Annotated in this window: 55 protein-coding genes (2 of these 55 cut by a window edge); 46 read left to right on the forward strand and 9 right to left on the reverse strand. The window is 66.0% G+C overall.

Features of this window, described 5'->3' with window-relative positions:
• The 20 genes from AC06FD_RS04715 to AC06FD_RS04810 form a co-directional block, all read left to right on the forward strand.
• A protein-coding gene (locus AC06FD_RS04715) for a TrbI/VirB10 family protein (protein WP_259203026.1) crosses the window boundary here: on the forward strand, positions 1-384 show its 3' portion. It extends 831 nt beyond the left edge of the window; the window shows 384 of its 1,215 coding nt (coding positions 832-1,215); its start codon lies beyond the left edge, outside the window; the stop codon is at positions 382-384.
• 14 nt (positions 385-398) lie between these two features.
• Complete coding sequence (gene virB11, locus AC06FD_RS04720; RefSeq protein ID WP_259203025.1) at positions 399-1,436, forward strand: P-type DNA transfer ATPase VirB11; 1,038 nt, start codon at positions 399-401, stop codon at positions 1,434-1,436.
• An 85-nt stretch (positions 1,437-1,521) separates the two neighbouring features.
• The gene (locus AC06FD_RS04725; protein WP_478077106.1) at positions 1,522-2,496 is read left to right on the forward strand and encodes a lytic transglycosylase domain-containing protein; all 975 of its coding nucleotides are present in this window, start codon (positions 1,522-1,524) and stop codon (positions 2,494-2,496) included.
• A 79-nt stretch (positions 2,497-2,575) separates the two neighbouring features.
• The gene (locus AC06FD_RS04730) at positions 2,576-2,950 is read left to right on the forward strand and encodes a TrbC/VirB2 family protein (protein ID WP_394163528.1); all 375 of its coding nucleotides are present in this window, start codon (positions 2,576-2,578) and stop codon (positions 2,948-2,950) included.
• Positions 2,943-3,257, forward strand: coding sequence for a VirB3 family type IV secretion system protein (locus tag AC06FD_RS04735; protein ID WP_312236662.1), 315 nt, complete (start codon positions 2,943-2,945; stop codon positions 3,255-3,257). The genes AC06FD_RS04730 and AC06FD_RS04735 overlap by 8 nt, the downstream gene beginning before the upstream one ends.
• Before the next feature lie 4 nt (positions 3,258-3,261).
• Positions 3,262-5,730: a VirB4 family type IV secretion/conjugal transfer ATPase gene (locus AC06FD_RS04740; protein ID WP_259203022.1), complete on the forward strand. Its 2,469-nt coding sequence runs from the start codon at positions 3,262-3,264 to the stop codon at positions 5,728-5,730.
• Between the two features lie 53 nt (positions 5,731-5,783).
• Positions 5,784-6,548: a hypothetical protein gene (locus AC06FD_RS04745; protein ID WP_449334494.1), complete on the forward strand. Its 765-nt coding sequence runs from the start codon at positions 5,784-5,786 to the stop codon at positions 6,546-6,548.
• A gap of 17 nt (positions 6,549-6,565) precedes the next feature.
• A complete protein-coding gene (locus tag AC06FD_RS04750; RefSeq protein ID WP_478077107.1) occupies positions 6,566-7,606 on the forward strand; it encodes a TrbL/VirB6 family protein in 1,041 nt (346 codons plus the stop codon).
• 69 nt (positions 7,607-7,675) lie between these two features.
• Positions 7,676-8,128, forward strand: coding sequence for a DUF4189 domain-containing protein (locus AC06FD_RS04755; protein ID WP_478077108.1), 453 nt, complete (start codon positions 7,676-7,678; stop codon positions 8,126-8,128).
• 56 nt (positions 8,129-8,184) lie between these two features.
• Positions 8,185-8,643: a DUF4189 domain-containing protein gene (locus AC06FD_RS04760; protein WP_478077109.1), complete on the forward strand. Its 459-nt coding sequence runs from the start codon at positions 8,185-8,187 to the stop codon at positions 8,641-8,643.
• A gap of 793 nt (positions 8,644-9,436) precedes the next feature.
• A complete protein-coding gene (locus tag AC06FD_RS04765) occupies positions 9,437-9,895 on the forward strand; it encodes a DUF4189 domain-containing protein (protein WP_478077110.1) in 459 nt (152 codons plus the stop codon).
• Positions 9,896-10,113: 218 nt separating this feature from the next.
• Complete coding sequence (locus AC06FD_RS04770) at positions 10,114-10,536, forward strand: DUF4189 domain-containing protein (RefSeq protein ID WP_478077370.1); 423 nt, start codon at positions 10,114-10,116, stop codon at positions 10,534-10,536.
• A gap of 960 nt (positions 10,537-11,496) precedes the next feature.
• Entirely contained in the window at positions 11,497-11,949 is a 453-nt protein-coding gene (locus AC06FD_RS04775; protein ID WP_478077111.1) for a DUF4189 domain-containing protein, read from the forward strand.
• A gap of 165 nt (positions 11,950-12,114) precedes the next feature.
• A complete protein-coding gene (locus AC06FD_RS04780) occupies positions 12,115-12,564 on the forward strand; it encodes a DUF4189 domain-containing protein (protein WP_478077112.1) in 450 nt (149 codons plus the stop codon).
• A gap of 279 nt (positions 12,565-12,843) precedes the next feature.
• Positions 12,844-13,302, forward strand: coding sequence for a DUF4189 domain-containing protein (locus AC06FD_RS04785; protein ID WP_478077113.1), 459 nt, complete (start codon positions 12,844-12,846; stop codon positions 13,300-13,302).
• Between the two features lie 477 nt (positions 13,303-13,779).
• A complete protein-coding gene (locus tag AC06FD_RS04790; protein WP_478077114.1) occupies positions 13,780-14,487 on the forward strand; it encodes a hypothetical protein in 708 nt (235 codons plus the stop codon).
• Entirely contained in the window at positions 14,484-15,698 is a 1,215-nt protein-coding gene (locus tag AC06FD_RS04795; RefSeq protein WP_478077115.1) for a Tle-like phospholipase domain-containing protein, read from the forward strand. Before AC06FD_RS04790 ends, AC06FD_RS04795 begins: the two co-directional genes overlap by 4 nt.
• Positions 15,699-15,739: 41 nt before the next feature.
• Positions 15,740-16,630, forward strand: coding sequence for a hypothetical protein (locus AC06FD_RS04800; protein ID WP_478077116.1), 891 nt, complete (start codon positions 15,740-15,742; stop codon positions 16,628-16,630).
• 95 nt (positions 16,631-16,725) lie between these two features.
• Positions 16,726-18,579, forward strand: a complete 1,854-nt coding sequence (locus AC06FD_RS04805) for a peptidoglycan-binding protein (protein WP_478077117.1) — start codon at positions 16,726-16,728, stop codon at positions 18,577-18,579.
• Between the two features lie 173 nt (positions 18,580-18,752).
• Entirely contained in the window at positions 18,753-19,106 is a 354-nt protein-coding gene (locus tag AC06FD_RS04810; protein ID WP_449334480.1) for a hypothetical protein, read from the forward strand.
• Between the two features lie 7 nt (positions 19,107-19,113).
• Here AC06FD_RS04810 and AC06FD_RS04815 read toward each other — a convergent pair whose 3' ends face one another.
• Both AC06FD_RS04815 and AC06FD_RS04820 read right to left on the reverse strand, forming a co-directional pair.
• Entirely contained in the window at positions 19,114-21,861 is a 2,748-nt protein-coding gene (locus AC06FD_RS04815) for a UvrD-helicase domain-containing protein (protein WP_478077118.1), read from the reverse strand.
• A 90-nt stretch (positions 21,862-21,951) separates the two neighbouring features.
• Positions 21,952-23,169: an MFS transporter gene (locus tag AC06FD_RS04820; protein ID WP_259203003.1), complete on the reverse strand. Its 1,218-nt coding sequence runs from the start codon at positions 23,167-23,169 to the stop codon at positions 21,952-21,954.
• 219 nt (positions 23,170-23,388) lie between these two features.
• Here AC06FD_RS04820 and AC06FD_RS04825 point away from each other — a divergent pair, with 219 nt between their 5' ends.
• On the forward strand, positions 23,389-24,375 hold the full coding sequence (locus AC06FD_RS04825; protein ID WP_478077120.1) for a GAF domain-containing protein: 987 nt from the start codon (positions 23,389-23,391) through the stop codon (positions 24,373-24,375).
• Between the two features lie 10 nt (positions 24,376-24,385).
• Here AC06FD_RS04825 and AC06FD_RS04830 read toward each other — a convergent pair whose 3' ends face one another.
• The 4 genes from AC06FD_RS04830 to AC06FD_RS04845 form a co-directional block, all read right to left on the reverse strand.
• Positions 24,386-24,604 carry a hypothetical protein gene (locus AC06FD_RS04830; protein WP_394163556.1) on the reverse strand — a complete coding sequence of 73 codons (219 nt, stop codon included), beginning with the start codon at positions 24,602-24,604 and terminating at the stop codon, positions 24,386-24,388.
• Between the two features lie 64 nt (positions 24,605-24,668).
• The gene (locus tag AC06FD_RS04835) at positions 24,669-24,908 is read right to left on the reverse strand and encodes a DUF1653 domain-containing protein (protein ID WP_394163558.1); all 240 of its coding nucleotides are present in this window, start codon (positions 24,906-24,908) and stop codon (positions 24,669-24,671) included.
• Between the two features lie 3 nt (positions 24,909-24,911).
• Positions 24,912-25,280 carry a response regulator gene (locus AC06FD_RS04840; protein WP_259202999.1) on the reverse strand — a complete coding sequence of 123 codons (369 nt, stop codon included), beginning with the start codon at positions 25,278-25,280 and terminating at the stop codon, positions 24,912-24,914.
• Positions 25,273-26,430, reverse strand: a complete 1,158-nt coding sequence (locus AC06FD_RS04845) for a two-component system sensor histidine kinase NtrB (protein WP_259202998.1) — start codon at positions 26,428-26,430, stop codon at positions 25,273-25,275. The genes AC06FD_RS04840 and AC06FD_RS04845 overlap by 8 nt, the downstream gene beginning before the upstream one ends.
• A 150-nt stretch (positions 26,431-26,580) precedes the next feature.
• Between AC06FD_RS04845 and AC06FD_RS04850 the strand changes: the two genes are divergently transcribed.
• From AC06FD_RS04850 to AC06FD_RS04890, 9 genes are all read left to right on the forward strand, one after another.
• The gene (locus AC06FD_RS04850; RefSeq protein ID WP_478077121.1) at positions 26,581-29,691 is read left to right on the forward strand and encodes a response regulator; all 3,111 of its coding nucleotides are present in this window, start codon (positions 26,581-26,583) and stop codon (positions 29,689-29,691) included.
• Positions 29,664-30,512 (forward strand): CheR family methyltransferase, encoded by an 849-nt coding sequence (locus AC06FD_RS04855; protein WP_259202996.1) that lies wholly within the window; start codon positions 29,664-29,666, stop codon positions 30,510-30,512. The genes AC06FD_RS04850 and AC06FD_RS04855 overlap by 28 nt, the downstream gene beginning before the upstream one ends.
• Positions 30,512-31,096, forward strand: a complete 585-nt coding sequence (locus AC06FD_RS04860; RefSeq protein WP_478077122.1) for a chemotaxis protein CheB — start codon at positions 30,512-30,514, stop codon at positions 31,094-31,096. The genes AC06FD_RS04855 and AC06FD_RS04860 overlap by 1 nt, the downstream gene beginning before the upstream one ends.
• Positions 31,093-32,208 carry a hybrid sensor histidine kinase/response regulator gene (locus AC06FD_RS04865; RefSeq protein WP_478077123.1) on the forward strand — a complete coding sequence of 372 codons (1,116 nt, stop codon included), beginning with the start codon at positions 31,093-31,095 and terminating at the stop codon, positions 32,206-32,208. Before AC06FD_RS04860 ends, AC06FD_RS04865 begins: the two co-directional genes overlap by 4 nt.
• Positions 32,209-32,326: 118 nt before the next feature.
• Entirely contained in the window at positions 32,327-32,782 is a 456-nt protein-coding gene (gene mntR / locus AC06FD_RS04870) for a manganese-binding transcriptional regulator MntR (RefSeq protein WP_478077124.1), read from the forward strand.
• Positions 32,775-33,299, forward strand: coding sequence for a tRNA adenosine(34) deaminase TadA (tadA, locus tag AC06FD_RS04875; RefSeq protein WP_259202992.1), 525 nt, complete (start codon positions 32,775-32,777; stop codon positions 33,297-33,299). Before mntR ends, tadA begins: the two co-directional genes overlap by 8 nt.
• A gap of 98 nt (positions 33,300-33,397) precedes the next feature.
• Positions 33,398-33,967, forward strand: a complete 570-nt coding sequence (gene orn, locus AC06FD_RS04880; protein ID WP_259202991.1) for an oligoribonuclease — start codon at positions 33,398-33,400, stop codon at positions 33,965-33,967.
• 68 nt (positions 33,968-34,035) lie between these two features.
• Entirely contained in the window at positions 34,036-34,905 is an 870-nt protein-coding gene (locus AC06FD_RS04885) for an EcsC family protein (RefSeq protein ID WP_478046941.1), read from the forward strand.
• A 155-nt stretch (positions 34,906-35,060) separates the two neighbouring features.
• Positions 35,061-36,173 (forward strand): alkene reductase, encoded by a 1,113-nt coding sequence (locus tag AC06FD_RS04890; RefSeq protein WP_478077125.1) that lies wholly within the window; start codon positions 35,061-35,063, stop codon positions 36,171-36,173.
• A 1,059-nt stretch (positions 36,174-37,232) separates the two neighbouring features.
• Here AC06FD_RS04890 and AC06FD_RS04895 read toward each other — a convergent pair.
• Both AC06FD_RS04895 and ppsA read right to left on the reverse strand, forming a co-directional pair.
• On the reverse strand, positions 37,233-37,715 hold the full coding sequence (locus AC06FD_RS04895) for an REP-associated tyrosine transposase (protein ID WP_478077126.1): 483 nt from the start codon (positions 37,713-37,715) through the stop codon (positions 37,233-37,235).
• A 302-nt stretch (positions 37,716-38,017) separates the two neighbouring features.
• Positions 38,018-40,396, reverse strand: coding sequence for a phosphoenolpyruvate synthase (ppsA, locus tag AC06FD_RS04900; protein WP_478077127.1), 2,379 nt, complete (start codon positions 40,394-40,396; stop codon positions 38,018-38,020).
• Between the two features lie 143 nt (positions 40,397-40,539).
• Here ppsA and ppsR point away from each other — a divergent pair, with 143 nt between their 5' ends.
• The 15 genes from ppsR to AC06FD_RS04975 all read left to right on the forward strand — a co-directional run bounded on the left by ppsR (position 40,540) and on the right by AC06FD_RS04975 (position 55,937).
• Positions 40,540-41,361 (forward strand): posphoenolpyruvate synthetase regulatory kinase/phosphorylase PpsR, encoded by an 822-nt coding sequence (ppsR, locus tag AC06FD_RS04905; RefSeq protein WP_259202984.1) that lies wholly within the window; start codon positions 40,540-40,542, stop codon positions 41,359-41,361.
• A 104-nt stretch (positions 41,362-41,465) separates the two neighbouring features.
• On the forward strand, positions 41,466-41,978 hold the full coding sequence (locus AC06FD_RS04910) for a DUF1249 domain-containing protein (protein WP_259202983.1): 513 nt from the start codon (positions 41,466-41,468) through the stop codon (positions 41,976-41,978).
• Between the two features lie 60 nt (positions 41,979-42,038).
• Positions 42,039-42,527 (forward strand): NUDIX hydrolase, encoded by a 489-nt coding sequence (locus AC06FD_RS04915; protein WP_259202982.1) that lies wholly within the window; start codon positions 42,039-42,041, stop codon positions 42,525-42,527.
• A gap of 517 nt (positions 42,528-43,044) precedes the next feature.
• A complete protein-coding gene (locus AC06FD_RS04920) occupies positions 43,045-43,659 on the forward strand; it encodes a CDP-alcohol phosphatidyltransferase family protein (protein ID WP_259202981.1) in 615 nt (204 codons plus the stop codon).
• Between the two features lie 49 nt (positions 43,660-43,708).
• Entirely contained in the window at positions 43,709-44,833 is a 1,125-nt protein-coding gene (gene phaE, locus AC06FD_RS04925; protein ID WP_478077128.1) for a class III poly(R)-hydroxyalkanoic acid synthase subunit PhaE, read from the forward strand.
• Complete coding sequence (phaC, locus tag AC06FD_RS04930) at positions 44,830-45,897, forward strand: class III poly(R)-hydroxyalkanoic acid synthase subunit PhaC (protein WP_259202979.1); 1,068 nt, start codon at positions 44,830-44,832, stop codon at positions 45,895-45,897. Before phaE ends, phaC begins: the two co-directional genes overlap by 4 nt.
• The gene (locus tag AC06FD_RS04935) at positions 45,894-46,265 is read left to right on the forward strand and encodes a YfeK family protein (RefSeq protein WP_449336328.1); all 372 of its coding nucleotides are present in this window, start codon (positions 45,894-45,896) and stop codon (positions 46,263-46,265) included. Before phaC ends, AC06FD_RS04935 begins: the two co-directional genes overlap by 4 nt.
• Before the next feature lie 50 nt (positions 46,266-46,315).
• Positions 46,316-46,519, forward strand: a complete 204-nt coding sequence (locus tag AC06FD_RS04940; RefSeq protein WP_259202977.1) for a PspC domain-containing protein — start codon at positions 46,316-46,318, stop codon at positions 46,517-46,519.
• Positions 46,516-46,956: a hypothetical protein gene (locus tag AC06FD_RS04945; RefSeq protein ID WP_259202976.1), complete on the forward strand. Its 441-nt coding sequence runs from the start codon at positions 46,516-46,518 to the stop codon at positions 46,954-46,956. The genes AC06FD_RS04940 and AC06FD_RS04945 overlap by 4 nt, the downstream gene beginning before the upstream one ends.
• 162 nt (positions 46,957-47,118) lie before the next feature.
• Positions 47,119-47,334: a hypothetical protein gene (locus tag AC06FD_RS04950; protein WP_259202974.1), complete on the forward strand. Its 216-nt coding sequence runs from the start codon at positions 47,119-47,121 to the stop codon at positions 47,332-47,334.
• Positions 47,335-47,468: 134 nt separating this feature from the next.
• On the forward strand, positions 47,469-49,847 hold the full coding sequence (locus AC06FD_RS04955; protein WP_478077129.1) for a Tex family protein: 2,379 nt from the start codon (positions 47,469-47,471) through the stop codon (positions 49,845-49,847).
• Between the two features lie 237 nt (positions 49,848-50,084).
• Positions 50,085-52,289: a PAS domain S-box protein gene (locus AC06FD_RS04960; protein ID WP_478077130.1), complete on the forward strand. Its 2,205-nt coding sequence runs from the start codon at positions 50,085-50,087 to the stop codon at positions 52,287-52,289.
• Positions 52,290-52,588: 299 nt separating this feature from the next.
• Positions 52,589-54,451 carry a methyl-accepting chemotaxis protein gene (locus tag AC06FD_RS04965; RefSeq protein WP_478077131.1) on the forward strand — a complete coding sequence of 621 codons (1,863 nt, stop codon included), beginning with the start codon at positions 52,589-52,591 and terminating at the stop codon, positions 54,449-54,451.
• A 233-nt stretch (positions 54,452-54,684) separates the two neighbouring features.
• A complete protein-coding gene (locus tag AC06FD_RS04970; RefSeq protein ID WP_478077132.1) occupies positions 54,685-55,155 on the forward strand; it encodes a pilin in 471 nt (156 codons plus the stop codon).
• 71 nt (positions 55,156-55,226) lie between these two features.
• Positions 55,227-55,937: an AraC family transcriptional regulator gene (locus AC06FD_RS04975; protein ID WP_478077133.1), complete on the forward strand. Its 711-nt coding sequence runs from the start codon at positions 55,227-55,229 to the stop codon at positions 55,935-55,937.
• Between the two features lie 60 nt (positions 55,938-55,997).
• On the opposite strand, the gene AC06FD_RS04980 is transcribed toward AC06FD_RS04975, so the two are convergent.
• On the reverse strand, positions 55,998-56,549 hold the full coding sequence (locus AC06FD_RS04980; protein WP_478077134.1) for an NIF family HAD-type phosphatase: 552 nt from the start codon (positions 56,547-56,549) through the stop codon (positions 55,998-56,000).
• 1,014 nt (positions 56,550-57,563) lie between these two features.
• Between AC06FD_RS04980 and AC06FD_RS04985 the strand changes: the two genes are divergently transcribed.
• On the forward strand, positions 57,564-57,671 hold the 5' portion of the coding sequence (locus AC06FD_RS04985) for a hypothetical protein (RefSeq protein ID WP_478077135.1). 36 nt of this gene lie beyond the right edge of the window; 108 of the gene's 144 nt are visible here — the first part of the coding sequence; the start codon lies at positions 57,564-57,566; the stop codon falls past the right edge of the window.

The following is a 57,671-nucleotide window of genomic DNA, read 5'->3' on the forward strand; positions in this document are numbered from 1 at the left end:
ATCGTGTGGGATCGCATCACCACGCCCACCGGCCTGGACGTCAACATGAAGAGCCCGGGCGTGGACAACCTCGGCTCGGCCGGCAATCCGGGTTACTACAACGCGCATTGGGGCCAGCGTATCGCCTCGTCGCTGCTGATCAGCATCCTGGCGGATGCCTTCAAGTACGCCGCCGCGGAGAATGGTCCGGAGAGCTCGACCGTCGTCAACGGTGCCGTCGTGCAGAACCCGTATGAAAGCGCCACCGCACGCACCATGGAGCGCATGGCCAACGTCGCCATGGAACGCAACATGGCCCGTCCGGCCACGGTGACCATCAATCAGGGCACGATCGTGAACGTCTACGTCTCCCGCGACGTCGACTTCTCGGCCGTGATCCGCTGAGCGAAGACACTGGAATGAGCAGCGAAACGGCCACCGTCGCCAAGGTCTCCAACGATTTCCTGGATTATCAGTACCATATCCTGGGAATCGGCGAGCACATGCAGTCGTCCGACGTGACCGAAATCTGTATCAATCGGCCGGGTGAGCTGTACCTGGAAACCCGCGACGGTTGGCACCGCGCCGATGCCCCCACGCTCACCTATGAGCGTGCGCGGCAGTTCTGCACCACGGTGGTCAACGAGAGCAACACCGGCCAGCGCATCACCGATGCCGACCCGATGGTCTCGTTGACCTTCCCGACCGGGCAGCGTGCGCAGTTCGTGATCCCGCCCGCCTGCGATTCGGGGCGGGTCTCGATCACCATCCGTATGCCGGCACGGTTCGGCAAGTCACTTGAGCAATACGAGGAAGACGGCTTCTTCAGCGAGATCCTCGAGCAGGCGCCCACGTTGAGCGACCACGACCGCGAGCTGGTCGAGCTGCGTGCCCAGCGCGACTACGCCACCTTCTTCAAGAAGGCCGTCCAGTACCACAAGAACATCGTGGTCTCCGGTGCCACCGGCAGCGGCAAGACCACCTTCATGAAGTCGCTGGTCAACCACATCTCCCACCAGGAGCGCCTGGTGACCATCGAGGATGCGCGCGAGCTGTTCCTGGCGCAGCCCAACGTGGTCCACCTGCTGTATTCCAAGGGCGGGCAGAGCTCAAGCAACATCACCGCCAAGTCGTGCATGGAAGCATGCCTGCGCATGAAGCCGGACCGCATCATCCTGGCCGAGTTGCGCGGCGATGAGTCGTTTTACTTCATCCGCAACTGCGCCTCCGGCCACCCCGGCTCGATCACCAGTTGCCACGCCGGCAGCACCTCGCAGACCTGGGACCAGCTCGCGCTGATGGTCAAGGCCTCCAACGAAGGCTCGGGCCTGGAGTTCGAGGTCATCAAGCGGCTGCTGAAGCTCACCATCGACGTGGTGGTGCACATCAAGGCGCATGCCGGCCGCCGTTTCATTACCGGGATCGATTTCGATCCCACCCGAGGGCTCGCGGAATGACCGGTATCGCTACCAGCGTCATCCGCGGACGCTCGCCTGCGTTGCGTGCACGTGTTGCGCGCACCACTGGAAGGAGGGGCTCCTGATGTTGCCAGGTCTTGAGTTGGCGGCATGCACCGAACTGGCCGTGCCGGCAGAGGTCATGCACCACGTCGTCCGCGTGGAATCGTCCTTCAATCCCTATGCCATCGGCGTCGTCGGTGGTCGGCTGGCGCGCCAGCCCAAAAACCTCGGCGAAGCCCTGTCCACGACCAAGATGCTGGAACGCGAGGGCTACAACTTCTCGCTGGGGCTGGCCCAGGTCAATCGCTACAACCTGCAGAAGCAGGGGCTGGACAGTTATGAGAAGGCCTTCAGCATGTGCCCGAACCTGCAGGCGGGCTCGCGCATCCTGGCCGAGTGCTACAGCCGTTCCAAGCAGGACTGGGGCAAGGCCTTCAGCTGCTACTACTCCGGCAACTTCACCACCGGCTATCGGCACGGCTACGTGGACAAGGTCATGACCTCCTGGCGCGGCTCGGTCGCCGCCGCTGGCGGTGCCATCCCGGTCATCCGCAATCGCGGCGGCAGCGCGCCGGTCACCCGGATCCAGGTGCCGGTGGAGCCGGCGGCCAGCCGCGTGCTGCGCCGGATCGAGGAAGCCGCGCTGAGCGGGGCCGGGATCGCGCCGGCCACCCGCAGCAGCGGGTACTCGGCGGCGGCCGGCCAGGTCTATCCCTCGTCCCAGGCCAGTTCGGTCTATCCGACCTCCACCGCCAACGGCGTCTATCCGACCTCCAACGCGCAGTCCGTGTACCCGGCCACGGCCGTGCCCGCGCGGCGTGCCGCAGGGCAGGGCGGCACCGGCCCCGAGGCCGCCCTCCAGGCCATTCTGGCCGGCGCACAGGGTTCCGAAGACGCGCCGGTCCTGCTCCAACCCAGTGGTGCGCCCCCGGTTTCACAACCGTCCGGTGCACCGCCCGTTACGCTGCCCTCGGGGGCGGCGGGGCGACGCTCACCGATTTCGAACCAGACACCGGCCGCGGGAGTCCCTGAAAGGGACGCCGCGTTGGTGTTCTAGGTCGATTTCGACTCCGGCCGATGCCCGGCCTTGTAGTAAAGCGCAGTTCTCTCCTTCCACAACCACGGGGATTCAACCCATGAAGATCGAAGCCAAGCGTCACCTCTCCACCATCGCCCGCCGGGTCTCCTCGGCCACCGCTGCAGCCACCCTGTTCGCGCTGCCGCTGATTGCCATGGCACAGGACGGCACCGGTGCGACCGGCCGCGTCAACAAGTTCTTCGAGAACGTCAATGGCATCCTCAACGTCGCGTCGATCGCGGTCGTGACCATCGCGGTGATCTTCGCCGGCTACCAGATCGCCTTCGCCCACAAGCGTATCGCCGACGTGGCACCGGTCCTGATCGGCGGCTTCCTGATCGGCGCCGCCGCCCAGATCGCCAAGATGCTGCTGCCGGCCGACGTGACCGCCACCACCATGGTCATCGCGGAATCCCTGCTGAAGTATGCATAAGAACGCGCTATTTCGCGGTTGCACACGCCCGGCCATGTTCATGGGGGTGCCGTATCTCCCCTTTGCCATGGCAGCGGGCGTGTGCATTCTTTGCACGTTCTACTTCAACATGTTTTTCCTGCTGCTGCTGCCGGTGATCATCATGGTCATGCGGCAGATGGCCCGTCGGGACGAAATGATCTTCCGCCTGCTGGGGCTGCGGCTGCAGTTCCGCTTCAGGGCCAGGAACATCAAGCACCATAACGGCATGTGGGTGTTCACACCCAACAGCTACCGCAAGTCGCTCGAAGAATCCTCCACGGACTAGTCCAATGCTGGCGCCAGATACCCCGATCGCCGATTTCATCCCGCTGTCTTCGCACGTGTCACCGCAGGTCGTGAAAACGACGGGCGGCGACTACCTCATCATCTGGCGCCTGGATGGGTTGCCGTTTGTCGGGCGAGAAGAGTGGGAGCTGGAGCACCGGCACAACACCTTCAACCGGATGTTGCAGACGCTGCGTGCGCCGGATTTCGTGAACGTCGCGTTCTGGGTGCACGACATCCGTCGACGCGGTCGGGTGGAGCTGCGCAGTTCGTACGAGCATGTGTTCAACCAGCAGCTGTCGGATGAGTACTTCCAGCGGCTCTCGTCTGAAAAGATCATGCAGAACGAGCTGTACCTGACCATGCTCTACCGGCCGATCGTGTCCGGCAAGCGGTTCGTGGAGAAATCCGCGGATGTCTCGCGGCTGCAGTCCGAAGAGGACCAGGCCGTGGGCAAGATCATGGAGCTGGCCGGCAATGTGGAAGCGGTGCTGAAGGACTATGCACCGGTCCAGTTGGGCATGTACGAGGAAAAGAACGGCGTGGTGTTCTCGGAGGTGCTGAGCTTCCTCGGCTACCTGCTGAACCGGGTCGAAGAGCCGGTGCCCGTCCTGCGGGCACCGGTCTACGACTACCTGCCGGTCTCGCGCCACATGTTCTCGGCGCGCTCGGGCGATTTCGTGATCAACACCCCGAGCGGCAAGAACCACTACGGCGCCATCCTCAACATCAAGGAATATACGGATGCCACCTATCCGGGCATCCTGAACAACCTGAAGTACCTGGATTTCGAGTACGTCATCACCCATTCCTTCAGCCCGATGGGCCGCCAGGATGCGCTCAAGATCCTCGAGCGTACCAAGGGCATGATGATTTCCTCCGGAGACAAGGCAGTCAGCCAGATCTCCGAAATGGATTACGCCATGGACCAGGTGGCGTCCGGCAACTTCGTGCTGGGCGAGTACCACTTCATCCTGACGCTGTACGCCGACGACCAGAAGTCGCTGTCGGTCAACCTGGCAACGGCCCGTGCCGAGCTGTCCAACGCCGGTTTCGTCTCGGCCAAGGAAGACCTCGCGGTCTGTTCCTCGTTCTACTCGCAGCTGCCGGGCAACTGGAAGTACCGCACGCGCGTGGCCAACGTAAGTTCGCTGAACTTCCTGGGCCTGTCGCCGCTGCACAACTTCGCCACCGGCAAGCGCGACAACAACCCGTGGGGCCAGTGCCTGACCGTGCTGCAGACCACCAACGGGCAGCCGTACTACTTCAATTTCCATGCCACCCACCCGGCCGAGAATTCGCTGGGTGAGAAGGCGATCGGCAACACGATGGTGATCGGCAAGTCCGGTACCGGCAAGACCGCGTTGATCAACTTCCTGCTCAGCCAGGTGCAGAAGTACGATCCGTCGCCGACCATCTTCTTCTTCGACAAGGACCGCGGCGCCGAGATCTTCGTGCGCGCCTGCGGCGGCAACTACCTGGCACTGGACAACGGCGAGCCCACCGGCTTCAACCCGTTCCAGTGCGAGAACACCGACGCCAACGTTCAGTTCCTCGGCGACCTGGTCAAGGAGCTGGCCGGCAAGGTCACCTATTCGGCACGCGAAGAAGAGGACATCTTCCGCGCGGTGGAAAGCATGCTGGACATGCCGATGCAGTATCGGACCATGACCAACTTCCAGAAGAGCCTGCCCAACATGGGCGACGACGGCCTGTATGCGCGTATGCGCAAGTGGACCGCCGGCAACACGCTGGGCTGGGTTTTCGACAACCCGGTCGACATCATCGACCTGGAAAAGGCCAACATCATCGGCTTCGATTACACCAATGTGATCGACAACGTCGAAGTGCGCGTGCCGGTCATCAACTACCTCCTGCACCGCCTGGAGGAGCTGATCGACGGTCGCCCGCTGATCTACGTGATGGACGAATTCTGGAAGATCCTCGACGGCGGTGGCGCGCTGAAGGACTTCGCCAAGAACAAGCAGAAGACGATCCGTAAGCAGAACGGCCTGGGCATCTTCGCCACCCAGAGCCCGGAAGATGCGCTGGCCAGCGACATCTCCGCGGCGCTGATCGAACAGACCGCCACATTGATCCTGCTGCCCAACCCCAATGCGTCCCGCGAGGAGTACATGGAGGGGTTGAAGCTGACCGAGGCCGAGTTCGAGGTGGTCGTCAAGCTCGACGAACGCTCGCGCAGCTTCCTGGTCAAGCAGGGCCACGGCTCCACTGTCTGCCAGCTCAACCTGCGCGGCATGGACGACGCCCTGGCGGTCATCTCGGCCAGCACGGACAACATTGAAATCATGGATCGCATCGTGCGCGAGCAGGCCGAGCGACTCGAAATCGACCGATCGGAATTGACCCCGGACCAATGGCTTGAAGCCTTCTATGCAAACCGCAAGGGCTCCGGCCGTGGTGGCAAGACAGGCGGGGAAACTTCTGAACGCAGGCGGGCGGTTACGCGCTGATATCCGGCGCGCACTGGCTGTATAACCCAGATAGAGACTAGTGGAGGTGGAAAATGGCATCCCAGGGCAATCTTAATCGTGGTACCGAGCGCAGCTTCGATGCCGCGTGGACCCGCATGTTTGGCAACGGTCCCGTGCTGCCGAGGGCGAACCGTTGGCTGGTGCTGTCGCTGGCCATCGCCTCGTTGCTGGGGGCCGGTGTGGCCATGGCGGCGTGGGAGGTCAATGACTCCAAGACGCAGAGCAAGCTGGACAGCAAGCTGGGTAACAAGGGCACCGTGACCGGTCAGCTGGACGACATCAACACGAAGTTGAGCGTCAGCAAACGGCAGAACGACGACACGCCGACGATGGTGGCCGAGCCGACCGGTGACGAGAAGCTGGACAAGATCAAGCCCGGCGCCACAGTGATGTCGATGGAGAATCTGTGCGTCAAGGGCGCCGATACCCAACTGGCCAAGCACCAGTTGGAGCTGTGCCAGGAGATGGCCAAGACCGAACTGGCCAAGTATCGATTCTCCATGCGCATGTTCGACCGCTCCAAGGAGAACTATGATCGCCTGAAGCAGATCCAGACGCGTCGTCGGCAGTTGGCTGCAAACGACTACGCCAACCTCCAGTACAACACCAACGAGCTGTTGGCGCTCACCGCGTTGATGGATAACGATCGGGATCGCTACCAGACCTACATGGCTGCCTACGACGCGCGGATTCTGCATATCCAGAACACCCAGGTCGCGCTCACGCGGAACGCGCTCAAGGGCGGCGGCGGCAGTAGCTTGTCTGGCTTGCTCAGCGGCGCGGCGTCGTCGTTCTAAAGGACCGGGGAAAACTTATGCTGCTCTTCGCTATGCCATTCGACCCCTCTGGCTTCGTCCAGTGGGCGTTCTTTACCGGTCTTTTCGAACTGGTGAACAACGAAATTGAGTCTTTCCAGGGCGACATGCTCGGCCGCGCGACCAGCTGGGTCAGTGGCGTTTCATTGACCTTGCTCACATTGTGGGTCCTGATGCAGGGCTTCATGATCATCACGGGGCGAAGCCGTGAATCGCTGATGTCTCTGGTCGTGGGCTCGCTGCGTGCGTTCCTGATCGTCATCGCGGCCACCTCGATGTCGTTCGCGGGCACCAATGTGACGAAGTTCCTGACCGATTCGCTGCCGCAGGAAATCCATCAGGTCGTCACCGGCAAGGATGACAAGGTCGAGGACGCCATCGACGACAACCTGAAGATCATGGGCTTCATCTTCACGCTGATGGATGCGTTGCCGACCATCAAGGATCAGGAGAACACGGACAAGCAGGCCAAGACCTCCGCCCTGATCGGCGTGGGTATTGCCGGGCCTTCGGTCATTGGCGGGGCCATGTTGCTTCTGTACAAGATCGGCCTCGTGTTGTTCGTGGGTTTCGCGCCGATCTTCATCCTTTGCCTCCTTTTCGATCAGACCAAGGAGCTGTTCAAGCGCTGGTTGCTCTACGGGATCGGCACCATGTTCTCGATGGCGGTTCTGTCGTTCATGGTTTCGGTGGCAACGAAGGTCGTCGCGGTGTCGGCAGCGTTGATGATCGCCGCGTACTACGCCGCGTCCAACCCCGGCTCTCCGGTGACAGGCGTCATGGGCGCCTTCGGATTCGGCCAGGGCATCAGTTCCGCTGCGGTGCAGCAGGGTGGGGTGGGACTGTTGATGTCGGTGCTGATGGTCATGTCCCCGCCGATGGCAGCGATGTTCTTCAACGGCACGCTTGGTTCATTTGCGGCTAACTCTAGCTTCGGTAACGTGGGTCGCAACAGCACTGGTCAGCAGTCTGACTTTACGCAGGGAACCAATCGCGTAGAGTCTGGAGAAAGGGACCATAAAAGTAATAAGAAGGGGTAACGTTACGCGCGAGGCACTCGTTTCCGCTTTCCCTGGATAGACAAGATTTCATCGATTGGAGAGATGTAAATGAGATTATCCTTGTTCAGTGGATCGGTCCTTCTTGTAGCCGGCTTGATAACGGCCCCTGCCCAGGCACAGCAGCCCGGATCCGTTGAGTACAACACCGTATTTTTGCCGGCCCATGGGGTAGGAGATACGGTCCGCGCGTCGGAGTTGGATAGATGGGGTGCAATTGCCACTGGTAAGGGTGATGCACTCGGATTCGTGGTTGATGCGCGCTCTGAAAAGGAGGCAAAGACGAAGGCGGTTGCAGATTGCTCCTCTGGTGGCGGCGAGAACTGTGAGGTTGAGGACGTCTTCACTAATGTTTGCATCGCCGTTGCCAGTAGCCCAGATGCCAACTACTGGTCTAGCGGGTCGCCAAGCCGCAACACCGCTAAGACTTTGAGGGAGCGGGCACTGAAAGGATGTGGGGAAAATTGTAAGATCATCCGGGAGGGGTGTGCTTACAAATTCTAACTGCGACTTCGGTCTGGGCCCGTCCCTCCTCTTCGCGTTCCAACGAAGGAGGCCTAATGAGCGCGAAGCTGATTAAAATTATCTCCACCTGTTCTTTATTGGTTCTATTCGCAAATTCCGGATTTGCACAGCAGCCTGGATCCGTGCAGTACAACACGCAGGTTCTACCCGCGAATGGAATTGTCTCTCGAAGTGCCTTGCCAGACAGGTGGGGTGCTATTGCGATAGCAACGGATCAGACTGACTACTTGGGTTGGAAGGACGACGCGACCAGCAAGGAAGAGGCTGAGTCCGCTGCTCTAGAGTTGTGCAAGTCGGCAGGTGCCACTAAATGTAAAGTGGTTGGTAGCTTTGCCAACTCTTGCGCGGCCCTCGCGATTGGCACTGATAGGTACGGAGTGTCGTACACCGGGGTCACGCGGAGAAGTGTCGCCTATACGAAAAAGGACGCTATAAAGCACTGTGGCTTCGATGATTGCAAGATTGTTCGCTCTGGCTGCACTGTCCCAAACTGACGGTCTTATAGGCTGTTGATTCGATTCTCAGATCGCTACGTGCCTTGAGCACTTTATTCGGCAGAGTCCATCGACGGCGAACGCTCGGCAGCGGATCGGGCAGAGATATGCGTTGATATCAGGCTGCCGGCGTGTCTCTTTATCGGGATGGTGCTTCTATAGGCTAGCTCGGCGAAATGGAAAGGCTGGCAGTTAAAACGACCCCCACGCGCTGGCATTGACTGATGGCGGCGGCAAGGTGGGCGGTTGCTGCATCGCGGACACAAAGGGACACCAAGTTCGCCAATGCTCACGCCGCGTTGGCTGCCGGCGGCACCTGCGATACCATCGCCAACGCCGCCTCTGTCGATTGATGGCTCCAAGGGTTAATTGACGCGCGCCTGGAGCGCTCGGCTTGGCAGGTTACGTGTGACCGGCCGAGCCATAGTGATGAACTGGATCCCTGAAGCCAAGATTGAGGTCAATCTCCGCTAGCAATTGCATGCGCAGGAGCAAACCAGGGCCGAGGTCTGCAACTGCGCCGCGGTCTACTACAGGCCATCCAGAATGCACTCGCCGCTGTGCTTCGTCAGCCAGGGACACTTCGAACCTCGGCATATGACTGAACCCCGTTGTCATGATTCGAGAGATGGATCACAGGTCCACAAGCGAACGCTGGGGTAGAAATTTCAATTCGAAATGGTGGCCACTTAGGCATGCTTCGAGCGTGTCCGTGTATTGGTATCGGTCGCCCGGTAGGTCAGCGTGAATCGAGCGCATTGCAAAAATTGCAATGTCATTTAAAGGGAGCGTCATGAAATTCGGACTCAGGCATTTGTTCTCCGCGTCTCTTTTGGTGATTGGCTTCGGAGGTGCCGCATCCGCACAACAGCCGGGCTCCGTGCAATACAACACGCAGGTTCTTCCCGCGAACGGAATTGTCGCTCGTAATGCCTTGCCGGACCGGTGGGGAGCTATTGCGATCGCAATGGATAAGAGCGACCGCTTGGGCTGGAAAGACGACGCGACTAGCAAGGAGGAAGCCGAAGCGGGTGCTCTCGAGTTGTGCAAGTCGGCCGGTGGGGGCAAATGCAAGATAATTGGTACGTTTGCCAACTCCTGCGCGGCCTTGGCGTTCGGTACTCAAATGTACGGAGTGTCGTATACCGCATACACGCGACGAAGTGTTGCCTACACGAAGAAAGACGCTATAAAGCAGTGTGGCTTGGAAGATTGCAAGATTGTTCGCTCTGGCTGCACGGTCCCAAACTGATGGCATTGCAGAGTGCTGATTTCAGTTCTTGACCGCTACGTCCCTTGAGCGCTTGAGTCGGCCAGAGCCTGCGACAAGGTGATGGCAAGGGGCGGCAGCGTGAAGGCGGGGTAGCGCGCGGAGGCGGCAGCGAAACCTTCCCGTGCGTCGTGAGCGGTCGCATTAGCCCAATTCGAGGGGGTCCAGTGAAGATTGCAGTAGGGTGTGCTTTTCTGGCAGTGCTTTTCGGGCAAATCGCTCCGGCGAACGCCCAGCAGGCAGGTACCGTTGAATACAACACGGTCTACCTTCCAGCACACGGCGTCGGGGACACACAGCGCCCCAACCCTGGGAATCGTTGGGGGGCAGTAGCCACTGGTAGAGGGGCAGTGCTTGGCTTTATGGTGGGTGCCAAGTCGGAGAGTGAGGCCAAGAGAGCAGCAATCGGTGACTGCGTCGCCGCCGGTGGCAAGGAGTGCTTGGTGGAAGAGACCTTCGTCAATTCCTGCGCCGTCGTTACGATGAATTCCAGCCAGTTCTCCTGGTCTACGGCCGATCCGGCGAAGCATTCGGCGGAATGGCTCAGGACACGAGCACTTGGCAAGTGCGGAGCGGACGACTGCAGGATCATTCGCGAGGGATGTGCCAGTCCGGTGCGCTAATGTCAGTGGCGAGCGGCATTGCGTTCTTAGCGCAGCCGTCATCGGCGTATGAGCGATCTACGCCTTTCACTGGGCGACGTTAGGGCCGCTCCTCCGGTCCCAGTGCTCCACATCATCAGGCTTACTCCGTGCGCGATGCTGCTGTTGCTGGTAGTTGCCTTCTCCCTTACCGAAAACTCCGAATGGGCGGTTAGAGGCCGCTTGTGCGCCACTCAGTCACTGCCTGTTGTACCGATGAGCTCCAGCTTCATTCTGGGTAGCTTCCTCGCCCTACCAGATTGAATTTGTGCCCATGGATGCTTCTGGTGAGGCCGCCCGGCATTTTAACGAAGGGGCTAATGAGCATGAAGTTGATAAGTGGTCTGTCCGCGTGTTGTCTATTGGCTACTGCGGTGAGTTCCGTATCTGCACAGCAGCCAGGCTCTGTGCAATACAACACCCAGGTTCTTCCCGCCAACTGGGCGATGTGAGGTTCTCGCGCCGTATCTCGCGTCGCAGGGCTTGGCAGTGAGCACCGATCGCGTGAAAGAACGCATTAAGCGGAAGCACGGGCACCGGCGCAAAGTCCGATGTGTTCATTCGGTGGCCACTCGCGGGCCTCGCGCTCACTATCCGGTTTGCAGATAGACTCCACCTTCTCATCCGGTAGATGGGTCTTCTGCTTCTTCCAAGGCATTAGATTCGCTGCGGTGTAGAATGACAAGGCGGCCTGTTGATGTCGGTGCTGATAGCCATGTCCGCGTCAATGGCGGTGATGTCTTTCGCCGGCCGTGGGTTGAATTGGGGATAAATCGATCTTCTGAGACCGGCGTCGTTACAGAATTGTTCGTTTGTCGGGCTTCACACGGAGCGTAAGTTACGGCTGGTGGTGACGATCGCAAGGTAATAGTGAATGAATAAGCGGTGTGGTTCTCATCTCGCCGCGCCTACAGAGTGCGTCATTGCTCGGAGAATCATTGGGTGAAGGGTTTCAAGCGCGTGTCGATGCTTCTCTTGCTGATGTGCGCGACGGCCTTCGTTGCTGCGCAGCAGCCTGGTTCGGTTGAGTACAACACCGTTTTCCTCCCAAGTCACGGTGTCGGCGACACGACACGGGCAAACTCGGTCGATCGTTGGGGGGCGCTCGCGTCCGGGGATGGAAAGGTGCTTGGCTTTGTCATCGGCACCAGGGAGGAGGCAGAAGCAAAGAAGCTGGCGTTGGCCGACTGCGTTGCCAGTGGCGGGAAGAACTGCAAGGTAGTGACGACGTTCGTTAATGAATGCGTTGCGGTTGCGGCCAAGCCAGGAAAGGCGAACTGGGCCAGTGATGATGCCGGGCCCCAGGTTCTGGATTCGGTTAAGTCGCAAGTTATGAAGATGTGTGGAGATGACTGCAGGATCGTCCGTCAGGGATGTGCGGAGGCAAGGCGTTAAATCCGGCATCTTTTCTGCCCGGGCACTGAGTCCAGTCGCGGTCGGGATGCGAGGATGAAATGGGGATGCGGGAAGGAAGGGTGATGACAAGGTCCGGCCTTTGGGTGGGACCTTCGCTTGAATGTTCCGCTTGATGAGCGGACTTCTTCTATTTGAGAGAAGCTGATGAGATCCGTCCTGTTCAGTGGTGTGGCGCTTCTGTTGGTCGGTCTCATCCAGGCTACTGCTGGCGCACAGCAGCCTGGCTCAGTCGAGTACAACACCGTGTACCTCCCTGGACACGGCGTTGGGGATACGTTGCAGAACTCGCCTGTCCGCTGGGGCGCGATCGCGTTTGGGGCTGGTCGTGAGCTCGGCTTTACGTTAAACGCCCGGACGAAAAAAGCGGCGGAGGCTGGCGCGGTTCAAGAATGCAAGGCGAATGGAGGGAAGAATTGCAGAATCCTTAAGGCTTTTTTTAACGGCTGCGCTGTGATTGCTGCTACTCCGACGAAGCTTAGGTGGGTTGTCAACGATGTCGATTCAGAGTCCATGGAATCACTTCGAAACTCGGCGATGAGCGCTTGCGGCAGTGATTGCGAGATAGTGCGGGAAGGTTGCGCGGCGGGGCATTAGGTCTCGAGCCAGCTGTCGACATCCCGCAGAGTCTTTGGCTGATTTCGCGGAATCAGGCGAGGGGCGAGGTCTGCAGCCGGCAGCAGGACAATCGGCAGAAACCCTGCGCGCAAGAGCACTGAGAAGGTGCGGCTACGCTGGGTGCACGATATCCCCTACGGGTACACAGAGCCGGTTGAGCGTTCTACGGACTCAAGATGCCTCGGTGGCTCACCGCGGAGCGGTCGCAGTACACTCTCAACGGGACTGCTATCCACTCTGCACTCAAGGACGCTGCATATGAAATGGAATGTCGCACTTCTTTTCGCGGGTATCGTGCTGTTTCCCTCCGCTGACGTCTTCGCCCAGCAGCCCGGCTCGGTCCAGTACAACACGGTGACGCTGCCGTCGATGATGGCGGCCCAGCGCTCCGGGCGCCTGGCGCCTCCGTCCGACCGCTGGGGGGCCATTGCCATCGGCGAAGGCCAGGCCTACGGCTGGATGGACAAGGCCGGTAGCGAGGACGAGGCCAAGGCCGCGGCATTGACCGATTGTCGGGCCAAGGGCGGCGGTGACTGCGTCGTAGAGACGGTGTTCGCCAATGCCTGCGCGGTGCTTGCCGCCGGCAGTGCGGGCCACATCATCGCCAGCGCACCGCCGGCCGAGCGCACGCTGGACAAGACCACCAAGCGCGCCCTGCGTCGTTGCGGCCCCGACTGCAAGGTCGTCCGCGAGGGCTGCGCACTGCCCGGCGGTTGATCCCGGTCGCCGGTGAGCGAGCCCGGGCGGCCTTCGCCCGGCCCCGGCGGGGCGTTTTCGAGGGGCTTGGCCTCGCCCGTTCCCATGGGGTAAGCTGAGTCCTCAACACGAAGGCGGGGCCATGCCCCGATGCACTTTCGAATTGACCGCCCTGTAAAAGACTCAAGGATTGAGTCCGGTTGACGTCAAACGGCCCTTCGGCCGTCACTCACCTCTGGAGCCAATGATGGCTGTTACATGCGTGGTTGGGGATTTTCTCGCTATTACTGAAAGGCCGGCGCCGGATTGGCCTGGCCTCGATCTGCTCCCATCACATTTTCATATGCCCGCAACGCGGGATCATCGGCGCTGCACGGCGCCGTTTGGGGACGGTCGTACGTTCCCGTCGCCCAGCATGACGCAGCCTCATCCGTGGCATTACGCCTACGGTGGGTCACACGAGCGCGTGCTGTCATCACAAGGTCATCACGCCTCGCCATGAGTATGCCGATCATCGAGAAATCGTCACGAACGTCGCGCCTGCGGCTGCACCAGTTCGCCGTGGCATGTGCCTTGATCGTTCCCATCGCCGCCTGTTCCGGGCAAAACAACACGGTCGCTCCCATGAATGCATCGTTGCAGACTTCCCCCGACGCTCCGCCGTTGCGTACGCTCAATCCGGCCCCTCGACGCGCCTTCGAGGTGCGGGTGGTGCTGGACGGGGCGCCGGGTCCGTTCACGCGTGTCAGCGCGGTGGCCCAGTACGACGTCAGCAACGAGGCCGAGTGCGGCAAGAAGGACGAGCTGGCCGGGGTCTTCCTCAGCATCACCAGCAACGAAACCGTCAGCCTGACGCGCGTATCCGATACCGAATATGCCGGCACGGTATATGCCGACGGCATCGTCGATGAGGACTATTACGGACGAGGGGTCTGTCATTGGGAGCTGACCGAGGCGCGCGTTGTGCTGCAGGCCGGCAAGGATGAGGCCGATACGCGCTTCGTCGCCGATCTGCCGGCCGCCGCGATCCTGGGCCAGGGCAGCCGCACCAAGCATTTCTGGACGGGCTATTACCCGCGTGCGGAGATGGCGGGGTTCCGTGAGTTCGGCAACACCGACCTGAAAACCGCGCAGGGCCGACAGGCCGCGGATCAGCGCGATGCCTTCTTCAGCATCACCGTGACGGCCAAGGAGACCACCCAATGACGGTTCCCTCCCAGGAGTATGCGGGGCTGGCGGCGCATTCCTACCAGGATCTGAAGGTCGGGCAGCGCGGTCCGAACGACGAAGAGAAGGTTGTCATCGATGGCACGCAGTACCGTGTCGTCGAGCATGCCAATAATCCCAACACCGGTTACCAGGGCACGATCTACCAGAAGGTGGACTCCGGTGAAATCGTGGTGGCGCACCGCGGCACCGAGGAAGTCTGGAAAGACGGCATCGTGGCCGACGGTTCGATGGTGCTGTCGCGAACCAACCCGCAGGCCGACGATGCGATCGCACTGACCGGCCGGGCGCTGCACTATGCGCGCACCTACAGCAGCGTCAATCCGCCGGAAGTGACCGTGACCGGTCATTCGCTGGGCGGCACGCTGGCCCAGGTGAGTGCGCACCACTACGACCTGCGCGGTGAAACTTTCAATGCGTATGGCGCGGGCAGCCTGGACCGACGCATCCCCGAGGGCCCCAACGATCGCATGGTGAATCATGTGATGGCCGCCGACGTGGTGAGCGCGGCCAGTGGCCACTACGGTGAGGTCCGCACTTACGCGACCGAGAAGGAAATCTCGGTGCTGCGCCAGTCGGGTTATCACGACAACCGGTTCGTGGATTTCATCACGCCCGACCTGCCGGTCGTGGCGGCCGCGCGGTCGATGGGGTCGCACAGCACGCACAACTTCCTGCCGGTGGATGGCGACGGCAAGCCGGACAAGTCCGTGCTGCAGGACCCGGCCGCGCAGGCACGCGCCGAGGATCACAAGGACGCCATCGACAACTACCGCGGCGATGTGGAGCGGTTGCGCAGGGTGGTGACCATCGGCGCACGCGGGCCCATAGGCGCGATCGAGGATGTGGTCGACCACGTGCGCGGGCCGGTCAAGGCCGGTGAGCCGGCGCGCCAGCAGCAGGAGCGGGAGGCGCAGACCACTGGCCGACCCCTGTCCGAGCGGGCGCCCGACGCCGCGACCCCGACGCGCGAAGGAGGCGGGGCGGGGCAGGATAATGTGTCGCGGTTGCTGGATGCCGCCCGGGGCGGCAACGCCGAAGACCTGCGTGCGGCCACGGCCAGCCTGCAGAACTCCGAGGCCGGCCAGGCCTGGCAGCAGCGCGTGGACGCGCAGGTGCAGGCGGCGACCCAGCGAGACGCGGCCCAGCACGCTCCGCCACCGTCGCAGGACGCGGCCCGCTTCGCCTGAGGCGCGGGACCACCCATGCGGCACGTATCGATGGAGGATGCATGAGACAGGCAAAATTGGCGTTGTTGGCGATGGTCATTGGTATGCTTGCCGGCTGCGGCCAGCAGGATGGCGACGCGGCGACACGCACGTCAGAAACGGCTGTCGGAGCACAGCCCGCCGTGGAACAGCAAAAGGACCCAGGTATGACCGCGCTCAAACCGCCTTCTCCCGATAGCATTCTGTATGTCATCTACCAGCGCGACGGCGATGGTGCGTTCACGTACGAAGTGGATGGCGGCGTCATCGTGAGTTACTGGTATGGCTATGCTTTCGATTTGAAGGGCAAGCATTACTTCACCGGGTTCGCCACCCGTACCGAAGGCACCGAGGGGCCGGAGGCGGAGGGCGGGCTGATGGAGCCGGGCCACGTGGCGATCGCGCAGGCGACCTTCGTGCAGGGCGGCGATGCCGCCAAGCCGGTGTGGTCGCAGCTGGATACCGACGGTTACGTGGGCGAGTTCGGGGCCAACGACCAGGGCGACCCGGTCGATACAACGCGCAAGGCGCAGTCGCACGCCACCGACGACGGCCGGCTGGTGCTTGCGGTGCCGACGCGCCGGTTTGCCGACGGCGTGGCCACGGCCTCCTTTGCCCTGTTCCTGTTCGACCCGGCCAACGTGGACGACCTGTCGTTCCGCCGCTGGGGCTACCTGGGCAGCATCGCGGCCGGCAGCGACAATTCGGCCGCCTGCGACGATGGCAAGGTCATGCCGTGTGCCGTCAGCACCGGCGAGCTGACTTTCGGCGCGCCGGGCGCGTCCGGGCTGCCCGCCCTGAAGGTGGGGCTGGCCGGCAAGGCGATCTCCGGTCCCGGGACGCTGCGTGACCTTGGGCCGGTCGATGCCCTGACCTATACTTTTAACGCGAAGGCGGGGCGTTACCAGCCCTGATAAACTTTCGAGTTGACCGCTCTGTAAATGACTCATGGATCGAGTCCGGTTGACGTCCTGCGGCCCACGGCCGCACTTCATCTGAGGAGCCAATGATGGCCAGCACGAATGACAGAGGCGAGATTCTCGACGTAATCGAGCGTCAGGCAGAGCGCAGTGGTATTCCGCGGGAAGACTTCCTGCGGTTTGCGTATATCGAAACCGGCGGCAACTTCAACGCCACGGCGCACAACACCGGCAGCGGGGCGAAGGGCCTGTTCCAGTTCGTGCCCAGCACGGCGGCCGAGTTCGGCCTGACCGGGCGTGAGTTCGATCCCGCCGCCAATACCGAGGCGGCCGCGGCCCTGTACGCGCGCAACCGGACCCAGATCGTGGACCGCCAGGCCCAGACCGGGCATTCCTTCCTGTCCGGCGCCGAGCAGCCCAACGGCCTGGACATGTACCTGGCGCACCAGCAGGGCGGCGGTGGCTATGCGTCTATCCAGCGTGCGATCGCCACCGGCGAGTTTTCCCGTGACGATACCCGGGCCAATATCCTGGGCAATATCAGCTCGCGTGATTTCGAGCGCGTGACCGGCCAGCCGTTCGCGGGCGTCCGCGACATGAACGACCGCGACCTGGCCACCTCCTTCACCCAGTACTGGAATGCCAAGTACGCCGCGATCGAGATTGCCGACCGCGGCATCACCGCCTCGGCGGTGGCGCCCGCCGCGCGTGCCGCGGCAGTGGCCGCGCCGCTGGCCGATGGCGTGCTGCAACGTGGCGAGCGTGGCGAGGAGGTGCGGGCACTGCAGGAATCGCTCAACCAGATGGGCTTCCGTGACGCCCAGGGCAATGCGCTGGAAACCGGCAGCGGCATCTATGGCCAGCACACCGCCGAAGCGGTGCGCAGCTTCCAGGCCGCCAATGCCCTGGATCCCAGTGGCAAGGCCGATGCGGCTACCCGCGAGGCACTGGCGGCGCAGCAGGCGCGGCCGGAGAACGAGCGCAACCGGCCGGCCGAACCGGAGCGGGCGGCGGGTATCGCCTGGCCGGCGCCGGGCAATGAGCGCATCAACGAGGCCGACAAGCCGCGCGAAGGCCGGGGCGAGTTCGGCACGGCGCGCAGTGGCGGGCGCACCCATGGTGGCATCGACATCCAGGGGGACGTCGGCGATCCGATTGCCGCCTTCGCCGGTGGCAAGGTCACGGTGACGCCCAACAACGGCGCGGCCGGCAATACCGTGCGGATCCAGCACGACGATGGTTCGATGACCAAGTACTTCCACCTGGACCAGATCTCGGTGCGCAATGGCGACCGCGTCGAGGCGGGGCAGCAGATCGCCACGATGGGGCGCAGCGGCAACACGCCGGCCAAGGGCGACACCCACCTGCATTTCGAGCTGTGGCGCGACGGTCGCAAGGTCGACCCGCTGCCCGAACTGCGCGGCAGCGAGCGGGGCGCGGCCCACGAAGGCGGCGCGCGACCGGCGGCCAGCGCGACGCAGATCCTGCGTGTCGGCGCCCAGGGGGCCGGGGTGACGGCGCTGCAGGAGCAGCTCAACGCCTTGGGCTACAAGGATGCCGCAGGCAATGCCCTGGCCAATGATGGGCATTTCGGCCCGGCCACGCGCGATGCCCTGCTGGGCCTGCAGCGGGCGCAGGGGATCAAGGCCGACGGTATCGCCGGGCCGCAGACCTGGGGCAAACTATCCGAACTGTCGCGCGAGGCGGGCAAGGCCGGGGAGGCCCCGTCGGCGCCCGAGAAGGCACGGGAGGAGGGCGGTTCGTCCAGCTTTGTCGAGCGGATGTTCGCGGCCGTACGCAATCCTGAAAGTGGCTCGGTGCAGAAAGTCATCGATGAGTTCGCCTCGACGATGAAGAACCCGCAGTGGGACAAGCCGGCGCCGCCGATGGAACAGGCGCCCCCGACCGAGCCGTCCAAGGGCTTCTCGGACCCGCAGCGCTGAGCCAGTCATCGCCCCTGCCGGGCGCGGGTTCGGCAGGGGTGCGGTACTTCGGTGGGGGCCGAAACGGCGTGTGTGTGTAGACAGTGGTAACGCAATTGGCTTTATCATCCAACCAGGCGTTCAGCCGTAATTAGAGACCAGTGCGCAATGGCGCGCTGTAGAGAGGGAACTTCATGAAGATTATCTTCAAGATCGGTCTGGTCGTCTTGGTGCTGCTGAGCTTCAGGCTCGATGCGCAGCAGGGCTATTACGGGAAACTGACCTATCGTTACAACGATCCTTTCCTGTTCTGCACCAAGGGGCAGGACAGGAAGATGAACCCGGCGCCGTGCTGGATTCCGATGCCGCCCTATACCGGCGCCTTCATGTTGATGCCGTACTGCCGGCCGCCGAATCCGTATGGCAAGGATTGGAGTCAGGATGACACCAAGTCCTACCAGGAGTACCTGACGACCTGTCCTCAGGCGATCTCCTCCGGGCGCTGGAAGGGTCCGGGTCAAGCCGAGACGTCCCCCTTCCAGCACTGAGGGGGATTCAAGCCCGTGCCGTGGTGCGTGTAGGCATCAGCCCGGGCACTTTCCCTGGCTTGTACTCGCAGCGCGGGTAACTCGAGCAGGACTCGAACGCCCCGTACCTGCCCGTGCGGGGCACGATCACACCGACCCCGCAGGCGGGGCAGGGCGTGTCGCTGACAGCGTGCCCGTCCAGCGACGTCACCGTGACCGCACCGGCCCGGACCAGTTCGGCCAGGAACGGCGAGCGCCGTCCGCGTACGCTGAACATGGCCACCGAGCGCCGCGCGCGGGTAAGGGCTACATAGAACAGTCGACGCTCTTCGCCGAGGGGATAGGCATCGCTATGCGGCATCGCCAGTGACAGCACCGGGTCATCGGCACGCGTACTGGGGAAGCTGCGGTCGAGCAGGCCGGGCAGGATGACGTAGTCGGCCTCGGCGCCCTTGGCGCGGTGTGCGGTGAGGAAGGTCACCTCCATGCAGTGGCCATGCCGCGCCTTCCAGTCGGTGGGCACGTAGGCACGGTCGGCGTTGTAGCGGCCCAGCACGAACACCCGCAGCCTGCCGTCGCGCCCCGGTGCCGCTGCGCCGCTATCCAACTGCTGCTGCAACTGCGTCAGATACTGCGCCACCGCATCGCGCAGCTGGTCGCGCGAGCCCACCTGGAAGGCGCGCAGTGCCGCGCCCTGTTGCGGCGCGCGCGATTGCACGCGCTTGCGGATCTGCGCGGGGTTGCGCGACACGAACGCGCTGGAAACATCGCACAGCGCCTGCGGGCAGCGGAAGGTCTGCTCCAGCTTCAGTACCTGGCCGTGGCCGAAGTAGTCGGCAAAGCCGGTCATCACCGAGACATCGGCACCGGCGAAGCGGTTGATCGACTGCCAGTCATCGCCCACCGCGAACAGGTACCGACCCGGGGCCTGGACCAGGGCCCGGCACAGGCGCGCCCGCGCCCGGGAGGCATCCTGGAATTCATCGGCCATGACCAGCGTGTAGGGCGGCACGTAGCGCCCCTGCTCGACGTGCTCGGCGGCCTGGTTGAGCATGTCCTCGAAATCGATCGCATGCTCGGCTGCCAGCGCGTCGTCCCAAGCCTGCAGGATCGGCGCCGCCAGCTGCAGGAACAACCGATAGCGGTGCTTGAACCGATCCTCGGGCAGGGCCTGCAGGCGCGCGGCCATGTCCTCGGTAGAGAGCGCATTGCTCTTGGCGTGGCTGATGAAGGTGCGCACCAGGGCGATCAGTTCGGCATCGGGCATCGGCCGCGCACCGCCTTCGGGCAGTTCGCGGTCCGGGTTGGGGTCCAGCACGATGCCGTGCGCCGAGAGCGCCTCGCCCAGGATGTCGAACAGGGCGCCGCTGCGCAGCTGCCGGGCGCAGGTGTGGAGCAGGCCGGCGGCGTGCCGTGGCGGCTGGCCGGCTCCGGACGCGGGCTCCTCCTCGCCGCTGGCGAGGTGCACGTGCTGCAGACCGGTGCCCGGGTAGCGGAACATCGCGGGCGGCTGGCTATAGGTGTCGGTGGACGGGTCCAGATGTCCCGGGCGCTCGTAGGCGTACGCCACGCCGGTGTAGAACAGCCAGTCGGCGATCACGCAGGTGTCGATGTCGGGGACCCGCTCGCCGTTGAGCGTGTGCAGGTAGTGCCTGCCGTCGGCTTCCCAGCCATCGGCCGGGGCGGGCTCACCCGCGGTCGGCAGATCACGCCCGAACACCAGCCGGAACATGTCCCACTGGGTGCGGAAGGCATGCGATCGGTCCTTGAGGACGTCGATCAGCTCGGCCAGCCTGTGGAAGCCCAGGCTGGCATCGACTGCCCAGTCCGGCACGTCCGGCAGGCACCCCGTGGCCTTGCCGATGATCTGCCGGCCCAGCGCGTGGAAGGTTCTGGCCTGCACCTGCACGCCCTGCATGCCGAGGCGCTGCAGCGCTGCGTCGGTGCGCTGTTGCAGTTCGGCGGCCGCCTCGCGGTTGAACGCGAGCAGGACGATGTGGTCGGGCGCGACCAGGCCGCGGTCGATCGCATAGGCAGCCTTGGCCACCATCGTGGACGTCTTGCCGGAGCCGGCCGCGGCCACGACCTGCACGCGGTTGTCGAAGCAGAGCACCGCGTGCCGTTGTTCGTCGGTGAGCGGTTGCCGCTCGACGCGGTCGAGCAGGTCGCGGCTGTGCAGCAGTTCGCGCTGCAGGTGGGCGGCGTTGCGTGCGTCCCACAGGGCCGTCCAGTCCTGCGCATGGCGGAGCAGCTCGGTTTCGATCCGCGAGGCCTTCCCCGGCAGCTGGGCACGCAGGTCCGGGTCGTCGAACACCGCCCACAGCGCATCCTCGTCCAGTGGCAGCGTCGGGCGCTGCTGCAACAGTGCGCGTTGCTGCTCGGAGGTGAACCAGTGCCCGTCGGCGTCGGCCTGGTCGAGCGCGGCGTCGGCCTGCGCCAGCCAGGCGCGTATCGCCAGGAGCGCGGCCTCGGCATCGAGCAGGCGTTGATCCTGCGCCCGGGCCTGCTCGAGCTCCCCCAGCGCCTGGCGAAGGCTGCGGGCCTGCCGGTTGGGCAGCCCGTCCAGGCGCACTGCATCGGGTTGGCCGGGAAACAGCACCAGGCCGGTCCACACCAGGCCGCGCCGCACCTGCAGCGACGGCGGGGCGGTGATCGGCACGGGTAGCACGCGATCGTCGATGTGCAGCTCGATCTGCGCCCCCACCCGTCGCAGTTGCCAGTACGGCGTACGCGTGAAGCGGCGGCCCCAGTGCGAAGGGGTCCAGTGGTGCGTCATCGGGAGTTTCCAGGCGGCGGTCGACGCTGCTGGGCAGCGCGATGGTGGGTCAGCCGGCCATGATAGGAAAAACCCGACGCGTTGGCTGCCTCAGGATTCGCAGGCGGCCGGTCGAGTCCGCGCCTGCCGGCCCACCAGCACCGCCACGCCCCACAGCAGCAGGCCGCCCAGCGCGGTGGCCGCACCGACGTAACCGGTGGTGGCCGGGCTGAAGCCGGCGCCGATCGCCATGCCACCCAGCCACGGCCCCAGCGCGTTGGCGGTGTTGAAGGCAGCGTGGTTGGATGCCGCCGCCAGGGTCTGCGCTTCGCCGGCCACGTCCATCAGACGGGTCTGCAACACGGCCGCCAGCGCGCCCATGGTGCCGACGGCGATGATCATCGGGAACAGGCTCCACACCGACTGCGCCGCCAGCGGGTAGGCCAGCAGCACCACGATGGACCATACCAGCACCACGGCGGCGGCACGGAAGTGGAAGCGATCCACCAGCCAGCCGCCGGCGACGTTGCCTATGATCGCGCCGATGCCGAAGATGCCCACGGCCAGTGGCATCCAGGATTCAGCCAGGCCGGTCACCTGGACCAGGGTCGGGGCCAGGTAGGTGAACACGCAGAACATGCCGGCGAAGCCGACCGAGCCGATCGCCAGCGCCAGCCACACCTGGGGGCGGTTGAAGGCACGCAGTTCGCGCATCGGCGAGGTGCGCACCTCGTCCGGATCCGGCAACAGGTAGCGGGCGATCATCGCCACGGTGGCGATGGCCAGCACGCTGACCAGGGCGAACGCGGTACGCCAGCTGAGCTGCTGGCCCAGCCACGTGGTGAGGGGGTTGCCGACCAGGATCGCCACCGACAGGCCGAGCAGGACCTTGGACATGGCCGCGCCACGCTGCGCCGGCGGGCTGATCGCCGCGGCCACCAGCATCGCCACGCCAAAGTAGGCACCGTGCGGCAGGCCGGCGACGAAGCGTGCCAGCAGCATGGTGCTGTAGTTGGGGGCCAGCGCACTGGCCAGGTTGCCCACCGCGTAGAAGCCCATCAGCGCCAGCAGCAGGCTGCGGCGCGCGTAACCGGCGCCGGCGAAGGCCAGCACCGGTGCGCCGACGACCACGCCGATCGCATAGGCGCTGATCAGGTGGCCAACCTGGGTTTCGCTGATCGACAGGCCGCGGCTGATTTCCAGCATCAGCCCCATGCTGGCGAACTCGCTCGTGCCGATGGCAAAACCGCCCAGCGACAGGGCCAGCAGGATGAAGGTGCGCTCGCGCGAAGACAGGCGCGAAGCCAAGGGGGCGTGGGAGGGGCTCATGCGACGGCGTTGGATCAGGGAACGGGGCATTGTACTGTTGCGGCGCAGCAAAACGGCGTATCCAGGGACTGACGGCGTAGGACGCTGTGGTGCGCCGCGCCCGCGTGGGCGCGCGATCACGTGCTGTCTCGCGCATTGGTGCGACAGTGGTCGCCATCCGGCGCGACACGACAGGTACGCGCGTCGCCGCGCCACGCCGTCACGCCACCCAGGACCACGATGTACACAGGCACTGATTTTCCCAGCGTCATCGGCGTCGACCTGCCGGGCCTGCGTGACGGGCCCGCAACGGGGCGGGTGATCGTGAGCGCATTGCTGGACGCCGTTCCGACCGGGGCGTGGATGCGGGTGTTGGACCGGCTGGCCTGGCCCTCGCTACGCCTTGACCATGGGGTGGAGCACTTGCGCCTGGTCGGGCAGGGCATTCACTTCGTGGGAGACATCCGCAACGGCCGCGAGTTGTCGGCAGCGGTGCGCGCGCTGTTCGACCGGGTCACGGCCGAGGTCCTGGCGTCGCGCATCGCGGCACTGGAGAACCCGGACGATGAGGCATGGGCCAGCCGACCGGAGGCTGCGCTGCACGCATCGCGCGACCCGCGGCTGGCCGATGTCGCCGCGTTGCTGGCATTGCCGGCGGTCCCGGCATTGCTGGGCATGGCCAGCCGGATGACCGGAATGCGGTTGGTGGAGGTGGCGCGGGTGACTGCCGAGCGCTGGACGGCCTGTGCGGTGCACGACCTGCTCGGGTTCGGGCTGGCGCCGGGCCAGGACCTGGTGCTGGAAACCACCCTCTGCGACGAAATCCGCCAGCACCAGCAGTCCGTGCAGTTCGACCAGGCCAGCCTGCATCCGGTGTTCTCCGGCCACCCGACACCGGCCCCGTACGGGTTCGAAAGCTACCTGTCGGTGCCGATGTTCCGCCGTGATGGCAGCCTGTTTGGCACGATGTGCGCGCTTGACCCGCAGCCGTCGCAGCTGGATGCGGTCAGCGTGCGCTGTTTCGAGGTGCTGGCCGCCTGGGTGGGGGCGCAGCTGGAACTGGACGAACGCCAGGCTCCCGGCGAAGACCGGTCGCCGCAGACCCTCCGTGCCGCCCTCGATGCGGTGGCCGAACAGGCCGCGCGCATCGCCGCCGAGGCGGCACCGTCATCGGCGCTGCAGCAGACCGCGCAGCGGATTCGTGCATTGAGCATCCTGCCCGGTTGAGCCGCCCGCTTCAGGGATAGCGGCGAGCCATCAGCACCGGTGGCGGGGCAGGCGTGTCGGGCAACGCCGGGCGCGGCCCGTGCGCAAGCAGTTCGTTGGTCTTTTTCTGCTCGGCGAGGAGGTCGCGCAGCAGGTCCTTGATGCCAAAGATCACGAACGGGACAACCAGCCACACCAGGCCGATCACGGCTGCCAGCACGGCCCACACCACACTCACCATCGTCATCACGTTGCGTCCTGCAGTCGATGCGGGCACTCGCCCGCGGTGCCCGGCAGGGTAGCGATGATCGAGGTCAGTGGCTACCGTCAACCCGCGCAAATCGCGGGCGCATCACACCGTCCACGTTCACCTGCTCACAGAACATGGCGTAGGGGCGCACCCACACACCGACGTCACTGTCCAGGGGGCGATAGAGCACCAGCGGCTCGAGGGTCTCGCTGTGGCGGACCACCCCGAGCACTTCATAGTTGCCGCCCTTGAAATGCCGGTAGTGACCGGTGGCGATGACCGGAAGCGGGGACAGCCCATGCATGGGTCAGAGCGCCGGGGCCGGGGCCTGCAGCAGCGCCACCAGCTGGCGCAGCCGATACGGCTTGGGCAGGAACTCCACGTGCGCCGGCAGCGGCGGCAGCTGCGAGCGCGCGTAGCCGGACGCCAGGATCATCCGTGCCTGCGGCAGGGCTTCGGCGACGTGGGCGCTGAGTTCCACCCCGCTCATCCCGTTGGGCATGCTGATATCGCTGAACACCACGTCGAAGCCACCCGGTTCGCGCAGCAGCTGCACCGCGGTCGGGCCGTCATCGGCGGTATGGATCTCGATACCGAAATCCTGCAGCGCCTGGCCAATGAGTTCACGCAGATCCTGCTGGTCTTCGACCATCAATACGCGGAGGGGCTCAGGCATGTTCGACTTCCTCTATGGCGGGTAACAACAAACGGACAGTGGTGCCGCGCCCCGGCGCGGTCTGTACATCGACAAAGCCATCGCACTGCGAGACGAAGCCGAACACCTGGCTCAGGCCCAGACCGCTGCCCTTGCCGATTTCCTTGGTGGTGAAAAAGGGCTCGCTGGCACGCTCGGCAACGTCCGGCGGCATGCCGGCGCCTTCGTCGGTCACCGTGATGGCGACATAGCGACGGAGGGTAGGCTGGGCCGCGTCCGGGGCGAGGCGCTGTTCGAGACAGGCGGTGATGGTCACCGTGCCGCCTTGCGGCATCGCCTCGCAGCTGTTGAGCACCAGGTTGAGCACGGCGCTGTGCAACTGTACGCCATCGGTGGCGATCGGCGGTAGCTCCGGCGGCAGTTCCACCCGCATCCGCACAGTCTGCGGGCAGACCCGCTGCAGCGAGGGCAGCGCTTCGTCCAGCAGCTGCGGCACGCTGACCGGCTCGCGTACCAGGGTCTGGTCGGCGGAGAAGGCCAACAGCTGCCGGGTGAGCAACGAGCCGCGGTCGGCGGCGGCCTGCGCCAGCTCGATCAGGTCCAGCGTACGCGCATCGGCGCCCGGGCGCAGGGCGATCAGGTCCAGGGCATTGCCCACGGTGGTAAGCAGGTTGTTGAATTCATGCGCCAGGCCCCGGGTCAGCCGGCCCACGCCCTCGAAACGCTGCAGGTGCTGGCGCGCACGCTGGGCGTCCTGCAGCAGGCATTGGGCCTGGTAGCGTTCGGTGATGTCCTGGGTGACCTTGACGAAACCCAGCAGCGCGCCGTGTTCGCGAACCGCCTCGATCACCACGCTGGCCCGGAAGCGCTCGCCGTTGCGGCGCACGCGCCAGCCTTCGCCGACCAGCCGGCCCTGGTCGCGCGCGCGGTCCAAGGTCTGCTGCGGCAGGCCCTGGCGCTGTTCTTCGGGGCTGTAGAAGATCGAGACGTGCTGGCCGATGACTTCCTCGGCCGTGTAGCCGTTGACCCGCTCGCCGCCGCGGTTCCAGCTGCAGATGCGGCCGTCCGGGTCGAGCAGGTAGATCGCATGGTCGGAGACATGGTCCATCAACAGCTTCAACTGCCGGCTTTCATCGACAAGCGGCGCCACGCTGGATACGACCTCGGCCACGACGGTAATGCACTCCCCTATAAGGGGCCGAACCGTAGGGGCGATGGTGTGAAGAACGTGTAAAGAGGGGCGAAAGGGGCTGACCAATGGCGGATAACACTGCTTTTTGGGTTCAGGTACCATCGGCCCCCTTTTGAGCTGGAATTCCGCATGAATGCTGCGCCGACCGCTCGCGACCGCTGGATATGGGCCGTCTCTGCCGCCCTGATGGCGCTCACGCTGTGCCTGGAGATGGTGGTCCCGCTGGGCTATGCGGTGTGGCTGACCTATTTCATGGCGGTCGGGGTCACCCTGTTCCAGCGACGCCTGGCGGTGCCGATGCTGGTGGCGCTGGCCTCGTGCGTGCTGCTGATGGTGGGCTACAACGTGGCCCCGTCCAGCACCAATTCGGCGTTCTCGTTCGTCAACCGCAGCATCGGCGGGGTGTCCTTCATCCTGATGGCGCTGACGGTGATGAAGGCGATCCAGTCGCGCCGCGTGGCGGCCGACGCGCTGTGGCTGCAGGAGGGCGAAAACGCGGTCACGGTGAGCCTGCGTGGCGACCCGGAGCCGCGGGTGCTGGCCGACGCGGCGATGCGTGCGTTGTGTGCCCAGCTCGGGGCCGAAGTGGGTGCGCTGTACCGCCTGCAGGGCGATCGCCTGGTGCTGGTGGGCGGGGCCGCGCTGCCGGCCCAGCTGTCCGAGACCTTGCCTGCCGCCGCCGGGCAGTGGGGTGAGGTACTGCGCGCAGGCGTGCCGCGCCGGCTGGAGGATGACCAGTCGCCGCTGGACATCGATACGCCGCTGGGCCGCAGCGTGGTGCGCCAGCGCCTGCTGGGCCCGATCACGGCCGATGGGGTGGTGATGGGCGTGGTCGAACTCGGGCGTGCCGGGGTGTCGCCGGCGCGCGCGCTGGAGCTGGACCTGCTGCTGCAGTGCGCCGAACCGATCGGCGTGGCGATGCGTGCGGCGCTGATGCGTGCCCAACTGGTGGAGTTGCTGGAGGAAACCCAGCGCCAGAGCGAGGAGCTGCAGACCCAGCAGGAAGAGCTGCGCGTGGCCAACGAGGAACTGGAGGAACAGAGCCGCAGCCTGCTGCACTCCCAGGCCAACCTGGAACAGCAGCAGGCCGAGCTGGAACAGATCAATGTCCAGCTTGAAGAGCGCACCCATGAACTGGAAGCGCGGCAGCAGGCGCTGCTGCTGGCGCAGGCGCAACTGGTGCAGAACAGCAACGAGCTGGAAGCCAGTTCGCGCTACAAGTCCGAATTCCTGGCCAACATGTCGCACGAGCTGCGCACCCCGCTCAACAGCGCGCTGATCCTGGCCAAGCTGCTGGCCGACAACAAGGACGGGACCCTTACCGCCGAGCAGGTCAAGTACGCCCAGGCCATCCATTCGTCCAACAACGACCTGCTGGCCCTGATCAACGACATCCTGGACCTGTCGCGGATCGAGGCCGGCCACGTCGAACTGGTGGAAGAGGACCTTGCCGTGGCGAGCGTGCTGCAGCGCCTGAAGGACACCTTCGAGCCGATGGCCGCGCAGAAGGGCCTGCAGCTGGAGATCGGTCGCGAGGCCGACGCGCCCGCGCACCTGGTCGCCGACAGCCAGCGCCTGCAGCAGATCCTGAAGAACCTGTTGGCCAATGCGGTCAAGTTCACCGAGCACGGCAGCGTGTCGCTCAAGGTGCGCAGCGCCGGGGCAGGGCGGGTGCAGTTCGTGGTCAGCGATACCGGCATCGGCATCGCCGAGGAACAGACCGCGGTGATCTTCGAGGCCTTCCGCCAGGCCGACGGCAGTACGCGCCGGCGGTACGGCGGCACGGGCCTGGGCCTGTCGATCTCGCGCGACCTGGCCCTGCGCATGGGCGGCGGCATCAGCGTGTCCAGCGAGCCGGGGCGCGGCAGCTGCTTCATCCTCGAGCTGCCGCTGCTGGCCCATGGCGGCGCCGCACCGCCGCCCAGCCCCGCGCCGGACGTGCGCCCGGCCCCCTTGGCGCCGGCGGTGCCGTTCAACGGCGGCCGCGCGCACGGCCAGGCACCGGTTGCGGCGGTCGCGGCGCCTGCCCTGCAGCGGGTGGCCGACGACCGCGGCCAGCGCAGCCGCGCCGGGCGGATGATCCTGGTGGTGGAGGACGACGTTTCGTTTGCCGAGGCATTGGTGGCGATGGCGCACGAGCTGGACTTCGACTGCGTGGTCGCCGGGACTGCCGAGGAGGCGCTGGGCCTGGCCGTCGAACTGCGCCCGAACGGCATCCTGCTCGACATCGGCCTGCCCGACGTGTCCGGGCTGAGCGTGCTGGAACGGCTCAAGCGCGATCCGGCCACGCGGCATATCCCGGTGCACGTGGTGTCCGGGCTGGAGCGCTCGCAGGTGGCGATGGAACTGGGCGCGATCGGCTACGTGATCAAGCCGGCCACCCGTGAGCGCCTGGTCGGGGCCATCCAGCAACTGGAGGCCACCAGCCAGCGCGACGTGCGCCGCCTGTTGATCGTCGAGGACGACAGCGAGCTGCGCACGAACCTGCAGTTGCTGCTGGGCCGCGACCAGCTCGAAATCACCGGCGTGGGCACCATCGCCGAGGCGATGGACGCGCTGGCCGGGTCCACCTTCGACTGCATGGTCACCGACCTGACCCTGCCCGACGGCACCGGTTATGACCTGCTCGAACGCATGGCCGGCAACGACGCCGTGGCGTTCCCGCCGGTGATCGTCTACACCGGGCGCGCGCTGACCCGCGACGAAGAACAGCGCCTGCGCCGCTATTCCAAGAGCATCATCATCAAGGGCGCGCGCTCGCCCGAGCGCCTGCTCGACGAGGTGACCCTGTTCCTGCACAGCGTGGAGGCGTCCCTGCCCAGCGACCAGCAGCGCCTGCTGCGCGAAGCGCGCCGCCGCGATGCGGTGCTGGATGGGCGCACGGTGCTGCTGGCCGAGGACGACGTGCGCAACATCTTCGCCCTGTCCAGCGTGCTCGAGCCGCTGGGGGTCACCCTGGAGATCGCACGCAACGGCCGCGAGGCGCTGGACAAGCTGCGCCCGGAGATCGACCTGGTGCTGATGGACATCATGATGCCGGAGATGGACGGGCTGACCGCCATGCGCGAGATCCGCGCCGACAACCGCTGGCGCGACCTGCCGATCATCGCGTTGACGGCCAAGGCCATGCCCGACGACCGCGAACACTGCCTGCAGGCCGGTGCCAACGACTACATCGCCAAGCCCATCGACGTGGACAAGCTGGTCTCGCTGTGCCGTGTGTGGTGCTCGCGTCGATGAACGACACCGAGCTATACGACCTGGAACTGCGCCTGCTGCTGGAGGCGGTGTACCAGCGTTACCACTACGATTTCCGTGATTACGCGATGGCCTCGCTGCGGCGGCGCATGCGCCACGCCATGGCGCGCTTCGACTGCGCCACCATGGGCGAGCTGCAGCACCGGCTGCTGCACGAGCCGGACACCTTCGCCCAGGCCATGCAGTATTTCACCGTGCAGGTCTCGGAGATGTTCCGTGACCCGGGCTATTTCAAGGTGCTGCGCGAGCACGCCATGCCGGTGCTGCGCACCTATCCGTCGATCAAGCTGTGGATCGCCGGGTGCAGTACCGGTGAGGAGGTGTGGTCGCTGGCGATCGTGCTGCAGGAGGAGGGCTTGCTGGACCGCGCCATCATCTATGCCACCGACATCAACCCGGAGGCATTGCAGGCGGCCGAATCCGGCGCGTTCGCGCTGGACCGCATGGCGCAGTTCAGCCGCAACTACATCGCCGCTGGCGGCACCGGCTCGTTGTCGGACTACTACAGCAGCGGCTACGGCAGCGTGGTGTTCGATCGCCGCCTGAAACGCAATATCGTCTTCGCCGACCACAGCCTGGCCACCGATACGGTGTTCTCCGAGGTCCACCTGGTGTCCTGCCGCAACGTGCTGATCTACTTCCAGCGCGCCCTGCAGGACCGCGCCATCGGCCTGTTCCACGAGGCCCTGGTGCACCGGGGGTTCCTCGGCCTGGGCAGCAAGGAATCGCTGCAGTTCGGCGACCATGCGAGCGCCTTCGAAGCCTGCGCACGCGAACAGCGCCTCTACCGGAAGGTCGCCTGATGGATACCGCGCCGGATCGCCGTCGATTCGAGCTGATCGTGATCGGCGCATCGGCCGGTGGGGTCAGTGCCCTGCAGGCGCTGCTGGCAGCCGTGCCGCCCGGGCTGGCCATGCCGATCCTGGTGGTGCTGCACCTGCCGCGCGACCGTCCCAGCCGCATCGCCGACCTGCTCGACCTGCGCTGCCCACTGCCGGTGCGCGAAGCCGAGGACAAGCAGCCGCTGCAGGATGGCACGGTCACCTTCGCGCCACCGGATTACCACCTGCTGGTCGAGGACCGGCATACCCTCGCATTGTCCATCGACCCCCCGGTGCTGTATTCGCGCCCGGCGATCGACCCGCTGTTTGAAAGCGCAGCCGAGGTGTTCGGCGCCGGCGTGCTGGCGATCCTGCTCACCGGCGCCAGCAGCGATGGCAGCGAAGGGGTCGCCGCGGTCCGGCAGGCCGGCGGGCAGGCCTGGATCCAGTCGCCCGACGATGCCTATTCCTCCTTGATGCCTGCCTCCGCCCTGGCTTACGCCGGTGCCGATGCGGTGCTTCCGCTTTCCTCCCTGTGCGTGCACATGAAAGGCCTTGAACGATGAACCTGATCGACCCCGCCGGGGCGACCGCCGACGAGTGCGTGAACCTGCTGATCGTCGATGACGTGCCGCAGAACCTGGTGGCGATGGAGGCGCTGCTGCGCCGTGACGGGTTGAACATCCTGTGCGCCGCGTCCGGCGCCGAGGCCCTTGAGCTGCTGCTGCAACACGAAGTGGCGTTGGCGCTGCTGGACGTGCACATGCCCGAGATCGACGGCTTCTCGCTGGCCGAGCTGATGCGCGGCTCGCAGCGCAGCCGCGACGTGCCGATCATCTTCCTGACCGCCTCGCCGAACGACCCGGTGCGCGCGTTCAAGGGCTATGAGAGCGGCGCGGTGGATTTCCTGCACAAGCCGATCGAGCCGCAGGTGATTACCAGCAAGGTCAACGTCTTCATCGAGCTGTACCAGCAGAAGCAATTGTTGAAGACGCGCAACCAGGCCCTGGAGCGCGCGCTCAACCTCAACGAAACCATGATGGCGGTGCTCACCCACGACCTGCGCACGCCGCTGGCCTCGATCCTGCTGTGCGCCGACAAACTTGCCCTGGACCTGCCGGCCGACCCGGCCGTGCAGCGCACCCTCGGCCATCTTGAAAGCAGCGCCCAGCGCATGGCGCGGATGGTGGAACAGTTGCTGGACTTCTCCAAGATCCGCACCGGCGGACTGCGCCTGCATCACGACGACTGCGACGTAGGCGAGGTCGCCGCCACGGTGGTGGCCGAGATCGCACGGGCGCATCCGCAGGCGCGGATCGAGCTGCAGATGGACGGCGACACCTGCCTGCAGGGCGACCCGGACCGGTTGGCCCAGCTGCTGTCCAACCTGGTCGGCAATGCGGTACTGCACGGGGGCGATGCGCCGGTGCATGTGCAGTTGCGCGGTGTCGCCAATGGGCCCTTGCATCTGGCCGTACGCAACGCCGGCAGGATCCCCGATGAACTCCTGCCACGGCTGTTCGAGCCGTTCAAGGCCAGTTTCCACGACAGCCGTGGACTGGGCCTTGGGTTGTTCATCGCCAGCGAGTTCGCCCGTGCCCACGGCGGCGCGCTGGTGGCGCGCAACCTCGACGGCGAGGTGGTGCTGGAAACCGCGCTGCAGCGTCGGGTGCGCTGAGCGCCGATGCCCGGCCGGCCGACGCGGGGCCGGGCCCGGGGGCGTTGACGGCTGGCGGGGTGCGTTAAACTGGCGCCCTTGCGGCCCTCGCCATCGCCGGCCGCCCGCTGGAGTTCCAATGCCTTCATCCGTGCGCAAGACCCCCCCGCTGATCGATGCCCAGGTCCACGTGGAGGGGTTCGTGCAGGTGCGCGAAGCGCGCCGCTCGGAACTGGTGGAAGACTACGTGGAGCTGATCGCCGATCTGATCGCCGACGGCCGCGAGGCCCGCCAGGTGGATATCGCCACCCGCCTCGGGGTGGCGCAGCCGACCGTGGCCAAGGCGCTCAAGCGCCTGGTGAAGGAGGGCTGGGCGGTGCAGCGGCCATATCGGGGGGTGTTCCTGACTCAGGCCGGGGAGGCGCTGGCGGTGGAAATGCGTGCCCGCCACCAGACCGTGGAGCGCTTCCTGCTGGCGCTGGGCGTGGACGCCGACTCGGCGCGTCGCGACGCCGAGGGCATCGAGCACCATGTGAGCGAGGCCACCCTGGCCGCGTTCGAGGCATTCGTCCGCAAGGCCGACGGCCATGGTTGAGTCTGTAGCCAGCCCGCCGCCGCTGGGCGTGCCGGTCCACGACCGGGACGAGCACTGGATGCGGCATGCGCTGGCGCTGGCCGAGCGCGCCGAGCGCGAGTTCAACGAGATCCCGGTGGGTGCCCTGCTGGTGGGGGCCGACGGTCAGGTGCTGGGCGAGGGCTGGAACCTCAACATCGCCGACCACGATCCCAGCGCGCATGCCGAGATCGTGGCGATGCGGCAGGCGGGCAGGGCCGTCGGCAACCATCGGCTGCTCGGCAGCACGCTGTACGTGACCCTGGAGCCCTGCGCGATGTGCGCCATGGCCGTCGTGCATGCCCGCGTGGCGCGCGTGGTCTACGCGGCCAGCGATCCCAAGACCGGTGCCTGCGGCAGCGTGTTCGACCTGCTGGGCGATCCGCGCCACAACCATCGCGTGGAGATCCATGGCGGGGTATTGGCCAAGGATGCCAGCACGCGGCTGACCAATTATTTCCGCGCCAAGCGCGGCAAGCCGCCGCTGCTGCTGGAATAGCACCGTCGCAGCGGCCGGGTGACGTCGGGGCGGTATCATGTCGACCCTACTCATCCCGGTCGGCGCCCGCGGCGCCGTCCCTTGCACAAGGCGTAGACATGGCTGACAACGGCGCAGAAGGCGAACGATTGATCTGGATCGACCTGGAAATGACCGGTCTGGATACCGACAACGACGCGATCATCGAGATCGCCACCGTGGTCACCGATGCGCAGTTGAACGTGCTCGCCGAAGGCCCCGAGTTCGCCATCCACCATCCGGTCGAACGGCTGGAGGCGATGGACGAGTGGAATCGCACCCAGCATCGCCGTTCCGGCCTGTGGCAGCGCGTGGTCGAGAGCACGGTGACGCTGGGCCAAGCCGAGGCGCAGACGGTGAACTTCCTGGCGCAGTGGATCAAGGCCGGCGCCTCGCCGATGTGCGGCAACTCGATCTGCCAGGACCGCCGCTTCCTGCACCGCGAGATGCCGCGCCTGGAGAAGTACTTCCACTACCGCAACCTGGACGTGTCCACGGTGAAGGAACTGGCCAGGCGCTGGGCACCCGGCGTGGCCGCCGGGGTGGGCAAGACCGCCAGCCACACCGCGCTGAGCGACGTGCACGATTCCATCGAGGAGCTGCGCCACTACCGCCAGTTCATGGGCGCGCTGTCGGGGCTGCCGGGCTGACCGACCCTGCGCCGGCCGCCGGCGGGCACGCACACGCCGTTCAACCGGCCGGGGCTATGATCCGGGCCATGAACGCCATCACCCGCAGCACGCCACCCCCGCTGGAAACGCAGATCCTGCCGACCTCGCAGGACTGGGCCGACCTGCAGCGCGCCGTCGCGCTGCTGGAGTCGCCCACGCTCACCGCCAAGATGGCCAACCTGATCGGTTCGCCGCTGGAGTTCGCGGTGAAGAAGTTGCCCGCCGTGGTGTCCAGGCGCATCCACGGCGCGGTCGAGGCGGCGCTGTTCAAGTCCGCGCAGGCGGCGCTGTGGAGCATGGACAACACCCCCGGCAAGGCGGCCTCCACGCGCTGGCACAAGCTGGCTGCGGCGACCAGCGGCGCGGTGGGTGGGGCATTCGGGTTCACCTCGCTGTTCATCGAACTGCCGGTCTCGACCACGATCATGATGCGCTCGGTGGCGGACGTCGCCCGCAGCGAGGGCTTCGACCTGCGTGAGCTGAGCACCCGGCATGCCTGTCTGGAAGTGTTCGCGCTGGGCGGCAATGCCGGCAGCGACGACGCCAGCGAAACCGGGTACTACATCACCCGTGGCTTCACCGCCGAGGTGATGCGGCACCTGTCGGCCGAGCTGGCCGGGCGCGCCGCCGGCGGGGGCGGGGTGATGATCGGGCTGACGCCGAAGGAAGCCGGCAAGTGGCTGGCCAAGATCGTGGAGAAGGTGGCCGCGCGGTTTGGCGTGGTGGTCACCGAGAAGTTCGCCGCGCAGGCGGTGCCGATCATCGGCGCGGTCACCGGGGCCACGCTCAATACGATGTTCACCGACTACTACCAGGACATGGCGCGGGGCCACTTCATCGTGCGCCGGCTGGAGCGCAGCTACGGCTATGAAACGGTGCGTGCGGCGTACACGATGCTGGCCGACCAGCGCGGCTGAGCGCTACCGGCGGCGTGCAGCGGCTTGTAGCGGCGTGCAGCGGCCAGGCCGGGGATCGTTGCGCTGGCGTCACAACTGTTTTGCCGCGCCGACGCTGTTGCGTCGCCACGTGCGCCCCCATCCTTCGGGCAGACCTGTTCCGAAGGATACCTTCCATGTTGTTCACCCCCTACCGCATGGGCGCGCTGACGCTGCCCAACCGTATCGTGATGCCGCCGATGACCCGCTCGCGCGCGGCCGATGGCAATGTCGCCACGCCCCTGATGGCCGAGTACTACGCACAGCGCGCGTCCGCGGGCCTGATCGTCAGCGAAGGCACCCAGATCAGCCAGCAGGGCCAGGGCTATGCCTGGACGCCCGGCATCCACGACGAGGCGCAGATCGCCGGCTGGCGCGGCGTCACCGATGCGGTGCATGCCGCCGGCGGGCGTATCGTGGCCCAGCTCTGGCACGTAGGGCGCGTCTCGCACACCGCATTGCAGCCGGGCGGCGCGGCGCCGGTGTCCTCGTCGGCGCTGTTGGCCGAGGGGGTCAAGGTATTCGTCGATCCGCAAGGCAGGGGCCCGCAGGGCGGCGTCGGCGACATGGTGCAGCACTCCATGCCGCGCGCGCTGGCGATCGATGAAATTCCCGGCATCGTGAATGACTACGCCCAAGCCGCCCGCAACGCGATCGAGGCCGGCTTCGACGGCATTGAGCTGCACGGCGCCAACGGCTACCTGATCAACCAGTTCATCGACTCGCAGGCCAACCAGCGCACCGACGGCTATGGTGGGTCGCTGCAGAACCGGCTGCGCTTCCTGCGCGAGGTGGTGGAGGCGGTGGCAGCGGCGATCGGTGCCGAGCGCGTGGGCGTGCGTCTGGCGCCGTTGACCACGCTGCAGGGCGCGGTGGATGACACGCCCCAGGCCACCTACCTGGCCGCCGCGCACGTGCTCGACAGCATCGGCGTCGGCTATCTGCACATCGCCGAAGCCGACTGGGACGATGCCCCGGTGATGCCGGTGGCGTTCAAGGAGGCCCTGCGCATGGTCTACCGCGGCACGCTGATCTACGCCGGCAAGTACACCGTCGAACGCGCCGAGGAAGCGCTCGCCAAAGGCTGGGCCGACCTGATCGCCTTCGGGCGCCCGTTCATCGCCAACCCGGACCTGCCGGCACGGTTGCAGCACGGCCTGCCGCTGAACGCGCCGGACAAGGCCACCTTCTTCGGTGGCGGCGCCGAAGGATTCACCGATTACCCGGTCGCCGAAACCGCCGACGCCTGACGGCGACTGGCAAGACCGACGATCAAGCAACGCAGCGCGCGTAGAGCTGACCGTTGGTCAGCTGCTCTCCGATCCGACGTCGCGATATCGGAAGGATCCGCCGCACTGCGTGCGGCAGCCGACCAACGGTCGGCTCTACGGGTGCTGCGTTCGTCGCGATATCGGAAGAGTCCGACGTAGAGCTGACCGTTGGTCAGCTGCCCTCCGACCCGACATCGCGGTATCGGAAGGATCCGCCGCGTTGCGTGGGGCAGCCGACCAACGGTCGGCTGTACGGGTGCTGCGTTCGTTGTGATATCGGCAGGGTCCGACGGCGTAGAGCTGACCGTTGGTCAGCTGCCCTCCGACCCGACATCGCGGTATCGGAAGGATCCGCCGCGTTGCGTGCGGCAGCCGACCAACAGTGCGGCAGCCGACCAACGGTCGGCTCTACGGGTGCTGCGTTCGCCGCGATATCGGCAGGATCCGACGTAGAGCTGACCGTTGGTCAGCTGCCCTTCGATCCGACGTCGCGGCATCGGAAGGATCCACCGCGTTGCGTGGGGCAGCCGACCAACACGCAGCCGACCAACGGTCGGCTCTACGGGTGCTGCGTTCGTCGCGATATCGGCAGGGTCCGCCGTAGAGCTGACCGTTGGTCAGCTGCTCTTCGATCCGACGTCGCGGTATCGGAAGGATCCGCCGCGCTGCGTACGGCAGCCGAGCAACGGTCCACGGTGCCGCAGCCGACCAACGGTCGGCTCTACGGGTGCTGCGTTCGTCGCGATATCGGCAGGGTCCGACGTAGAGCTGACCGTTGGTCAGCTGCCCTCCGACCCGACGTCGCGGTATCGGAAGGATCCGCCGCGCCGCGTGGGGCAGCCGTCCAACGGTCTACGGTGCCGCAGCCGACCAACGGTCGGCTCTACGGGGTGCTGCGTTCGTCGCGATATCGGCAGGGTCCGACGACGTAGAGCTGACCGTTGGTCAGCAGCTCTTCGATCCGACGTCGCGGTATCGGAAGGATCCGCCGCGCTGCGTGGGGCAGCCGACCAACACGCAGCCGACCAACGGTCGGCTCTACGGGGGACGGGGCGTTGCGGGTGGTAGGTCGTCGATGGGCCATCGACACCACGCGAATGGATAGTGTCCGATTGCATGTGCCAAGCCGGCACGGACCGGGTTGGCGAGGATGTAGGCCGCCTGATGGCGCAGGTCTTCGTCGTTTCGCAGCGTGTGGTCAAAGTAGCCCGCCTGCCAGAGAGGCCCGCTGCGGTTCAATTGCCGATTCACCAGCAGGCTGCTGCGCGACTTGAACCGCTGCATGCAGCCACCGAGGGAGCCGTGTCGGAGCTGCATCAGCCAATGCACATGGTCCGGCATCACCACCCAGGCGAAGTTGCGGACCGTCTGTTTCTGCGCCAGCGCCTGCATTACCTGCGCCACGTGCTGTGCCAGACAAGGCTGCCGAAAGTGAGGGACACGGGAATGGACGACGCTCGTCAGTGCATAGATGTTGCCTACGCTGGAGTGGCGGCCATGATGGAGGCGTGGGCTGGACATGCCATCAGGATGTGGCTGGCCTGACGCGGAAAAAATCAGGCGATGTCCATTCAGGGCGTGGGGATGTGGGTGGGGCAGCCGACCAACGGTCGGCTCTACGGTTTTGCAGCCGACCAACGGTCGGCTCTACGGGGGCCGCATTCGTTCGTAGCGCTGACCGTTGGTCAGCTGCGCTTCGGCCCGACGTCGTGGTATCGGACGGAACCGATACATTTCTTGGAGCAGCCGACGAGCGGTCGGCTCTACGCCCAAAAACAAAACCCCGCTTGCGCGGGGTTTTGTTCGTCAACCTGCGAGCCGTATCAGCTGTTGGCCTTCAGCTTGGCCAGGCGCAGCCAGGTGTCGACCACGGTGTCCGGGTTCAGCGACACCGACTCGATGCCTTCCTGCATCAACCATTCGGCCAGGTCCGGGTGATCGGACGGGCCCTGGCCGCAGATGCCCACGTACTTGCCCTTGGCGCGTGCGGACTTGATCGCCATCGACAGCAGCTTCTTCACCGCCGGGTTCCGCTCGTCGAACAGGTGCGCGACGATCGAGGAATCGCGGTCCAGGCCCAGGGTGAGCTGGGTCAGGTCGTTGGAACCGATCGAGAAGCCGTCGAAGATCTCCAGGAACTCATCGGCGAGCAGTGCGTTGGACGGCACTTCGCACATCATGATGATCTTCAGGCCGTTCTCGCCCTGCTTCAGGCCGTTCTGCTCCAGCACCTCGACGACCTTGCGGCCCTCTTCCAGGGTGCGCACGAACGGGATCATGACCCACAGGTTGTCCAGGCCCATCTCGTTGCGCACGCGCAGCACGGCCTTGCATTCCAGTGCGAAGGCGGCCGAGAAGCTCGGGTCCACGTAACGGCTGGCGCCGCGGAAGCCGATCATCGGGTTCTCTTCGTGCGGCTCGTAGCTGCTGCCGCCGATCAGGTTGGCGTACTCGTTGGACTTGAAGTCCGACAGGCGCACGATCACCGGGTTCGGGGCGACCGACGCGGTCAGGGTGGCGATGCCCTCGGCCAGCCGGCCGACGTAGAAGCTGACCGGATCGGCGTAACCGGCGATCTTCTCGTCGATCTTTTTCTTGGTCGCCGCGTCCTGCCGGTCGTACTCGAGCAGGGCGTTGGGGTGGATGCCGATGTGGCTGGCGATGATCATTTCCAGGCGGGCCAGGCCGATGCCGGCGTTCGGCAGCTGGCCGAAGTCGAAGGCACGTTCCGGGTTGGCCACGTTCATCATGATCTTCAGCGGCGCCGGCGGCATGTTGCCCAGGTCCGTGGTGGTGCGCTCGAACTCGAGAATGCCGTCGTAGATGAAGCCGGTGTCGCCCTCGGCGCAGCTCACGGTCACCTGCTGGCCATCCTCGATCAGCTGGGTGGCGTTGCCCGAGCCGACCACCGCCGGCACGCCCAGCTCGCGGGCGATGATCGCCGCGTGGCAGGTGCGGCCACCGCGGTTGGTCACGATCGCCGAGGCGCGCTTCATCACCGGCTCCCAATCGGGATCGGTCATGTCGGCGATCAGCACGTCGCCGGGCTGCACGCGGGCCATGTCCTCGAGCGACTTGACCACGCGCGCGGTGCCGGCACCGATCTTGGCGCCCACGGCGCGACCTTCGGCCAGCACCTTGCCGTCCTTCTGGCTCAGCGCGAAACGTTCGATCTGGGTGGCATGGCCACGCGACTTCACCGTTTCCGGACGGGCCTGCACGATGAACAGCTTGCCGCTCACGCCATCCTTGGCCCACTCGATGTCCATCGGGCGGCCGTAATGCTTTTCGATCACCAGCGCCTGCTTGGACAGTTCCTGCACGTCCTCGTCGCTGATGGAGAACACGTTGCGCTGCTCGGCCGGGGTGTCCTCGATGCGCACGCGCTCGCCGGGCACGTCCGAGTACACCATGCGGATCGCCTTGCTGCCCAGCGAACGGCGCAGGATCGCCGGCTTGCCGGCGCTCAGGGTGGGCTTGTAGACGTAGAACTCGTCCGGGTTGACCGCACCCTGCACGACCATTTCGCCCAGGCCGAACGAGGAGGTGACAAACACCACGTCGCGGAAGCCGGACTCGGTGTCCAGGGTGAACAGCACGCCGGAGGAGCCCACGCCGGAGCGCACCATCAGCTGGACGCCCGAGGACAGGAAGACGTCCTCGTGCTTGAAGCCATGGTGGACGCGGTAGGCGATGGCGCGATCGTTGTACAGCGAGGCGAACACTTCCTTGACCTTGAGCACGACATCGTCGGCGCCGGTCACGTTGAGGAAGGTTTCCTGCTGGCCGGCGAAGGACGCATCGGGCAGGTCTTCGGCGGTGGCCGAGGAGCGTACCGCCACGGCCACGTCGCCGCCGCCGTTCTCGTCGCACAGCTGCTGGTAGGCGTTGCGGATGTCCTGGTCCAGCTGCGGCTGCAGCGGGGCGTCGATGACCCAGCCGCGGATCTCCTTGCCGGCAGCGGTCAGCGCGGCGACATCCTCCACGTCCAGCGTGGCCAGCTTGTCGAAAATACGCTTGGAAAGATCGTTGTGCGCGATGAAGTCCTTGAAGGCTTCAGCGGTGGTTGCGTACCCGCCGGGGACAGACACCCCCAGACCGGCAAGATTGCCGATCATTTCGCCAAGCGACGAATTCTTGCCGCCTACGCGGGCCAGGTCGGCCAGGCGCAGTTCGTGCAACCACAGGATGTTCTCGTTCAAGCGCGATGCTCCGTTTGGCCATCGCCCGAGGCGGGCTGGATGGCCACGTCCGTAGGAAGAAGCCGATATGATGCCGGGCAGACCGCCGTCGGCACAAGCTTGTATCGACGGCCTTTTTAAGCTTCAGAGGGGGTAAAAGGCGCATGTCGACGATCCGTCCGGTGTTCTACGTGTCCGATGGAACCGGTATCACCGCTGAAACCATTGGGCATAGCCTCCTGACCCAGTTCTCCGGGTTCAGCTTCATTACCGACCGGATGTCGTTCATCGATGATCCGGAAAAGGCGCGCGAAGCCTGTGAACGGATCCGTGCAGCCGGGGAGCGCTACCAGGTCCGGCCGATCGTGGTCAGTTCCTGCGTGGACAGCGGCCTGAGCGTGATCCTGGCCGAAAGCGGCGGGCTCATGCTGGACGTGTTCGCCCCCTTCATCGAGCCGCTGGAGCGCGAACTGGCCGTCAACCGGCACTCCCGGGTGGGCCAGGCGCACGGCATGGTCGACTTCGAGACCTACCACCGGCGCATCAACGCGATGAACTTCGCGCTGACCCACGATGACGGCATCGCCATCAACTACGACGATGCCGACGTGATCCTGGTGGCGGTATCGCGGGCGGGCAAGACCCCGACCTGCATCTACCTGGCGCTGCATTACGGGGTGCGCGCGGCCAATTACCCGCTCACCGACGAGGACCTGGAGCACGACCGCCTGCCGCCGCGGCTGCGGCCCTACCGCAAGAAGCTGTTCGGGCTGACCATCGACCCGGACCGGTTGCAGCAGATCCGCCAGGAGCGCCGGCCGAACTCGCGCTACGCCAACCTGGAGACCTGCAAGCGCGAGGTCGCCGCGGCCGAGACGATGTTCCGGATGGAGCGCATCGCTACCCTGAGCACCACCCACACCTCGATCGAGGAGATCTCCAGCAAGGTGTTGACCACGCTGGGGCTGCAGCGCGAGCTGTACTGAGGCCGGGCCACGGCCACCACCGGCCGGTGAACCGTTTCGGCCCGGGCCCTTTGGCCGGGGCCGGGTCGCCCCCACGTTGGAGGATCAACGTGTAGGATCGACCCATGGCCCAGGCTTCCCCCCGCATCGAACGCATCCCCAGACTCAGCCGCCTGAGCTGGCTGATGGGGCTGTACGCGGAAAACTACCAGCACCTGGTGCGCCTGTTCGCGCCGGCCGAGCTGGTGCCCGGCAGCTACGTGTCCTCGGTCGGCGACGGCCTGGACGTGCGCCTGGATGTCATCGAGTGCCATCGCTACACGGTTGAGCTGCGCCTGACCTACGACTTCGCCGACCCGGTCACCGGGCAGCCGGACCCGTCGGCCTATGTGCGCCTGTACCGTGACGCGCGCCAGGCGGAGACCACCCATTGCTACGTCGGCCGCCGCTGGCAGGACGTGGTGGGGATGTACCCGCCTCCGGCCGAGCTGATCAGCCACCGCATGCGGATGAATACCTTCCTCGGCAAATGGCTGGAATACCTGGCCGAGCGCGGCCACGGCGTGGCCACCCTGCGCCGCGATGGCGATGCCTTGCCGGCCCCTGCCGACACCCGCCGCACCCAGGTCGCCGGCTGAGCCGACCGCGCCGCGGCGATCGCGCATAATCGGGGTTTGCGTTCCCAGAGCCCGCGCCTCATGCCCTATACCCCGATCATGGCCACCCTCGGCTACGTGCTGTCACCCGATGGCACCCAGGCCCTGATGATCCACCGCAATGCCCGGCCGGGCGACCTGCACCTCGGCAAGTACAACGGGCTGGGCGGCAAGATGGAGCGCGACGAAGACGCCGCCGCCTGCATGCGCCGGGAGATCCGCGAGGAAGCCGGGATCGAATGCGGCACCATGCGCCTGCGGGGCACGATCAGCTGGCCGGGGTTCGGCAAGAACGGCGAGGACTGGTTCGGGTTCGTCTTCATCATCGATGACTTCACCGGCACCCCGCTGACCTCCAACCCGGAGGGCACGCTGGAGTGGGTGGACCTGGACAAGCTGGACGCGCTGCCGCTGTGGGAGGGCGACCGCAGCTTCCTGCCGCTGGTGTTCGGCGAGGACCCGCGGGCCTTCCACGGGGTGATGCCTTACCGCGACGGCGCGATGCAGTCGTGGAGCTTTACCCGCCTGTAAGCAGCACGGCGGCCCAGGCCGGCCATTGCGCTGCCCGGCACCATCGACGCGCCCGCAGCCGCTGGACCTGCGTTCTGGCAGGCGCCGGCAATCGCCGTATGGACGGGCAGCGGCTCGATCTGGTTGCACTCATCGCCCGCTGCGGAAGCGAGTGGGCAGGAGCGGGCAGGACGGGCGGCGGCGGGGCCCGTCGCGCACCATAGCGCACCGCGCTGCGGGGCCACAGTGCCTGCGGAGCAGCCGGAGATAACGGCGGGTGATCAATAAATCACCACCGTCGCGTCTATTGAGACTGAGTTGTCCACAGGGGGTGTGGATGACTGGTGCGCAAGTTTGTGGATAAGCGGTGGCAGCCCCCGCCGCTCCTTGCTGTCAAGATGGGTGGTCAAAAATTCACCGCAGGTCGTCGTCGCGTGAAGGCGACGGCAACGCGGACCGGGATGCTGGCGGCCATCTGCTCTGTGACGGTTCGGGCCGGTCGCGGTACTCTCTTGCGATTGCCGTCAACAGATATTCCATGAAACGTCACTTCTCGATGCTGCGCGAGTTCCACCTGGCGGACTGGTTCACCCTGGCCAACGCCTTCTGCGGCACCGGCGCGGTGTTCGCCGCGATGCGCTTCCTGCAGGATGGCGAGCGCAGCTACCTGCTCTTCGGCATGGCGCTGATCCCGCTGGCCTTCATTTTCGACGCGCTGGACGGGCGCATCGCGCGCTGGCGCAAGTCCAGTTCCACCTTGGGCCGCGAGCTCGACTCGCTGTCGGACATCATTTCCTTCGGCGTGGCCCCGGCCGCGCTGGCCTATGCCTGCGGTATGCAGGGCGGCTGGGACTGGCTGGTACTGAGTTACTTCGTGTGCTGCGGGGTGAGCCGGCTGGCGCGCTACAACGTGACCGCCGAGGCCCTGGCCGGCGAAGGCGACAAAGTGCCGTACTTCGAGGGCACGCCGATCCCGACCAGCCTGGCGCTGGTGGTGGTGCTGGCCGTGGCGGCCAGCATGGGCGCGATCGGCCAAGACCTGTGGCTGGGCCAGTGGCAGCTGGGCCCGTGGCAGTTGCACCCGATGGTGCTGTTGTTCGCGCTGTCTGGTTCGCTGATGATCAGCAAGACCCTGCGCATCCCCAAGCCGTGAGCCGGAACACGCCCATGCCGTTCGATTCGATCCTGCACGGAGTGTTGGCATGAGCACCGCCGGCAGCGGCAGCAATGCAGGCGACATCGAGGCCCTGGCGCGGCAGTATTTCAGCGCCTGGGGCGATGCGCTGCGGCATGCCGCGGTGCCGCCTGGGCCGGGCGGTCCCGGCGCAGCGGGGCAGGGCAGCTGGCAGCAGGCCATCGACTGGTGGGCGCAGATGATGCCCAACGCCACCAGCAGTCCGGCCGACGCGGCGGTGCACCGTTTCCGCGAACAGGCCGGCGGCTGGTACGGCACGATGCAGCAGGTGGCGGCCCAGTTCGCCGGCCGCGATGCCAGCAGTGCCGACGTGGCCCAGGCCTGGAAGCAGGCCGTGGAAGGCCAGGGCGACGGGCTGCTGCAGTGGATGCTGCAGGGCGCGCGCGGGCAGACCCAAGCCGGTGGACCGGACCTGCTGAAGCTGCTGGAAACGCTGCAGCGCGACCTCGGGCCGTGGCTGCAGAGCCCGGCGTTCGGTCCAGGCCGCGAGCACCAGGCCCGCTGGCAGGCGCTGCTGCGCGCCCAGCAGGAGTACCAGGCGCACTCCAGCGACTACGTGGACCAGATCAAGCAGGCGCTCGATGAGGCGTTCAAGCTGTTCGAACAGCGCCTGGCCGAGCATGAGCAGCCCGGCAACCAGCTGACCAGTGCCCGGGCGATGTTCGACCTGTGGATCGAGGCCGCCGAAGAGGCGTATGCCAAGGTTGCCATGTCCGAAGCGTTCCAGCGCATCTATGCGTCGCTCGGCAATGCGCAGATGCGCCTGCGCGCAGCGACCCAGCAGGAGATCGAGCGGGTCTGCGAGGCGATCGGCATGCCCACCCGCACCGAGATGGACGCGGCGCATCGCCGCATCACCGAACTGGAGCGGCTGGTCCGGCGGATGATGGCGGATGCGGCGCCGAAGGCCTCCTCCGCGCCGAAAACACCGCCGCCGGCGCGCACGCGCGCTGGCACGGCGTCGCCGGGCGCGGCCGCCGCTGCGTCGGCCAAGCCCTCCAGAACCGCCGCTGGGAAAGTCGTTCGTAAAGCCCCCGGTAAATCAGCCGGCAGTAAATCGGCGGAGAAATCCGCGCCCAAGGCCGCTGCAACCCCCGTAGCGGCCCGGCCGAAGAAGACGCGCACGCCATGAAAGGGCCCTTGGGCTTCAACGCGGACGACCTGCTGCAGGAAACCCTGGCCATGCAGCGCAAGCTGCTGGATGGGCTCACCCTGCTGCCGTCGGTGGAGGACGTGGACTACGGCGCCACCGCACGCGAGGAGGTCTGGCGCGACGGCAAGGTCGCGCTGTACCGGTTCGTCGGTACCGACACGCCGGTGCATGCGACCCCGCTGCTGATCGTCTACGCGCTGGTCAACCGCCCGTACATGGTCGACCTGCAGGCCGACCGCTCGCTGGTCCAACGCCTGCTGGCCCTCGGCCACGACGTGTATGTGCTGGACTGGGGCTACCCCGATCGGTCCGAGCGCTACCAGACCCTGGAGGACTACCTGCTGCGCTTCGTCGATGGCGCGGTGGACCACCTGCAGGTGCAAAGCGGGGCGCCGATCAACATGCTCGGCATCTGCCAGGGCGGGGTATTCGCGCTGTGCTATGCCGCGCTGCGCCAGCACAAGCTGGCCAACCTCATCACCATGGTCACCCCGGTCGACTTCCAGACCCCGGACAACATGCTCTCGCACTGGGCACGGCAGGTGGACGTGGACCTGCTGGTGGACACGCTGGGCAACATCCCGGCTGACCTGATGAATGCCAGCTACCTGATGCTCAAGCCGTTCCGGCTCAACGTACAGAAGTACGTCGGCCTGCTCGACATCCTCGACGACAAGGCCGCGCTGGAGGACTTCCTGCGCATGGAAAAGTGGATCTTCGATTCGCCCGACCTGGCCGGCGAGACGTTCCGTGACTTCATCAAGCAGTTCTACCAGGCCAACGGCCTGATGCACGACGGCGTGCGCATCGGCGAGGACACGGTGCAGTTGTCGCAGGTGACCCTGCCGGTGCTCAACATCTACGCCGAGCAGGACCACCTGGTGCCGCCGGATGCGTCACGCGCGATGCGCGGGCGGATTGGCAGCGCGGACTACACCGAAAGCAGTTTCCGCGGCGGCCACATCGGCATTTATGTGTCCGGACGCGCCCAGCGCGAGGTTCCCGGTACGATTACCGATTGGTTGAAGGAACGTTCCGCATGACCCATCGCACCCGATCCGTGCTCGCCCTGGCGCTCATCGCCCCCGGCCTTGCGCTGGCCGCCCCGACCGATAGCGCCCGCCGCGAGATTGCCGGCCTGATCGGTGCGTTGGATGGCTCCAACTGCCGTTTCCAGCGCAATGGCAGCTGGCACGATGCCGCCGAAGCGCGCGCGCACCTGCAGCGCAAGTACGACTACCTGCTCAAGAAAGACAAGGTGGACACCGCCGAGCAGTTCATCGAGCGTGCCGCCAGCCAGAGCAGCATGAGCGGCAAGCCCTACCGCATCGCCTGCCCGGGCCAGCCCGAGCAGACCGCCGCGGTTTGGTTCGGCGCCCGCTTGACGGCCCTGCGCCAACGCACGCCGTAGACATCGTCCGCGCTACAGTCCGCCATCGCCCGCTGCCGGAGACCGCTGCCATGAATGCCACCCCGCAACCGCTGTCGCGCTCGCTCAACGACCGCATGATCGCCGGGGTGATGGGCGGCATCGCGCACCGCTTCGGCTGGAGTTCCACCCTGGTGCGGGTGTTGTTCGTGCTGGTCTCGGTGCTGTCGGCGGCGTTCCCCGGCATCCTGGTCTACCTGATCCTGTGGCTGCTGATCCCCAACGAGGCCGATTGAGCCTGCCCACGCCGGCGCTGCGCATCCTGCAGGGGCTGGGTGCGCTGTGGACTGCGCCCAACACCCTGATCGGACTGGTTGCCGGCCTGGCAGGCATGCTGGCCGGTGCGCGTGCGTCATGGAATCAGCGCGACCTGGCGGTGGTGTTCCGTGAGTGGCCGTGGGGGCCGGGCGGGGCGATCACCCTGGGCAACGTGATCCTGCACACCGGCCCGGTGCTGGACGTGCCGTGCCGCACCTACGCCCACCAGGCGGGCGAGTGCACCGAGCCGGTGATCGGCCTGCACGACCACGAACGCGCGCATGTCTACCAGTACCTGGTACTGGGGCCACTGTACCTGCCGGTGTACCTGCTCTGCGGGGGCGTCAGTGCGCGCAATCCGTTCGAGCGGGCCGCCGATGTGTATGCGATGACCGGGCGCGGCTGGTGGCCGTAGCGTTATCTGGCCGTTAAATCCGCGTAAATAAAACGTCGTGCAATGCGACGTCATCTGCATGCAAACAATGGTTATTAGGCTAAATGACGTATCAGTCAGGTTCGCCGCGCTAAGCTGGTGGCTGTTGTATATGCACGATGCTTTATTGGAGGAACACATCACATGGCAATCGTTCTTTATGTCGGTGGTAGCAAGGATGGCGACAAGGGGCTGGTGCCCCATGGTTTCAGCAAGTCACGGGCCGATACCGACGCTGGGCCGGAGATCTACACCGAACGGTTCATGGAGCTTCCCGGGATTGGTCGGATCCGGGTGATGGCGCTGGAGTCGATGCGCGACGACCTGGTCCATCAACGCACGTCGCAGCTTTATCGATGAGCCGGTAGTGCCGGCCCGCGGTCGGCACCGCCCGCCATTGGCGACAGGTTAGGTGCCGGCTGTCAACGCCTTCCCCCCGCCGCCATGCATTGCCACAATCGGGTCTTTCCGTACTGCGGCTCCGGCCGGAAGCAATGCCTGACATCAAGCTCGCCCAGCAGATCGCCCAGACCATCGCCGAAGAAATCGGCGCCCAGCCTGCCCAGGCGCGTGCCGCCATCGCCCTGTTGGACGAAGGCGCCAGCGTCCCGTTCATCGCCCGCTACCGGAAGGAAGTCACCGGCGGCCTGGACGACACCCAGCTGCGCAACCTCGAAACGCGCCTGACCTACCTGCGCGAGCTGGAAGACCGCCGCGCCGCGGTGCTGTCCAGCATCGACGAGCAGGGCAAGCTCAGTGACGAGCTGCGCAACGATATCCTCGCCGCGGACACCAAGTCGCGCCTGGAAGACCTCTACCTGCCGTACAAGCCCAAGCGCCGCACCCGCGCCCAGATCGCGCGTGAAGCCGGGCTGGAACCGCTGGCCGACGGCCTGCTGGCCGATCCGACCCGGGACCCGCAGGTCGTTGCCGCCTCCTTCGTCGATACCGACAAGGGCGTGGCCGACACCAAGGCGGCGCTGGAAGGCGCCCGCGCCATCCTGATGGAGCGCTGGGGCGAAGATGCGGCATTGGTCGGCGAGCTGCGCAGCTGGCTGGGCGAGAACGGGGTCATCCGCGCCCGTGTCGCCGAAGGCAAGGAAGAGCAGGGCGCCAAGTATCGCGACTATTTCGATCATGCCGAATCGCTGGCGAAGATCCCCTCGCACCGGTTGCTGGCGTTGTTCCGCGCACGCCGCGAGGAAATCCTGTTCCTGGAACTGGACCCCGGCAGTGATGCCGAGGCCGGCCACGTGTACGCCGAAGGCCGCGTCGCCTACAAGGCCGGCATCCGCGACGCGGGCCGCCCCGGCGACCGCTGGCTGCTGGATGCGTGCCGCCTGACCTGGCGTGCCAAGCTGCACATGCACCTGCTGCTGGACCTGTTCAACCAGGCCCGCGAGAAGGCCGAGGCCGAGGCGATCGCGGTGTTTGGCGACAACCTCAAGGACCTGCTGCTGGCCGCGCCGGCCGGCCCCAGGACCGTGCTCGGGCTGGACCCGGGCATCCGCACCGGCTGCAAGATCGCCGTGGTGGACGCCACCGGCAAGCTGGTGGCCACCGACACCATCTACCCGCATGAACCGCGCCGGCAGTGGGACGCGTCGCTGCACACCCTCAAGCAGCTGTGCCAGAAGCACAACGTGGAGTTGATCGCGATCGGCAACGGTACCGCCAGCCGCGAGACCGACAAGCTGGCCGGCGACGTCATCAAGGCGCTGGGCGATGCCCGGTTGCAGAAGATCGTGGTCAGCGAGGCCGGCGCGTCGGTGTACTCGGCCTCGGAGTTTGCGGCCAAGGAGTTCCCGGACCTGGACGTGTCCATCCGCGGTGCGGTGTCCATCGCCCGCCGCCTGCAGGACCCGCTGGCCGAGCTGGTCAAGATCGAGCCGAAGGCGATCGGCGTGGGCCAGTACCAGCACGACGTGGACCAGTACCGGTTGGCCCGCGCGCTGGATGCGCGCGTGGAAGACTGCGTCAACGCGGTCGGCGTGGAGGTCAACACCGCCTCGGCCGCGCTGCTCGCGCGCGTGTCCGGGCTGTCCTCGACGGTGGCCGAGAACATCGTGCGCCACCGCGACGACAACGGCCCGTTCAAGCGCCGCAAGGACCTGCTCAAGGTGCCGCGCCTGGGCGACAAGACCTTCGAGCAGTGCGCCGGCTTCCTGCGCATCGCCGACGGCGACCAGCCGCTGGATGCGTCCTCGGTGCATCCCGAGGCCTACCCGGTGGTCGAACGCATCGTGGCCGCCACCGCGCGCCCGATCAAGGCGTTGATCGGCGATGGCAGCTTCCTGCGCGGGCTCAAGGCCGAACAGTTCACCGATGCGACGTTTGGCGTGCCGACCGTGCGCGACATCCTCAAGGAACTGGAAAAGCCCGGCCGCGACCCGCGCCCGGAGTTCAAGGCGGCGCAGTTCGCCGAGGGCGTTGAAGAACTCAAGGACCTCAAGGTCGGGATGATCCTCGAGGGCGTGGTCAGCAACGTGGCCGCCTTCGGTGCGTTCGTGGACATCGGCGTACACCAGGACGGCCTGATCCACATCTCCGCGCTGTCGGACACCTACGTCAAGGACCCGCGCGATGTGGTCAAGGCCGGCGACATCGTCAAGGTGAAGGTGCTGGAGGTGGATGTGGCGCGCAAGCGCATCGCCCTGACCCGGCGCCTGGATGACACCCCGGCCCCGGCCAAGGCCCCCGGCGAGCGCGATGCGCGCCCGGCCGGCGCAGGCGGTGGCCGCCGTGACGGTGGTGGGGCCGGCCCGCGCAATGGCGGCCGTGGCGGCCCGTCCGGTCCGCGCCCGGGCAGCGCCGCGCCGCCCGCCAACAACGCCCTGGCCGACGCCTTCGCCCGCGCCAAACGCGGCGGCTGAGCCTCCGCCGGGCAGGGTGCCGGGGGCCCGCCGCGTGCGGCCCCCGGCCTGTCCGGGCGGCTGCTCTGGCGGCGGCACTTCTGGTTTCACCCCGCTTTGGTCACACTTCCCCTCAAATGCCCGTAGGCTGGGGCTCGGGCGGGGAGGCCAGATGACAGTGCAGCAGGCAGGACCGGAGGACCGGGCGGGGCCCAACGCCGTGCGATCGCGCACGACGCCGCGCGCGTGGGCGTGCCGGTGAGCCACGATCGCACCGACATCGGGTCTGGCGGCGACCCCGCGCTGCGCGACATCACCGAGCGCCATCGGCGCCTGCAGATGATCATCGAGGGCACCGCCGCCGGCACCTGGGAGTGGAACATCCAGGACGGGCGGATGTGGGTCAACGAGCGCTGGGCACAGATCGTGGGCTACACCCGCGACGAACTGGCTCCGATCACCCCGGAGACCTTCTTCCGGCTGGTCCATCCCGACGACCTGGCCCAGTCCAACGCGCTGCTCAACGAGCACATGGAAGGACGCTCGCCGCACTACGACAGCCTGTGCCGGATGCGGCACAAGAACGGCCACTGGATCTGGGTGCAGGACCGCGGTCGCGTCTACGAGTGGGATGACGCGGGGCGCCCGCTGTGGATGGCCGGCGCGCATGCCGATGTAACCGACCTGCAGAACGCGCGCCAGGACGCGGCCAACATGCGCCAGCGCCTGCAGGCGGTGGTGGATGCGTCCGACGAGGTGGCGGTGATTGCCACCGACGTGGACGGGGTGATCAACCTGTTCAATACCGGCGCGCAGAAGCTGCTGGGCTACAGCGCCGAGGACGTGATCGGCAAGGCCAACCCCGGCCTGTTCCACGACCCCGACGAAATGATGGATTACCTGCGCCCGCAGGCCGACGCGGACGGGCGCATGCCGACCGTCTTCGAGGCGCTCACCGCCCAGGCCGCACAGGGCACCTGGTCGCACCAGTGGACGTTCGTGCGCAAGGATGGCGAGCATCGCCAGGTCCGGTTGTCGATCAGCCCGCTCAACTGTGCCGGCGGCCAGCGCCTGGGGTATGTGGGCATGGCCGTGGACATCACCCCGATGATCGAAGTGCGCGAGCAGGCCTACCTGGCGGCCGAGAAATTCTCCGGTGCATTCTCCTCGGCGGCGCTGGGCATGGCGCTGGTGTCGTTGGAAGGGCGCTGGATGGACGTCAACGATGCCCTGTGCGGCATCCTCGGCTACACCCGTGCCGAGTTGCTGGAGATCGACTTCCAGACCCTGACCCACCCCGACGACCTGCATGCCGACCTGGCGCTGGTCGGCGACCTGCTGGCGGGGCGCCGCGAGCACTACCACATGGACAAGCGCTACCTGGGCAGGGCCGGCAACGTGGTCTGGGGCCGGTTGTCGGTGTCGCTGGTGCGCTCGGAGCACGGCGAACCGCTGCATTTCGTGTCGCAGATCCAGGACGTCACCGCCCAGCGCCAGAGCAGCCTGCAACTGCGCGACTCCGAACAGCGCACCCGGGTCACCCTGGATGCGGTGGCCGACATGGTGCTCACCCTGGACCTGCACGGCCAGATCCAATATGCCAACGCCGCCGCGACCCGCGCGCTGGCGGGTGAGGGGGCCGCGCCGCTGACCCATGGCCAGGTGCAGGACGTGATGGAGCTGACCACCGAGTACGCGCCGCGGTCGCCCCTGGACATCGCGGTGCTGCTGGACCCGGACAGCAACGCGGTGGACCTGCACTCGGACCTGCTGCTGTCGGTGGGGGCACAGCTGGTGCCGGTCGATGTGACCCGGGCCTGGCTGCGTGGCGAGGATGGCCAGGTCACGGGTGCGGTCTGGGTGATCCGTGACGTCACCCAGCAGCGCGCCCGCCAGCGCGAGGCCCGCCACCTAGCCGAGGTGGACCCGTTGACCGAACTGAGCAACCGCCGCGGCTTCGAGGCGCACCTGCAGCAGGCCATCACCCGGGTGGCCCGCACCGGGCAATCGGCCTCGCTGATGTTCATCGACCTGGACAACTTCAAGCCGATCAACGACAGCCACGGCCACCTGGCCGGGGACGCGATGTTGTGGGCGGTGGCCAACGTACTGCGCCATGGGGTGCGCGACTCGGACATCGTGGCCCGGCTGGGCGGCGACGAGTTCGCGGTAATCCTGGCCGGTTGCTCGCTCAAGCGCGCCCGCCGCATCGCCAGCGACCTGCTCGAATCGGTGCGGAGCCTGACCATCCCGTGGGACCTGCAGCGGCTCAGCGTGGGCGCCAGCATCGGCATCGCGGCGATCGGCGGCAACATGAGCGTGGATTCGGCCGTGGCCGCCGCCGATGCCCAGTGCTACCGGGCCAAGGCGCTGGGCAAGAACAACGTCCAGGTCGAGGTGCCGCTCGGCCAGGCCAGCGACCCGCTGGACGCGGTCGAGACCAGCGAGGGCGGCGAGGGCTGAGCCCGCCGCCCGGGCCGCCCCCTTTGATTGGTCCGCCCTAAACTTTCCTCAACGCCAGTCGATACGGGTATTGGAGCCACCTTCGCGTGGGTCCGCGCTGGCCCTTGGCTGCCCCCCCGCTCGTGTGGCCGGGACCGCGTGCCTTTGCAACACAGCGTCTGCAGGAAGCAGGACCATGTTGTACAAGCCGCAGGAATGACGCCAGCCCACGGGTGTCTTCGCACGTCCCCAAGCCAACCGATGTGCCGGCGGGCATGTTGCCCGCCGGATCCCACCAGCTACCGGGCACCGAGGATCAGATGATGCTTACTTCAGGCATGCATGCGCATGTGCAGGAACAGGTTGCCGACGCCGGCGTTTCGCCGTGGCGCGCACTGGTTGCACCGTTCGTAGCCCGCCGCGATGCGCGCGGCACCGCCGATGCCGCCCAGCAGCGGCGCCAGCGCGAGCTGGAGGCGCAGGTCGCCGCGCTGCACCGGGTGCAGGCGGTGATCGAATTCGACCTGGACGGGACCATCCTCCACGCCAACGACAACTTCCTGCAGGCCGTGGGCTACGCGCTGGAGGAAATCCAGGGCCGGCACCATGCGATGTTCGTCGACCCGGCCCTTGCCCAGAGCCTGGAGTACCGGGAGTTCTGGGCGAAGCTCGGGCGCGGCGAGTACGACGCCGGGCAGTACCGCCGGCTGGGCAAGGGCGGCCGCGAGATCTGGATCCAGGCCTCCTACAACCCGGTGCTGGATGCCAATGGGCGTCCCTACAAGGTAGTGAAATTCGCCACCGACATCACCGCGCAGATGCAGCAGGCCGCCGATGTCTCCGGCCAGCTGGCGGCGATCAACAAATCGCAGGCGGTGATCGAGTTCGGCCTGGATGGCCGCATCCTGTCGGCCAACGACAATTTCCTGGCCACCACCGGCTACACGCTGGACGAGGTGCGTGGCCAGCACCATGCGATGTTCGTCGACCCCGAGCACCGCCAGAGCCTGGAATACCGCCAGTTCTGGGAGAAGCTGGGGCGCGGCGAGTATGACGCCGGCCAGTACAGGCGCTTTGGCAAAGGCGGCCGGGAGGTCTGGATCCAGGCCTCCTACAACCCGATCTTCGACATGAACGGGCGTCCGTTCAAGGTGGTCAAGTACGCCACCGACATCACCGCCCAGGTGCGCGACAGCCAGGCCATGCAGCAAGCCGTCGCGCAGACCCGCGAGGTGGTGGCCGCGGCGCAGGGCGGCGACCTCACCGGGCACATCGCCACCGCGGACAAGACCGGCCACATCGCCGAGCTGTGCGAAGGCATCAACGCGCTGGTCGATGCGATGGCCACGATCATCGGCCAGATCAAGTTCGCCGCCGATACCATCGCGGTGGGCGCCAGCGAGATCGCCGAAGGCAACAGCGACCTGTCGGTCCGCACCGAGCAGCAGGCGGCGTCGCTGGAGGAAACCGCGGTCTCGATGAAGGGCCTCACCGCGACCGTGCAGCAGACCGCCGCCAACGCGCGCCAGGCCAGCGAACTGGCGATCGGCGCGGTAGACGTGGCTGCGCAGGGCGGCCACGTCGTGCACGAAGTGGTCTCCACGATGGCGCTGATCAACGCATCGTCGCGCCGCATCGTGGACATCATCGGGGTGATCGACGGCATCGCCTTCCAGACCAACATCCTCGCGCTGAATGCCGCCGTGGAGGCCGCGCGTGCCGGTGAGCATGGCCGTGGTTTCGCCGTGGTCGCCACCGAGATCCGCGAACTGTCGCAGCGCTCGGCCAGTGCGGCCAAGGAGATCAAACAGCTCATTGCCGACTCCGTGGAGAAGGTGGGCACCGGCACCGGCCAGGTCGAGAGTGCAGGGCGCACCATGGATGAGATCGTGGTCAACGTGAAGCGGGTCAGCGCACTGGTCACCGAGATCAGCGCGGTGGCCCAGCAGCAGAGCGAGAGCATCGGCCAGATCAACCAGGCGGTCGATCACATCGACCAGAGCACCCAGCAGAACGCCGCGCTGGTGGAAGAAGCCTCCGCGGCCGCGCGCAGCATGGAAGAGCAGGCCACGCAGTTGCTGCAGACGGTGGCGGCGTTCCGGGTGGATGCGGGCAAGGGCGCGCCACGCGCGGCCGGCGGCCACGTGGCGCACGTTGGGCATCCGCCGCTGCGCCTGGTCTAGGCAGGGGCGAGCACGCCACGGCGCGATGCCGGCAGCAGGGTCCCTGCGGGACCCTGTGCGCGGCGTGTCGCATCGGAATCGTTGCAAAACCCGTCACTGAAACCGCTTTTACCACTCCTTGCATGGTGTGCCTGGGGGTGGGGTGGTCTCCTACCCGGTACGCGTTGAATGCCCATTCGGGCAAAGAGCACGTCGTCCGCCGTACAGACCGCCCGCGCTTTCAAAGAAACGAAATGTTCCATCTCAATCGATCCCGCCCCCGGGCCAACCGCCAGCGCGGCATCACCCTGGTCGAGCTGATCGTCGCCATCGGCGCCCTGGCGGTGTTGCTGGCGGTCACCGTTCCCGGCTACCGGCACCACACCGCACGCTCGCGCATCAGCGCGATGCTGGAGGAACTTTCGCACGGCAAGGCCGGCGCCGAGTGGCTGGTCAACACCGGCGCGCAGGGCGACTACGTCAGCAACCCCGGCGCGGTCGGCCTGCAGGGAACGTCCTCGCTCTGCACCACCATCGTGGTGGACATCATCGTTCCCGCCCGCACGGCACACCTGTATTGCGGCGGCGAATTCCTCGACTTCGTCGCCCTCGACTACAGCGTCGATCAGGGCTGGCAGTGCACGACCAGCGCGTCGCGTGCAGCCCCCCACAACGAGTGGGCACCGGCAGGCTGCACCGCCGTGCTTGAGCGCCTGTCACCTTGAACGCGCGGCCGGTTGCCGTGCTTGCATCCGGGCCGCCGCTGCGGATACCGGCCGGGGTCACCAGCCTGTGGGTGCAACTGCGCGGCAGGACCGTCATCGAGGGCCGCGAGGGCCGGCTGGAACTGCGTCGCGGCGGATGGCTCATGCTCGGCCCCGATTCGACGCCGCTGCTGCGCGCGGGCCGCCTCGGGATCTGCGCCGGCGTTTGCCTGTCCTCCGACACGCTGGAGGCACTGGGCACAGGCGCCGGGCCGATGTACCCCGGCATTGGCCAGATGCCAGCGGCCGAACTGCGGATGGCGATCCAGCTGTGGCGTCGGCGCGCGTCCGCACCGGCCAGCAAGGCGCAGGGCCATGCGGATCTGCGCCCGTTGCTGCTGCTCATGGCCGATCAGCAACGCGGGATCGCGGCCCGCGCCGCACACTGCCCGGGCCACTCGCCAGCGCGTAGGCAGCAGGTGTTGGCCACGCTGCAGACCGCCTGCCTGATCATGCACGGCCATACCGAGCGCGCCGTCCCTTCACGCGAGCTCGCCAACCGGTTGGGCATGCCCGTGCGCTATTTTTCCGAAGCGTTCCTGGCCGCCTACGGCTGCACGCCGCTGCAGTTCGGCACGCAGGTGCGGCTGAAACAGGCCGCCCGCCGTGTACGGCGTGGCGAGATGGGCGTGGACGCGGCGGCGCTCGCCATAGGCTTCAAGCACGCCGGCACCTTCCTGCGCGCCTTCCGCGCGACGCTGGGCGTGAGCCTGCGCGACCACTGCGAGCAGGCCCGCAGGTAGCAATTGGCGCTATGGGGGATGACCGGCCCACGGCGTGGGCATCCGGCCGACCGGCACGGATCACAGGCGCAGCAGTTGCTCCCGCCAGTTGCGCTTCTCCACGGTGCGGATGCGGGGTGCCCGGTCGAGGTGGGCCAGATAGCGGGGCAGGTGGGACAGTTCGTCGTCGCAGGGATCGCCGGTGAACTCGCGTACGCAGACCAGGTTGCCGTAGTTCTTCGCGTATTTGCGCGGGGTGTCGTCGATCCCGATGATCTGGTCGAGCGCGAAACCGAGCTTCTTGAGCTTGGCCAGGCGTTTCTCGCTGGCGTAGTGGCCGGTCTCCCAATCCCGCGCGGTGCTGCAGCGGGCCGACGACCAGACGAACGCAACCGGGTGCGCGCCCATCAACTGCGCCACCAGCGGTTCCGCATACCCTTGGCCGGACGACGTCCAGATCCCGACCTCGAAAGTGGCGAACGCATAGTCGAGGAAGGCGTCCAGATGGGGGCGCTTGTACACGTGGTAGCCGGCAACGCGCAGGTCGGCCGGGCGATCCAGCGCGTGTTCGCTGGCGAACACCAGGGTTTCATCGATGTCCAACACCAGCAGTTTGCGTCCTTGCCGATCCACGCCTCTCCCCCTTTGAAACGGGCGCCGCTGCGGCGGTCCCTGACAACAGCGTAGGCACCTCGTGCGAGCGCAGCAAGCCGGTACGCGGTGCCCGGCGCGCGGGACGACGTGATGCGATCGACGCTGTCGGCCGGGGCCCGGCCGCGGCAGCGACGCATGCCGTCGGCCGGTCGCTGGGCCGTGCGACGGATACCGCAGTATCGCCATCAGGACGCAAAACGGCCGGCGGCTGAAACGCAAAAGGCCAGATCCGTGTGATCTGGCCTCTGCGTGTTCCATGGTGCCGAAGGTGGGATACGAAGTGCCAGTCAGCTTGGCCAATAGTGGCTGCATAACTCATTGTTACATAACAGAAAAATCCAGATCGCCCGGGCGCGATGTAGTTCACGCCGGGTGCGCTTGTAGCTCACTTTGTGCATCTTTGCGCTGCACGGACTCTGAACTTGGATTGGCGGTAGAAGGACAATCCCTTGTCATCCCTATTCCTACGCGGTGCGGTCATCGATGGCTCGCCGGTGCTGGGCGCGCCGATCCTTTGCCATGGGACCCATGGTGGTCCTATTTGAAGTCGCGAGGGCCCACTGCCGTGCCAGACTCTTCTGTGGATAACACTGTGGGTAGTGGTGAGTCTCAATATATGAGACTAGATGTTGTGGTTGGCACTCTCACTACGGGCTTGCTAACTTGCTGAATGGTGGTAATATCGACAACGAACCATCCCAAAAAACAAACGCCCCGCTTGCAGGCGGGGCGCTTGAGATACAACAACACGAAGATGAGGAGGTAATCGACCGACGAACATGAACAAACTGTCCACGAACGGATGGTGAAAATCTACGCAGCTGCATGTCTTGGCAGACGCAGGAGTATAGCTTGTACAGAGTACTTCGTAAAGCATCTACGTAGATCTTCCACATCTCGGCCGCTAGGTCACCAACGTTTCCTTCATGGGGCGTGGGTGTTCGGTGGGGCAGTCGCAATGACAAGTCCCCAACTACCGATAGGTGAACGGCAATGGCTGACAAGAAGATCACTCAACACCGCAGTGCTAAGACCGGTGAGTTTGTAACTAAGCAGTACGCCGAGAAGCACAAGTCCACGACGGTTACCGAGCGTAATAGC

The organism is Stenotrophomonas sp. Steno-Z1 (genome assembly GCF_056393175.1).

Bases quoted from the DNA above. Each gene is read 5' to 3' on its own strand.
- virB11 (WP_259203025.1), top strand. From the start codon at position 399: ATGAGCAGCGAAACGGCCACCGTCGCCAAGGTCTCCAACGATTTCCTG.
- AC06FD_RS04725 (WP_478077106.1), top strand. From the start codon at position 1,522: ATGTTGCCAGGTCTTGAGTTGGCGGCATGCACCGAACTGGCCGTGCCG.
- AC06FD_RS04730 (WP_394163528.1), top strand. From the start codon at position 2,576: ATGAAGATCGAAGCCAAGCGTCACCTCTCCACCATCGCCCGCCGGGTC.
- AC06FD_RS04735 (WP_312236662.1), top strand. From the start codon at position 2,943: ATGCATAAGAACGCGCTATTTCGCGGTTGCACACGCCCGGCCATGTTC.
- AC06FD_RS04740 (WP_259203022.1), top strand. From the start codon at position 3,262: ATGCTGGCGCCAGATACCCCGATCGCCGATTTCATCCCGCTGTCTTCG.
- AC06FD_RS04745 (WP_449334494.1), top strand. From the start codon at position 5,784: ATGGCATCCCAGGGCAATCTTAATCGTGGTACCGAGCGCAGCTTCGAT.
- AC06FD_RS04750 (WP_478077107.1), top strand. From the start codon at position 6,566: ATGCTGCTCTTCGCTATGCCATTCGACCCCTCTGGCTTCGTCCAGTGG.
- AC06FD_RS04755 (WP_478077108.1), top strand. From the start codon at position 7,676: ATGAGATTATCCTTGTTCAGTGGATCGGTCCTTCTTGTAGCCGGCTTG.
- AC06FD_RS04760 (WP_478077109.1), top strand. From the start codon at position 8,185: ATGAGCGCGAAGCTGATTAAAATTATCTCCACCTGTTCTTTATTGGTT.
- AC06FD_RS04765 (WP_478077110.1), top strand. From the start codon at position 9,437: ATGAAATTCGGACTCAGGCATTTGTTCTCCGCGTCTCTTTTGGTGATT.
- AC06FD_RS04780 (WP_478077112.1), top strand. From the start codon at position 12,115: ATGAGATCCGTCCTGTTCAGTGGTGTGGCGCTTCTGTTGGTCGGTCTC.
- AC06FD_RS04785 (WP_478077113.1), top strand. From the start codon at position 12,844: ATGAAATGGAATGTCGCACTTCTTTTCGCGGGTATCGTGCTGTTTCCC.
- AC06FD_RS04790 (WP_478077114.1), top strand. From the start codon at position 13,780: ATGAGTATGCCGATCATCGAGAAATCGTCACGAACGTCGCGCCTGCGG.
- AC06FD_RS04795 (WP_478077115.1), top strand. From the start codon at position 14,484: ATGACGGTTCCCTCCCAGGAGTATGCGGGGCTGGCGGCGCATTCCTAC.
- AC06FD_RS04800 (WP_478077116.1), top strand. From the start codon at position 15,740: ATGAGACAGGCAAAATTGGCGTTGTTGGCGATGGTCATTGGTATGCTT.
- AC06FD_RS04805 (WP_478077117.1), top strand. From the start codon at position 16,726: ATGGCCAGCACGAATGACAGAGGCGAGATTCTCGACGTAATCGAGCGT.
- AC06FD_RS04810 (WP_449334480.1), top strand. From the start codon at position 18,753: ATGAAGATTATCTTCAAGATCGGTCTGGTCGTCTTGGTGCTGCTGAGC.
- AC06FD_RS04815 (WP_478077118.1), bottom strand. From the start codon at position 21,861: ATGACGCACCACTGGACCCCTTCGCACTGGGGCCGCCGCTTCACGCGT.
- AC06FD_RS04820 (WP_259203003.1), bottom strand. From the start codon at position 23,169: ATGAGCCCCTCCCACGCCCCCTTGGCTTCGCGCCTGTCTTCGCGCGAG.
- AC06FD_RS04825 (WP_478077120.1), top strand. From the start codon at position 23,389: ATGTACACAGGCACTGATTTTCCCAGCGTCATCGGCGTCGACCTGCCG.
- AC06FD_RS04835 (WP_394163558.1), bottom strand. From the start codon at position 24,908: ATGCATGGGCTGTCCCCGCTTCCGGTCATCGCCACCGGTCACTACCGG.
- AC06FD_RS04840 (WP_259202999.1), bottom strand. From the start codon at position 25,280: ATGCCTGAGCCCCTCCGCGTATTGATGGTCGAAGACCAGCAGGATCTG.
- AC06FD_RS04850 (WP_478077121.1), top strand. From the start codon at position 26,581: ATGAATGCTGCGCCGACCGCTCGCGACCGCTGGATATGGGCCGTCTCT.
- AC06FD_RS04860 (WP_478077122.1), top strand. From the start codon at position 30,512: ATGGATACCGCGCCGGATCGCCGTCGATTCGAGCTGATCGTGATCGGC.
- AC06FD_RS04865 (WP_478077123.1), top strand. From the start codon at position 31,093: ATGAACCTGATCGACCCCGCCGGGGCGACCGCCGACGAGTGCGTGAAC.
- mntR (WP_478077124.1), top strand. From the start codon at position 32,327: ATGCCTTCATCCGTGCGCAAGACCCCCCCGCTGATCGATGCCCAGGTC.
- tadA (WP_259202992.1), top strand. From the start codon at position 32,775: ATGGTTGAGTCTGTAGCCAGCCCGCCGCCGCTGGGCGTGCCGGTCCAC.
- orn (WP_259202991.1), top strand. From the start codon at position 33,398: ATGGCTGACAACGGCGCAGAAGGCGAACGATTGATCTGGATCGACCTG.
- AC06FD_RS04885 (WP_478046941.1), top strand. From the start codon at position 34,036: ATGAACGCCATCACCCGCAGCACGCCACCCCCGCTGGAAACGCAGATC.
- AC06FD_RS04890 (WP_478077125.1), top strand. From the start codon at position 35,061: ATGTTGTTCACCCCCTACCGCATGGGCGCGCTGACGCTGCCCAACCGT.
- AC06FD_RS04895 (WP_478077126.1), bottom strand. From the start codon at position 37,715: ATGTCCAGCCCACGCCTCCATCATGGCCGCCACTCCAGCGTAGGCAAC.
- ppsR (WP_259202984.1), top strand. From the start codon at position 40,540: ATGTCGACGATCCGTCCGGTGTTCTACGTGTCCGATGGAACCGGTATC.
- AC06FD_RS04910 (WP_259202983.1), top strand. From the start codon at position 41,466: ATGGCCCAGGCTTCCCCCCGCATCGAACGCATCCCCAGACTCAGCCGC.
- AC06FD_RS04915 (WP_259202982.1), top strand. From the start codon at position 42,039: ATGCCCTATACCCCGATCATGGCCACCCTCGGCTACGTGCTGTCACCC.
- AC06FD_RS04920 (WP_259202981.1), top strand. From the start codon at position 43,045: ATGAAACGTCACTTCTCGATGCTGCGCGAGTTCCACCTGGCGGACTGG.
- phaE (WP_478077128.1), top strand. From the start codon at position 43,709: ATGAGCACCGCCGGCAGCGGCAGCAATGCAGGCGACATCGAGGCCCTG.
- phaC (WP_259202979.1), top strand. From the start codon at position 44,830: ATGAAAGGGCCCTTGGGCTTCAACGCGGACGACCTGCTGCAGGAAACC.
- AC06FD_RS04935 (WP_449336328.1), top strand. From the start codon at position 45,894: ATGACCCATCGCACCCGATCCGTGCTCGCCCTGGCGCTCATCGCCCCC.
- AC06FD_RS04940 (WP_259202977.1), top strand. From the start codon at position 46,316: ATGAATGCCACCCCGCAACCGCTGTCGCGCTCGCTCAACGACCGCATG.
- AC06FD_RS04950 (WP_259202974.1), top strand. From the start codon at position 47,119: ATGGCAATCGTTCTTTATGTCGGTGGTAGCAAGGATGGCGACAAGGGG.
- AC06FD_RS04955 (WP_478077129.1), top strand. From the start codon at position 47,469: ATGCCTGACATCAAGCTCGCCCAGCAGATCGCCCAGACCATCGCCGAA.
- AC06FD_RS04965 (WP_478077131.1), top strand. From the start codon at position 52,589: ATGATGCTTACTTCAGGCATGCATGCGCATGTGCAGGAACAGGTTGCC.
- AC06FD_RS04970 (WP_478077132.1), top strand. From the start codon at position 54,685: ATGTTCCATCTCAATCGATCCCGCCCCCGGGCCAACCGCCAGCGCGGC.